Origin of the sequence: Pseudofrankia coriaricola (assembly GCF_001854805.1) — a bacterium.
Lineage (GTDB): Bacteria > Actinomycetota > Actinomycetes > Frankiales > Frankiaceae > Pseudofrankia.
The window spans coordinates 1-50,041 of record NZ_MBLO01000038.1 but is presented as its reverse complement, the minus strand read 5'-3'; the positions used below and the strand labels follow the sequence as shown (position 1 = coordinate 50,041).

The 50,041-nt window shown below is 65.3% G+C and carries 45 protein-coding genes; 32 read left to right on the top strand and 13 right to left on the bottom strand.

Translation table 11 applies throughout. From position 1 onward, the window contains the following. The 7 genes from BCD48_RS08230 to BCD48_RS08205 all read right to left on the bottom strand — a co-directional run. Nucleotides 1-412: acyl-CoA dehydrogenase family protein (locus BCD48_RS08230; RefSeq protein WP_131803835.1), on the bottom strand; the 412-nt coding region annotated here is incomplete at its 3' end. A 412-nt stretch (nucleotides 413-824) separates the two neighbouring features. Further along, complete coding sequence (locus tag BCD48_RS56430) at nucleotides 825-1,301, bottom strand: SDR family NAD(P)-dependent oxidoreductase (RefSeq protein ID WP_083418322.1); 477 nt, start codon at nucleotides 1,299-1,301, stop codon at nucleotides 825-827. Nucleotides 1,302-1,350: 49 nt separating this feature from the next. After that, a complete protein-coding gene (locus tag BCD48_RS08225; protein ID WP_131803841.1) occupies nucleotides 1,351-3,141 on the bottom strand; it encodes an AAA-type ATPase lid domain-containing protein in 1,791 nt (596 codons plus the stop codon). A 332-nt stretch (nucleotides 3,142-3,473) separates the two neighbouring features. Then, nucleotides 3,474-4,916, bottom strand: a complete 1,443-nt coding sequence (locus BCD48_RS08220) for an MmgE/PrpD family protein (RefSeq protein ID WP_198543148.1) — start codon at nucleotides 4,914-4,916, stop codon at nucleotides 3,474-3,476. Then, nucleotides 4,913-5,791, bottom strand: coding sequence for a mycofactocin-coupled SDR family oxidoreductase (locus BCD48_RS08215; RefSeq protein WP_071047716.1), 879 nt, complete (start codon nucleotides 5,789-5,791; stop codon nucleotides 4,913-4,915). Before BCD48_RS08215 ends, BCD48_RS08220 begins: the two co-directional genes overlap by 4 nt. Nucleotides 5,792-6,007: 216 nt before the next feature. Then, nucleotides 6,008-6,994 (bottom strand): amidohydrolase family protein, encoded by a 987-nt coding sequence (locus BCD48_RS08210; RefSeq protein ID WP_071047715.1) that lies wholly within the window; start codon nucleotides 6,992-6,994, stop codon nucleotides 6,008-6,010. A gap of 238 nt (nucleotides 6,995-7,232) precedes the next feature. Then, on the bottom strand, nucleotides 7,233-8,717 hold the full coding sequence (locus BCD48_RS08205) for an aldehyde dehydrogenase family protein (protein ID WP_071047714.1): 1,485 nt from the start codon (nucleotides 8,715-8,717) through the stop codon (nucleotides 7,233-7,235). 268 nt (nucleotides 8,718-8,985) lie between these two features. Between BCD48_RS08205 and BCD48_RS08200 the strand changes: the two genes are divergently transcribed. The 5 genes from BCD48_RS08200 (at nucleotide 8,986) to BCD48_RS08180 (ending at nucleotide 14,360) form a co-directional block, all read left to right on the top strand. Continuing rightward, nucleotides 8,986-9,924 carry a zinc-binding dehydrogenase gene (locus BCD48_RS08200; RefSeq protein WP_071047713.1) on the top strand — a complete coding sequence of 313 codons (939 nt, stop codon included), beginning with the start codon at nucleotides 8,986-8,988 and terminating at the stop codon, nucleotides 9,922-9,924. A gap of 297 nt (nucleotides 9,925-10,221) precedes the next feature. Beyond that, the gene (locus tag BCD48_RS08195; protein ID WP_241841588.1) at nucleotides 10,222-11,670 is read left to right on the top strand and encodes an aldehyde dehydrogenase family protein; all 1,449 of its coding nucleotides are present in this window, start codon (nucleotides 10,222-10,224) and stop codon (nucleotides 11,668-11,670) included. A gap of 249 nt (nucleotides 11,671-11,919) precedes the next feature. Next, nucleotides 11,920-12,384: a cupin domain-containing protein gene (locus tag BCD48_RS08190; RefSeq protein ID WP_198543147.1), complete on the top strand. Its 465-nt coding sequence runs from the start codon at nucleotides 11,920-11,922 to the stop codon at nucleotides 12,382-12,384. 122 nt (nucleotides 12,385-12,506) lie between these two features. Then, nucleotides 12,507-13,571, top strand: coding sequence for a zinc-dependent alcohol dehydrogenase family protein (locus BCD48_RS08185; RefSeq protein WP_071047711.1), 1,065 nt, complete (start codon nucleotides 12,507-12,509; stop codon nucleotides 13,569-13,571). 69 nt (nucleotides 13,572-13,640) lie between these two features. Further along, nucleotides 13,641-14,360, top strand: coding sequence for an SDR family NAD(P)-dependent oxidoreductase (locus BCD48_RS08180; protein WP_198543146.1), 720 nt, complete (start codon nucleotides 13,641-13,643; stop codon nucleotides 14,358-14,360). A 19-nt stretch (nucleotides 14,361-14,379) separates the two neighbouring features. Here the strand turns inward: BCD48_RS08180 and BCD48_RS08175 are convergent, their stop codons facing one another. Further along, the gene (locus BCD48_RS08175) at nucleotides 14,380-15,258 is read right to left on the bottom strand and encodes a mycofactocin-coupled SDR family oxidoreductase (RefSeq protein ID WP_241841587.1); all 879 of its coding nucleotides are present in this window, start codon (nucleotides 15,256-15,258) and stop codon (nucleotides 14,380-14,382) included. 119 nt (nucleotides 15,259-15,377) lie between these two features. Between BCD48_RS08175 and BCD48_RS08170 the strand changes: the two genes are divergently transcribed. The 15 genes from BCD48_RS08170 to BCD48_RS08100 all read left to right on the top strand — a co-directional run bounded on the left by BCD48_RS08170 (nucleotide 15,378) and on the right by BCD48_RS08100 (nucleotide 32,141). Next, nucleotides 15,378-16,238: a TIGR03619 family F420-dependent LLM class oxidoreductase gene (locus tag BCD48_RS08170; RefSeq protein WP_071047708.1), complete on the top strand. Its 861-nt coding sequence runs from the start codon at nucleotides 15,378-15,380 to the stop codon at nucleotides 16,236-16,238. A gap of 50 nt (nucleotides 16,239-16,288) precedes the next feature. Then, nucleotides 16,289-17,167 (top strand): TIGR03620 family F420-dependent LLM class oxidoreductase, encoded by an 879-nt coding sequence (locus BCD48_RS08165; RefSeq protein WP_071047707.1) that lies wholly within the window; start codon nucleotides 16,289-16,291, stop codon nucleotides 17,165-17,167. Nucleotides 17,168-17,256: 89 nt separating this feature from the next. Then, entirely contained in the window at nucleotides 17,257-18,720 is a 1,464-nt protein-coding gene (locus tag BCD48_RS08160; RefSeq protein WP_071047706.1) for an aldehyde dehydrogenase, read from the top strand. A 102-nt stretch (nucleotides 18,721-18,822) separates the two neighbouring features. Next, on the top strand, nucleotides 18,823-19,659 hold the full coding sequence (locus tag BCD48_RS08155) for a mycofactocin-coupled SDR family oxidoreductase (protein WP_071047705.1): 837 nt from the start codon (nucleotides 18,823-18,825) through the stop codon (nucleotides 19,657-19,659). Between the two features lie 64 nt (nucleotides 19,660-19,723). Further along, nucleotides 19,724-20,602, top strand: a complete 879-nt coding sequence (locus tag BCD48_RS08150; RefSeq protein WP_083418320.1) for a mycofactocin-coupled SDR family oxidoreductase — start codon at nucleotides 19,724-19,726, stop codon at nucleotides 20,600-20,602. An 11-nt stretch (nucleotides 20,603-20,613) separates the two neighbouring features. Further along, nucleotides 20,614-21,432 (top strand): N-acyl homoserine lactonase family protein, encoded by an 819-nt coding sequence (locus tag BCD48_RS08145; protein WP_083418319.1) that lies wholly within the window; start codon nucleotides 20,614-20,616, stop codon nucleotides 21,430-21,432. A gap of 22 nt (nucleotides 21,433-21,454) precedes the next feature. After that, a complete protein-coding gene (locus BCD48_RS08140; protein ID WP_071047702.1) occupies nucleotides 21,455-22,264 on the top strand; it encodes an SDR family NAD(P)-dependent oxidoreductase in 810 nt (269 codons plus the stop codon). Between the two features lie 130 nt (nucleotides 22,265-22,394). Then, nucleotides 22,395-23,258, top strand: a complete 864-nt coding sequence (locus tag BCD48_RS08135) for a TIGR03619 family F420-dependent LLM class oxidoreductase (RefSeq protein ID WP_071047701.1) — start codon at nucleotides 22,395-22,397, stop codon at nucleotides 23,256-23,258. Between the two features lie 149 nt (nucleotides 23,259-23,407). Further along, nucleotides 23,408-23,944, top strand: a complete 537-nt coding sequence (locus tag BCD48_RS08130; protein ID WP_071047700.1) for a cupin domain-containing protein — start codon at nucleotides 23,408-23,410, stop codon at nucleotides 23,942-23,944. 793 nt (nucleotides 23,945-24,737) lie between these two features. Then, nucleotides 24,738-25,577 carry a mycofactocin-coupled SDR family oxidoreductase gene (locus tag BCD48_RS08125; RefSeq protein ID WP_198543145.1) on the top strand — a complete coding sequence of 280 codons (840 nt, stop codon included), beginning with the start codon at nucleotides 24,738-24,740 and terminating at the stop codon, nucleotides 25,575-25,577. 611 nt (nucleotides 25,578-26,188) lie between these two features. After that, a complete protein-coding gene (locus tag BCD48_RS51100; protein ID WP_241841589.1) occupies nucleotides 26,189-27,334 on the top strand; it encodes an MFS transporter in 1,146 nt (381 codons plus the stop codon). A gap of 425 nt (nucleotides 27,335-27,759) precedes the next feature. Continuing rightward, entirely contained in the window at nucleotides 27,760-28,794 is a 1,035-nt protein-coding gene (locus tag BCD48_RS08115; RefSeq protein ID WP_198543144.1) for an ABC transporter permease, read from the top strand. After that, nucleotides 28,791-30,314: a sugar ABC transporter ATP-binding protein gene (locus tag BCD48_RS08110; RefSeq protein ID WP_071047697.1), complete on the top strand. Its 1,524-nt coding sequence runs from the start codon at nucleotides 28,791-28,793 to the stop codon at nucleotides 30,312-30,314. The genes BCD48_RS08115 and BCD48_RS08110 overlap by 4 nt, the downstream gene beginning before the upstream one ends. 131 nt (nucleotides 30,315-30,445) lie before the next feature. Continuing rightward, a complete protein-coding gene (locus BCD48_RS08105) occupies nucleotides 30,446-31,510 on the top strand; it encodes a sugar ABC transporter substrate-binding protein (protein WP_157910446.1) in 1,065 nt (354 codons plus the stop codon). 439 nt (nucleotides 31,511-31,949) lie between these two features. Next, on the top strand, nucleotides 31,950-32,141 hold the full coding sequence (locus tag BCD48_RS08100; RefSeq protein ID WP_131803839.1) for a hypothetical protein: 192 nt from the start codon (nucleotides 31,950-31,952) through the stop codon (nucleotides 32,139-32,141). Between the two features lie 34 nt (nucleotides 32,142-32,175). Here the strand turns inward: BCD48_RS08100 and BCD48_RS08095 are convergent, their stop codons facing one another. The 5 genes from BCD48_RS08095 to BCD48_RS08075 all read right to left on the bottom strand — a co-directional run bounded on the left by BCD48_RS08095 (nucleotide 32,176) and on the right by BCD48_RS08075 (nucleotide 36,606). Beyond that, nucleotides 32,176-32,607, bottom strand: coding sequence for a MaoC/PaaZ C-terminal domain-containing protein (locus tag BCD48_RS08095; RefSeq protein ID WP_198543143.1), 432 nt, complete (start codon nucleotides 32,605-32,607; stop codon nucleotides 32,176-32,178). After that, nucleotides 32,600-33,052: an FAS1-like dehydratase domain-containing protein gene (locus BCD48_RS08090; protein WP_131803837.1), complete on the bottom strand. Its 453-nt coding sequence runs from the start codon at nucleotides 33,050-33,052 to the stop codon at nucleotides 32,600-32,602. The genes BCD48_RS08095 and BCD48_RS08090 overlap by 8 nt, the downstream gene beginning before the upstream one ends. Nucleotides 33,053-33,201: 149 nt before the next feature. Further along, a complete protein-coding gene (locus tag BCD48_RS08085) occupies nucleotides 33,202-33,993 on the bottom strand; it encodes an SDR family oxidoreductase (protein WP_241841586.1) in 792 nt (263 codons plus the stop codon). Nucleotides 33,994-34,308: 315 nt separating this feature from the next. Next, complete coding sequence (locus tag BCD48_RS08080) at nucleotides 34,309-35,115, bottom strand: SDR family NAD(P)-dependent oxidoreductase (RefSeq protein ID WP_071047694.1); 807 nt, start codon at nucleotides 35,113-35,115, stop codon at nucleotides 34,309-34,311. A 315-nt stretch (nucleotides 35,116-35,430) separates the two neighbouring features. Then, nucleotides 35,431-36,606, bottom strand: coding sequence for a CaiB/BaiF CoA transferase family protein (locus BCD48_RS08075; protein WP_071047693.1), 1,176 nt, complete (start codon nucleotides 36,604-36,606; stop codon nucleotides 35,431-35,433). Between the two features lie 496 nt (nucleotides 36,607-37,102). Between BCD48_RS08075 and BCD48_RS53290 the strand changes: the two genes are divergently transcribed. The 12 genes from BCD48_RS53290 to BCD48_RS08015 form a co-directional block, all read left to right on the top strand. Next, nucleotides 37,103-37,285, top strand: coding sequence for a hypothetical protein (locus BCD48_RS53290; protein ID WP_241841585.1), 183 nt, complete (start codon nucleotides 37,103-37,105; stop codon nucleotides 37,283-37,285). Between the two features lie 608 nt (nucleotides 37,286-37,893). Beyond that, nucleotides 37,894-38,847: an HpcH/HpaI aldolase/citrate lyase family protein gene (locus BCD48_RS08065; protein ID WP_241841584.1), complete on the top strand. Its 954-nt coding sequence runs from the start codon at nucleotides 37,894-37,896 to the stop codon at nucleotides 38,845-38,847. Between the two features lie 16 nt (nucleotides 38,848-38,863). Further along, nucleotides 38,864-39,331, top strand: a complete 468-nt coding sequence (locus BCD48_RS08060) for a MaoC family dehydratase (RefSeq protein WP_071047691.1) — start codon at nucleotides 38,864-38,866, stop codon at nucleotides 39,329-39,331. A 39-nt stretch (nucleotides 39,332-39,370) separates the two neighbouring features. After that, on the top strand, nucleotides 39,371-41,326 hold the full coding sequence (locus BCD48_RS08055; RefSeq protein ID WP_071047690.1) for an AMP-binding protein: 1,956 nt from the start codon (nucleotides 39,371-39,373) through the stop codon (nucleotides 41,324-41,326). After that, on the top strand, nucleotides 41,323-42,483 hold the full coding sequence (locus BCD48_RS08050; protein WP_071047689.1) for an acyl-CoA dehydrogenase family protein: 1,161 nt from the start codon (nucleotides 41,323-41,325) through the stop codon (nucleotides 42,481-42,483). Before BCD48_RS08055 ends, BCD48_RS08050 begins: the two co-directional genes overlap by 4 nt. A gap of 358 nt (nucleotides 42,484-42,841) precedes the next feature. Further along, nucleotides 42,842-43,099, top strand: coding sequence for a hypothetical protein (locus tag BCD48_RS08045; RefSeq protein ID WP_071047688.1), 258 nt, complete (start codon nucleotides 42,842-42,844; stop codon nucleotides 43,097-43,099). Continuing rightward, entirely contained in the window at nucleotides 43,087-44,298 is a 1,212-nt protein-coding gene (locus tag BCD48_RS08040) for an acetyl-CoA C-acetyltransferase (protein WP_071047687.1), read from the top strand. Before BCD48_RS08045 ends, BCD48_RS08040 begins: the two co-directional genes overlap by 13 nt. A 28-nt stretch (nucleotides 44,299-44,326) precedes the next feature. Continuing rightward, on the top strand, nucleotides 44,327-45,502 hold the full coding sequence (locus BCD48_RS08035) for a CaiB/BaiF CoA transferase family protein (protein WP_071047686.1): 1,176 nt from the start codon (nucleotides 44,327-44,329) through the stop codon (nucleotides 45,500-45,502). Further along, nucleotides 45,499-46,305, top strand: a complete 807-nt coding sequence (locus BCD48_RS08030; RefSeq protein WP_071047685.1) for an enoyl-CoA hydratase/isomerase family protein — start codon at nucleotides 45,499-45,501, stop codon at nucleotides 46,303-46,305. The genes BCD48_RS08035 and BCD48_RS08030 overlap by 4 nt, the downstream gene beginning before the upstream one ends. After that, nucleotides 46,302-47,687, top strand: a complete 1,386-nt coding sequence (locus BCD48_RS08025; protein WP_071047684.1) for an acetate--CoA ligase family protein — start codon at nucleotides 46,302-46,304, stop codon at nucleotides 47,685-47,687. Before BCD48_RS08030 ends, BCD48_RS08025 begins: the two co-directional genes overlap by 4 nt. 84 nt (nucleotides 47,688-47,771) lie before the next feature. Beyond that, the gene (locus tag BCD48_RS08020) at nucleotides 47,772-49,196 is read left to right on the top strand and encodes an MmgE/PrpD family protein (RefSeq protein ID WP_071047683.1); all 1,425 of its coding nucleotides are present in this window, start codon (nucleotides 47,772-47,774) and stop codon (nucleotides 49,194-49,196) included. 433 nt (nucleotides 49,197-49,629) lie between these two features. Then, on the top strand, nucleotides 49,630-50,041 hold a 412-nt coding region (locus BCD48_RS08015), incomplete at its 3' end, for an acyl-CoA dehydrogenase family protein (protein WP_131803835.1).

Below are 50,041 nucleotides of genomic sequence, written 5' to 3'. Positions count from 1 at the left end.
CGTCCGAGCCGCAGCCTGGCTCGCTCATCGAGAAGGCGCCGCGGATCTCGCCGGTCGCCATCCTCGGCAGGAGCCGCTGCTTCTGCTGTTCGGTGCCGTGCTGGATCAGCAGGTAGGCGAGGATGAAATGGGTGTTGATGACGCCCGAGACGCTCATCCAGCCGCGGGCGACCTCCTCGACGACCAGCGCGTAGGTGAGCAGCGACTCGCCGAGCCCGCCGTACTGTTCCGGGATCGTGATCCCGAACAGGCCCATCTCCTTCATCTGCTCGATGATCTCGTGCGGGTACTCGTCCTTGTGCTCGAGCTCGGTCGCGTGCGGCAGAATCTCCTTGTCCACAAAGATGCGCACCGCCGACAGAATGTCGGCCTGAACCTCCGTGAGACCGTCAGTCTGCGCGATCCTGCCCATCCCAGCTCCTAGCATTGTCACTGACCCCGTTGCAGACGGAGTCGCTGGCGGTCGGGTCCACACGGCGAACTGCTGCGAGTTCCCGGCTTTGGGCGCCTCTCACCTCGCGGCGCCGAGGTGGACGGACAGCCGCGTCTCCACCACCGGCGGGATGTGCCGTGACCCATCGGATGCCTGGTCGGCCCGCGGCGGGTGGGCTGGTGATGTCCACGGGGCACCGCGGGACTCGCGCACGGGCAGGGGGCGGGGACGGTCGGCCGAGGCCTGGGCTCTTCGCCTTCGACCAGTTCGGCTTGGCCCGCGATCCGGGCGCCGTAGACGAGCGACTGAGGAGTCCACCGCGGCTGCCGGCCGATGAACGTGTTGTGATCGACCTCGTCCAGGTCAAGGGGGGCGACAGTCTCCGGCATCGCTACCCGACCTCAGGCTCTGGCCCCAACGCCCCGAACACGCCTGCATCCGCGCCAACGCCAGCAACGCTGGGGATTACCCGGCGCCCGAGCCTCCATGCCGATCTTGTGTTCGACCGCCATGGGCGTGTCCATGAAAACCAGGAGGATGACGTTGGCGCGGATGCCGTAGGCGCATTGGCGATCGTCAGGTGCGGCGTGAACGTCACGATGCCCGCCTTGGAGGTCTGGTAGCCCGCGTAGGGGTAGTCGACTAGCACCGCGTTGGACGAGATGTCGGTGATCACGCCAGCGCCCTGCCAACGCGTCACAGGGACGACGTGCTTGCACGTCAGGACCATTCCCTGAAGGTTGATCGCGACCACGCGGCTAATCCCTCCGGGTGTGATCTCTTCCAGCGTTGCGTTGCCCGCCGACCCGGACGTTGTCGTCGAGGATGTCGATCGTCGACCAGCGCTCCAGGCCCACTTAGCTGGTATTTCCGCTCAGACTTGCGAGCGACTGGCCGCGCGTGTTTCGAGCTGCCTGTCAGTAGTTGACCAAAGCAAGATCAAGACCTAGCGAGCGCATCCGCCGGTAGAGCGTGGACCGGGCGATTCCCAGCCGTTGAGCGGCCGCGAACTTGTTACCGTCTGACTCGCGCAGGGACGCCAGCAGCTCAGAAATTTCGAGTTGTTCCAGCCGGGTGAGCTGGCGACCAGCGGCCCTGGCTTGGACGCCGTCCGGAAGCTGGCGTGAATCGACGTACCCGGTTTGGCAGCGGCGCGCGACGCCGTCGACTACCGACTCGAGCGACCGCAGGTTCTCGGGCCAGTCCACCCGGGCCAGAACCTGTAAAGCGTCTGGCAGCCAGCGCACCGGTTCACGGCCGGCCTCGGTGCGACTGGCGGTCATCTCGGCAACGAGGTCCGGAAGATCGTCTAATCGATCACGCAGTGCGGGAACTCTGACCCATGGACCGACACCGGTTCCGCGCTGGGTGAGACGAGCGGCCTCCCCGCAGACCTCCGTGAGCGTGAGCACGACCGGCGCCTCATGGTGCTGGTCGCCGAGAACGATCTCCTCGACCTCGGCCATAGCGGCGTCGGACAGCCGCTCGAGGTGGGTCACGATCAGGGGACACGGCGCTGAACGCCGCTGGCGCAGAAGTTGGAGCATCTCGGCCTCGGCCGAGCAGTCGACCTCGAGAGCGTCGGAGGGCACGAGGGCGCGAGCGATGTGCCGCTTGCCGGTTCCTGATTCTCCGACGAGAACGACGCGGTCGGAACTGGAACGTGCCGACTGCAGATCCTCGAGCAGTCGGTTCCATCGGCGGCTCTTTCCTGGCAGCGAACACGTCAGACCGCTTCCTGAAGACGGCCGCAGCCGGCCCGATGCTGGCCGATCCTTGCGCGGGCGCAGCGTGATGCGAACACCTACTGGGCCGTCGCGACCGGGAATCCGCTCGAAGCGCGCGTGTTGTGGCCCCGCGTTGGTGAGCGTGAGAACGGCGGTGTCGGGTCGCTCGCCCATGAGGAACTGGGACGCATACTCCCACAGCGTTGCCTGGTCGCCGCCGCCGAGCAGCCGCGAAGCCCCGACGTTGCACAGCAACGTCTGCTGGTTGAGGCAGATCACTGGGCGGCGGTTGGCGGCCCGCGCCGAGAGAAAGTCGCGCATCAACAGCATCTCGCGCTCGTTGGAGTCCTGCCGCAGGCTCTGGCGCATGGCAGCGGCGATCTCGGACGCCCAGGGAAGCAAGAGTGCGCTCGCTGGCATGGCGTTTTCGATCACGAGGGCCCCAGCGGTGCGCTGGGTTGTCGGGCTGATGATCGGGATCGCGATCGAATGGGTACCCAGATAACGTTCGTGGAGGTGCTCGTGACCGACGACCTGCTCGGGACCGCCCGACTCCAACGCCATGTTCGCTGCATGGGTTCCGATACTTGCCTCAGACAGGGACGAGCCAATCGGTGGGAGGCCACCGAACCTTAGGAGCTGCGGGTTCCGAGCGGCGTCGGGAAGACCGTAGTGACTGACGACGACCGAGCCGCGGTCCACCAGGATGGCCATGAGCCGCAAATGGTCAAGTGTGGCCAGCCGCGAGCGCAGCTCCTGATCGAAGGCCCGGGAGAGACCGCATTTGTCGGGAGGCGAATGCACCGGCGCCCAGTCCGCTGTTGTGGACACGAAGCCGCTCGCCCGGGACCGCTGCCACGACTTAGCGATCTCGGGCCGCACGCCCGAAGAGACGGATCTCGTTGCAAGGTATTTCACCCGAGCCGAGTTGATTGTCGGGGAAATATCGCCCCGACTGCGTTCGAACTGAAGTGGCCTCACCCGTCCTCCTAAGTTCGGCCCGGTAAGATGCACAATATATCGAGGATGAGAACGGTTGCTGGTTCACCGGGGTCTGAGTGATCTGAGCGATCCAGCCGACAATGGTTACCCCGGCCACGGCACTAGCCAACGGCCCCCGCGCGCCGACGGGCCGTGGTCCAGTAGGCCAGACGAGTCGCAGGGGCGAGCGCCTTCCTCCTGGCCGAGTGCGGCAGAATGCCGCAACGACGAGAAGAATCCGTCCGCGTTAGGCAACGCTCGGTTTTGACGGTTCTGGCCGCGTGGCATGGCAGTGGTTGGAGCGGCGGCGCTACTAGGACAAGACATGGCAATTACGGCCGCAGGAGCCGGGTGAGGTCTCGGACATCGGGGACTTCTTGAAGGTCGAGAACCGTCGCGACGATCGCATCCACAGCTGCGTCTGGCAGCTCACCGTCTGCGTTGGTCCGGAACTTGGCCACAAGTTCCTCCGTGGACATCGTGGTCGACGGGTCGATCGACGGAGTTCCTTTCGGGAACATTCGCTCGGCCGCGAACATAGTTCCCCGTGCGTCGATCTCGATGCGGGCCGGCCGGTTCGCGGGATACTCATTAAGGTACCCGGTATAGCTCGGATGAATTTTTGTGACCACCCTGGTCATCAGACCCATGACGGACGAGTCGAACACGACCTGTTGGTCTTGCCATCGCTTGCTCGGGGGGATGCGGTGAGCCGCCAGAGCCAGGCCGTGAGACATGCTGTTCTGGGCGTCGACGACATGCTCGATGTTCGTGTTCAGCCACGTGGGCTGGCGGTGCCAACCCTCGCCCCAGGACCGAATCTCCTGAATCTCGTCAGGCTTCAGGTCGTGTTCCTCGACCAGCAAGACGAGTGTGTCGATCAGACCATGGAGAACCCGACAGTGAGGGTACGGCTTGTACGTCTGGGCCTTGGGGAACAGCCATTCGACTCCCAGCCCACGCGTAATGGACCGATGGTCCCACCGCGAGGTTCCGATGAACCGTGGGAACCCGAACTCCGTGTCGTCCAGCATCTCGCGGTCTCCGCGATGGCCGAATTTTCCCATGTAAGCGGCCGTCAAAGCGGTTTGTGCGAACGCGCCACCGACCATGTACTTGACTGTCGTACTGGGAGTGTGCGCGCTCCACGCACCGTGCGAATGGACGGGTGCGATACTGCCGACGATACCGATCGCGCTCGCTGTCGGCCCTGGCGGGAGATTCATGAGCTTCGTGCTCGTCGCCGCGGCGCCGAAAACGATGCAGCTATAGCCGACAACCGGCCGTTGCAGGACCTTTCCGCTCTCGACGTCACGCAGACCGTCCATCGCATAAGCGATGCGACAGGAGATTTCGTGTCCGATCGCGATCGCTGTAAGTACTTCCTTCCCGCTGGCAGCCGCCGACTCTCCGGAGGCAAGCGCAACCGGGATCACGACGGGTGCCACGTGCCCGGGCGCGAGGATCGCGTCGAAGTCCAGCGCACTGATCAGTTCCGAATTGGCGAACGCCGCGCCGAACACCGAGCTTGATTCACTGCTCCCGATGACCGTGGCATCGTCTCGAGCCCCGTGACTGAGACTCGCGAGCTCGATGCCGACGATCCCCTTAAGCTGGTCTTTCCCGGCGAGGCCGCAGCCGATGGAGTCGAGAAGGACTCGCTTGGATTCCGCGACGACCTCGGGCGGCAGTTTCGAGAAATCAGTCGCACACGTGAAATCGGCGAGGGCCTCAACTATCGTCGGCCTCAGGCCGGGGGCTCCGGCAGCCGTCACTGCGACAGTTCCGCGAGTCGCTGGCCGACGAAGGGAGTGATTCCGGGTGGTTGGGAGGTCATGCCAGCATCGACCGGAAGCGCGACCCCGGTGACGTACTTGGCATCGTCAGAAGCGAGATACAGCATGGCGCTCGACACCGCCTCGGGCTCGATCCAGGGAACCGGAAGCAGATTTAGCGACTGCGCTGGAAACACCATGTCCTCGACTGTCTTGCTCGGGTCGTCCCCACAGAAGGCGCGCACATGTGCTTCGTTGAGGAACAGCGGCGTCGCAACAGCGGTGGGGCACACCGCGTTCACCCGGATCCAGTACGGCGCGAGTTCTGCGGCGAGCGTCTTGACCAAGCCGATCAACCCGTGCTTGGCCGCGGCATAGGCGGTGTTTCCGAAGAGGGGAACGAGCGCCGCGGCGGATGCCGTCACAAGGATCACGCCCCCCTTCGCCTTCATGTGCGGAAGGACGGCTCGGACGGTCTTGAACACGGCGGACAGATTGGTGTCGACGATGAGGTCCCAGATCTCGTCTGCTTCCTCGCTCTCGACACCGTGCCGGGTGGAGATGCCGTGATTGACGATGACCGTGTCGAGGTGGCCGAGCTGGCCCACGGCGTCGTCGACCGCCTCACGCATCTTCGTCACATCCCGCGCGTCAGCCACATAGCTTAAACAACGGCGCCCCAGCTTCTCGACCAAAGCCACGGTCTCAGCGAGGTCCGCTGGCGTCGCCATGTCGTAATCGACGTACGGAAGCTGCTCGCACACATCCGTCACGACGATGTCCGCGCCCTCCTCGGCCATCCGCACCGCGTGGGAGCGACCCTGCCCCCTTGCCCCGCCCGTGATGAGTACGACCTTGCCGGTCATCTTGCCCATGACTACCCCTCTCCGGCCGGCGCCACCGACCGGCTGACCTGTATGACGTGAGACCCGTCGGCAACGCGGCCGGACGGCCTCGGGAGAGTGGTGACGGCCCTGCGGACACGCCAACGTCGGGCGAACGTGCGTACGAGTTGCAAATGTTCCTCAGTAGAACGAAACGAATGGCCTCGCTGTTCGGACCGCCGCCACGCGGTGACGACGGGTGGGCAGCTACAGGCGGTAAACACGACTGGCCGTCCCAGCGAACATGGCCGCCTTCTCTTCGGCCGTGTACACCGAGGCGACGAGCTTGAAGGAGTTCCACAACGTACGATACGAGCCAGAGAGCTTGTCCGGCGGAAAGTTGCTCCCGAACATACAGCGGCCCGGCCCGAAACTCTCTATGCCGTGTGAGTAGTACTTGCCAGTCGCATCGACGAGCTGAGTCGAGGACGGCAGCCGATCTCCATGGTGCCAGTTGAAGCCGGGGATAAACATGTTGAGCCCGCCGAGTTTGAGGTACACGTTCGGCTCACGGGCAATCGTCGCAATGTCGTCATGCCACTGTGCCCAGAGCTCGTCCCTGCGCCCGACCCACGGCCTGATGCCGATCAGGCCGCCGAGATGGTTCAACACGAAGGTCACTTCGGGAAGCGCCCTTACGGTGGCGATCGCGTCCCCGAGCTGGACCTGGAAGACATATAAGTCGAAGGTCAGACCGCGAGCCGCGAGGCGCCGCAGGCCCTGACGGAAATCCGGCTGCAGCAGTCGGTGCGGATCCCTTTCCGGGGCTGAGCGATCAAGAGCAGCCATGTCCCGAATTCCCCGCAGCCGGTCCGGCGCGGCGGCCTGGTGCGCGTCGAGAACAGCATCGACGTCGGCGCCGAGGTCGAGATCGGCGTACGCGACGATACCTGCGGCAATACGCGTCTTGAGCCCGAGTGCGGCAGCCTCTTCCCCCGAGGCGTTCGCGAACTCGGTCTCGCCTACGCAGCGCAGTTGAGCGGGTCCGTCCGGGCGGTAACGGGCCTCTGCCTCTACGAACACTGTAGACTCGATGTTGTGACCGCTGGCGAGGTCGTCTATGAAATGGTCGAGATGGTAGTCCTCTCGCTGCATCGACGCATCCCGGTCCCAGAGATGGTAGTGAGCGTCGACGATCGGCAGCTCTGGCTCGAGAACATCTTCGAGAACTTCCGGTTCAGCCCTCTTCCGCATTGTGCTACCCCCTAGCTCGTGCTAGCTCGTGCCACCGACGGGACGAACGTTGGATCTCGGACCGTCCGGCAGCCCCGGTGGACTCGTGGGCGTGGCGAGGACTCGTCGGCGTAATGAATCCCGAATGTCGAGACTGTCCACGTCTCACGTACCGCGGACAGCGACGAGCTCGTCCCGATTGCTATTCGCTCTCGGTGACCTGGCCACCGGAAGCGGTGTCCCGACGAGCTGACCGACCTCAGGTATACGGCAGCGGGCGCTCGGTCGAGAGATCCCAGACCACGGCCTTGGACTGTGTGTAGAGGCGGAGAGCCTCGAATCCATTCTCTCGACCATAGCCACTCTCCTTCATGCCGCCAAACGGAACAGTGGGATGAATGGCGCGGTAGGCGTTGACCCAGACCGTCCCGGCGGAGAGGTTCTGCACCAGATGCTGGATCTGGGATGCGTCGTTGCCCCACACCTGCGCCGAGAGACCGAACGGGCTGCTGTTGGCACGGAAGAGCGCCTCGTCGACATCGGTGTAGGGCAGCACGCTCGCCATCGGACCGAACGCCTCGGTGGTCGCGGCAGGGTTGTCGTCGGTGACGTCCACGAGCACGGTCGGAGCGTAGAAGGCGCCGCCTTCCAGGTCGCCCGTGGTGACGGGGGCGCCACCCGCCAGACAGGTCGCACCGTGGGATATCGCGCCCTGGACCAGAACGTCGACGTGGTCGCGGTGCCGCTGGGTGATGAGGGTGCCCATTTGCGAGGCCGGATTCGTGGGCTGTCCAACCTTGACCGCGGCCGCTCGGGACGCAAGCTCGTCGCACACCTGCGCGTACATCGAGCCGTGGACGAAGATACGCGAGCCCGCGACGCAGCTCTGTCCACTCTTCACGAAGTTGGAGTGGAGCACCGAAGGAAGCGCGAGCCGGAGATCTGCATCCTTGAGCAGGATGGCGGGACTCTTTCCACCCAGCTCGAGGTTGACCGGCACGATGTTGCGAGCGGACTGCCTGATGACGGCTCGGCCGGCCTCGGGGCCGCCCGTGAACGCCACCAGGCCGATGCCAGGGTGCTGTGTGAGCAGCGGGCCGGTGACCTGACCACGGCCCGTGACCACGTTCACGACCCCCGGCGGGATGCCGGCCTTCAGGGCGAGCTCGACGATCCGGAACGTCGACAACGGCGCCACGTCCGGTGCCTTCAGCACGATGCAGTTACCGGCGACGACGGCTGGCCCTGCCTTGTAGGCCACGAAGACGGCGTTCGCGTTGTACGGGTTGATGCCAGCGACCACGCCGTACGGTTCGTTGACGCCGTAGGCAACCCGTCCTGGATACGGGGCGTAGGAGCGGCCCTCGAGCTTGTCTGCCATGCCGGCGTAGTAGGTCAGGACGCGCACGCACGCGTCGACGTCCCCCATCGTTTCGGCACGAAGGTTCCCGACGTCGGCGACCTCGAGGTCGGCCAGTTCGTCGCGGTGCGCACGGACCAGATCGGCCCAGGCACGCACGAGTTCACCACGGACGTCCGGCGCCGTCGTCCGCCAAGTGGACTCGTAGACCGTGCGCGCCTGCTCGACGATCTCGTCGAGATCGTCGGCCTGGACCTCGTACGCCTCGCCGATCGTCTCACCTGTGGCCGGATTGAGGACGGGAAGGTAGTGGTCCGAGCGGGGGACGACGGCACCCTTCGCTCCGATGAAGCCGACCCGGCGCAGGATGGTCGAGCTCGCCATGCTGGTCTCCTAGGGTGGCTAGGCCGCCGGCGGCTGACAACGGGGCCAAGACTCAGTCCGTAGCAGCGGCACGATGTGCATGATATATGAAAGGCAGCCTCTGGCAAGGCCTCGCTCGTTGCGGAGGGCTGCCACGACGGTGTATTGCTGGCCAGGAAGATATATGATATAGAGCGGGTCGGCGGAGCGAACGGGATCGGTGCTCGCAGGCGTCAGCTTCGGCGGCGAGGCCTTCGTTCGTCGTCGACCTTGGCGTGAAGGGGTAGTCATGCAGGCTTGGCAGTACGTCGGCGACCACCAGCCGATCACCCTGAACGAGATCGACGAGCCGGTCGCTGGGCCCGGGGAGGTCCTGCTCGAGGTCAAGGGCGCGGGCATCTGCCACACCGACGTGGGACACCTCGAGGGCACCATCAGTCATTTCCTGGCGTTCCGGCCGATCACGCTCGGTCACGAAGTCGCTGGCGTCGTCAGTCAGATAGGGGAGGGCGTCACCAGTTTCTCGGTGGGTGACCGGGTCGCGGTGCGCTCCGTCGTGGAAGGCCCAGGAACCGGCCGCGACGGTGGGTTCCAACCGAGGCTGGCGGTCCAGACAGACGTCCTCGTGCCGGTGCCGGACGGTGTGCCGTGGGACCAGGCGGCGGTCTCCACCGACGCGGGCATGACGTCCTACCACGCGGTCATGGCGCGCGCCGGCGTGAAGGCGGGGGACAAGATCGGGATCATCGGTTTTGGTGGACTCGGGTCGCTCGGGACCCACATTGCGCTGCGAGCGGGCGCGCAGGTCTTCGTGGCCGAGACGAAGCGGTCGTTGCATCCGAAGATCATTGAGGCGGGTGCCGCGGCGGTCTCGTCCACCGTCGAGGACTTCAAGGGCGAGGGACTTGACGCGATCATCGACTTCGCGGGTTTCGGGACGACGACCGCGTCTGCCGTCGAGACCGTGAAGCCCGGAGGGCGGGTTGTCCAGGTCGGGCTCGCCGAACGGTTCGGGACGTTGGACCTGATCGCGTTGACCATGAACCAAGTCGACCTCCTGGGATCGCAGGGAGGAACGAACGAAGACAACGCCAAGGTCCTGCAGCTCATGGCTGCCGGTCATCTTCAGTCAGAGACAGAGCGCATCGCTTTCGACGAGATCGGCGAGGCGATCGAGAGGCTACGGCGTGGGGAGAACGCCGGACGTCTGGCCGTGATCTACGACTGAGCGCGGAGGATGTGGGCGACGCCGGAGAGATGTCGGCGGCTGCCTGCGCAGCCCGCTTGAGACGCAGTCGGTTGGAGATCTTGTCACCCAGTGTGACAGATCGCATCTATCTGAGTTGTGCGAGGGAGCCGGGCCGCCGTCGGCCGCCGTCGCAAGGCTCTGACGCCACGCCCCCGTCAAGGGACTTTCGGGGAGGCGGGCCGGGCAGGAGGTCGAACTCCGCTACGTGAATCCGGCGACCAGCGGCGGGTGGTCGAGGCGGGTGACCCTTGGTTGACCTACTAGTGAGGAACAGCGGTGCCCAGGACGACCGATGCGACGACGCGCGACCTTGCCGCCGAGGCAAGCGTCGCCATGACAATTGACGGGCGGCGCGTGACGGCGGAGCGCGTCTTCGAGGTGCTGAATCCGGCGACCGGACGCCACCTCGCGAAGGCGCCGGACTGTACTCGCGGCCAGGTGGACGACGTCATGGAAGGCGCGCAGCGCGCCTTCCAGACGTGGCGCCGTGACGACGCCGCTCGATGTGCTGCCATGCTGGCGGCAGCCGACGAGCTCGAAACGGTGGCGGAGGAACTCGCCCTGATTCTGACCGCGGAGCAGGGAAAGCCGTTGCGCGACTCGCTCGCGGAGGTTGCAACCTCCGCGAAGTGGCTCCGGTGGTACGCCCATCCCGATCTCCTCACTCCGGAGATCGCTGAAGACAGCGATCAGCGCAAGGTCAGTGTCCACCGTCGCCCGCTCGGGCCGACGGTGGCCATCTCGCCGTGGAACTTTCCCATCCAGACAGTGGGGAAGAAGGCATCTCAGGCACTACGTGCCGGCAACACCATGGTGGTCAAGCCGTCGCCCTATACGCCGCTGGCGACACTGAAACTCGTCGAGGTGCTTCAGCGGGCCTTCCCGCCCGGCGTCCTGAGCGCGGTGAGCGGCGGTGCGGAGCTGGGCGGCTGGTTGACCGGGCACCCGCTGACCCGCAAGATCAGCTTTACCGGTTCGACCGCGGTGGGCAAGCTCGTTGCGGCGGCGGCGGTGCCAGACCTCAAGCGGATCACGCTCGAGCTCGGCGGGAACGACGCCGCGGTGGTCCTGGACGACGCCGAGCCGGACGTCGTGGCGCGGGGTATCTTCGACCGCGCACTGGTGAACTGCGGGCAGACGTGCGCCGCTATCAAACGAGCGTACGTTCCTGAAAGGCTGTACGACGAGGTCGTCGAGGCGCTCGCAGAGTGTGCGCGTGCTGCCGTCATCGGTGACGGCATGGACCCGCTCACCGACTACGGTCCGCTTAACAATCGGCCTCAGCTGCGGATCGTGTCGGACCTCGTCGACGACGCGCTGCACCGCGGAGCGCGGGCCGCGGCTGGCGGCGAGGCTCCTGAGCGTGCGGGGTTCTTCTACTGGCCGACGATCCTGGCCAACGTGGACGATCGGATGCGCATCGTGGACGAAGAGCAGTTCGGCCCGGCCTTGCCCGTGCTGTCGTACGGCAGCCTGGACGAGGCCGTCGAGCGCGCGAACAGCGGAAAGTACGGCCTCGGCGGATCAGTGTGGACCTCCGACCCGCAGCGTGGCGCCCTGGTGGCAAGTGAGCTCGTGTGCGGCACGTCGTGGGTCAATACACATGCGGTCACGCTCCCGCATCAGCCGTTCGCGGGCGCTAAGTGGAGCGGGGTCGGCGTCGAGAACGGCCGCTGGGGCCTGTACGACTTCACTCAGATACAGGCCGTCCACACAGCCTTGTAGCCGTGGTCCGTCGAGTCTTGTCGCGCGGACGAGGTGGCCTGGTGTCGGTCCGCCGCGAGCTTCGTCCGGTCCCGAAAACCGGACCGAACACCTATTTCGTACATTATATATTGTTCCTGCTGATGAAACTCGGTTCTCCAGCAGCAGTTCATCGTCTCTGAGAAGGGCGGCACCATGCCAGGCGAACACCTTCAGGTTCAGGCCCGCCGAGTCGTCACTGGCCTCGACGAGTCCGGAAGATCGACGTTCGTGGCCGACGGGCCGACGCCCGTACGGGTCGCGACACCGGGGTTCACAGTCTGCGACATCTGGCGGGTGGAGACCCTGCCCACGGACGTCCTGAACGAAGACGGCACTACGGGGAAAGTCTTACTCGACCCTCCTCAAGGAGGCTTCGTCTACCGAATCACGACCTTCCCACCTGACAGCGAGTGGGATGCGGTGGCAGAGTACCGCGCCTCACTCGAGGCGATGAGCGGGGCAGCGGCCGTCGACCGTGCCGGGTCGAACGGCGACGTCGTCGGCCTGCACCAGACCGACACAGTCGACATCGTCACGATCATCTCGGGTGAGCTGTACGCGGTCACGGAGACAGGCGAGACGCTCCTGAAGCCGGGCGACACCCTGGTGCAGCGTGGCACCGTTCACACCTGGAGCAACCGCGGCGACAAGCCGTGCATGAAGGTGGCGGTGCAGGTCGGCGGGAAGAGGTGAACAAGGTCGCCGTGTTGCGCTGGGTCCGCGCCGGCAGCTGCCCGTAGTCCGCAGGAGGTCGTGCGAGCTCGGTGACGGCTGGGCGGCCAGGTAGTCGTTCGTCGCACCAGCGAGGAGATGCAATGCGTGGTGTCGTCTTCCGTGGAGACCGTAAGATCGAGATTGCCTCGTTCGACGATCCGGTGCCCAGCTCGAGCGAGGTGGTCATTGAGGTCAAGGCGTCGGGGATCTGCGGCAGTGACCTCAAGTTCTACCGGGGAGGCGCGAAGGCTGCCTTAGCCGCGTTCGGTACTGGTCCAGCTGACCTCGATGGCGACGCTCGCGTCATCGCTGGGCACGAACCGTGTGGAGTCGTCGCCGCGACGGGGCCCGGGGTGGACGAACGGTCGGTCCGGGTGGGCGACCGCGTGATGGTCTACCACTACACCGGGTGCGGGATGTGTCGCGAGTGCCGTGCCGGCTGGACGCAGATGTGCGAGCACGGGGCCGGGCTCATCGGGTCGACCGTCGACGGCGGCCATGCGGACTTCCTGAAGGTCCCCGCGGTCGCCGTGCTCCCGTTGCCCGATGAGCTGAGCTACTCTGCCGGAGCAGCAATCTGCTGCGGTACCGGCACCGCCTACGGTGCGTTGACCAGGTTGGACCTCTCTGCCCGCGACACGATCGCCGTCTTCGGTCTGGGACCTGTGGGCCAGTCGGCCGTGCAGTTGGCTGCCTCCATGGGGACGTCAGTCATCGCGGTCGACGTCTCAGAAGAACGAGTCGCTCTGGCTGAAGGCTTTGGTGCGGCTCACGCCATCGACTCGAACAAGGTCGATCCGGTGGAGGCCATTCGCGAGCTGACCCGGGGCCGAGGGGTGACCTGTGCACTGGACGCGGCGGGTTCGTCAGGGGCACGGCGGGACGCCGTGCGAAGCCTGGCGAACTGGGGCAGGGTCGCCTTCGTCGGCCACGCTGAGGCGGAGACGACTTTCGACGTGAGTCGCGAGGTCATCCGAAAGCAGCTCACGATGATCGGGTCGTACACCTTCTCCGACGTAGTGCAGACGGACTGTGCTCGCTTCGTGGCCGATCGCGGTGTCGACGTCGACAAGGTGTTCACCGATCGGTGGACGATCGACGCCGCCGCGCACGCATACGTCGAGTTCGACAAGCAGCTCGGAGGCAAGGCAGTGATCGAGTTCTGACGTCGGGGACACTCCCGACCAACTGAGAGGACGACGAACATCAGCGAACGACTGAGTGGCAAGGTCGCGTTGGTCTCGGGCGGTGCCCGGGGCCTCGGAGCCGCACACGTCGAGTTGTTCGGCGAGGAAGGTGCGTCCGTCTTCTTCGGTGACGTGCTGACCGACGAGGGGTCAGCACTCGAGGCCGAGCTTCGACAGCGTGGCCTCGACGTTCACTTCCTCCGCCTCGACGTGACCCGACCGGACGACTGGAGCGCTGCGCTCGACCGCGTACTCTCCGTGCGCGGCACGCTCACCACGCTGGTGAACAACGCTGCGATCTTCAGTCCGGAAGGAACCGAGGCGCTTTCCCAGCGGCGGTGGAGGCAGGTGATGGGTGTGAACCTGGAGGGCCAGTGGCTCGGTATGCGGACCGTCCTACCCACGCTGGTGGCCTCGGGCAACGCCTCGATCATCAACATCTGCTCCGTGTACGCCCAGATCGGGAGCCCTGACGCGATCGCATACCACGCCTCCAAAGGTGGGGTTCGGATCATGACCAAGTCGACCGCCCTGGAGTATGCCGGCCGGGGAGTGCGAGTCAACTCGGTCAACCCAGGCGTGATCGACACGCTCTTTGCCGGTCCGGCAACTCCCGAAACCGAGTCTGCCGAGATCGGTCTCGTGCCGCTGGGCCGAAAGGCCCAGCCGCGCGAGGTCGCACACGCTTCCTTGTTCCTCGCCTCCGACGACGCCAGTTACGTGACGGGCGCCGAGATAGTCGTCGACGGTGGGTGGACGGCACACTGACCCAGAAGCTCTCTGAGCATTACAGAGTGCGACCGGCGTCGACGACAAGCGTCGTGCCTGTCACGTAGCGGGAGTCGTCTGAGGCTAGGTACATCACCGCGTTGGTGACGTCGTCGACCTCGACCCAAGGGATTGGGATGGTGTGCATCTGCCGGGCCGCCGAGTTGGGCGCCTCGGCATCGGCACGGCTGGGGTTCTGGACGTCCGGGAAGAACAGCTTCCACGTGAGGTCGTTCTGGAACATCGGGGTGGCGACGTTGGTCGGGCACACCGCGTTGACCCGCACCCCCTGCTCGCCCAGTTCCAAGGCCAGGGTCTTGGTCAGTCCGACCACGCCGAACTTGCTCGCGTTGTAGTGGCCGATGCCGGGAACGGCCTGAAGACCGCAGGTCGAGGCGGTGAAGATCACTGATCCGCCGCGACCCTGGCTCAAGATGTGGGGGATGGTGGCCTTCGCTGTGTTGAACGAACCGGTCAGGTTGACGTCGATCTGCTCCTTCCACTCCTCTGCTGTCAGGTCGAGGACGTTCCCGAAGCCGCAGACGCCGGCGTTGACGGAGACGACGTCTAACCCACCGAGTTGGGAAACGGCTGCGGACACGACGGCGTCAAGTCGCTCTGCGTCGCGGACGTCTACCTGGGCGGCAGCAACGCGTCGGCCGCGCGCCTCGACACCGGCCGCGGTCTCGTCGAGCTCGCCCTTGGTACCCAGCGCGTAGCCGATCGTGGGGAGATCGGCGCAGATGTCAAGAACTATGACGTCCGCTCCCTGTTCGGCAAACCTCCAGGCGTGGTTTCGGCCTTGCCCGCGCGCAGCACCAGTGACCAGAGCAATCTGGCCATCGACACGGCCCATCGTTTCCTCCGGCGTAGGGGTAGCAGGATATTCCCACATCATATATAGTATGTCCAGAGAAGCGCTGCCGCCCGATGGTCTCGCTCTCTGCCGTCTACGGGCCGTCCTGGGTCGCACGTGACGAGGTGCTGCCTGACGCCCGGTCTCGACCTGGAGCGTGCATGAAGTTCGGAATCCGCTACTCGGACACCGGGGTGGCCGACATTGTCACGATCGCCCAGGCGGCCGACAGCGCTGGGATCGAGTCGATGTGGCGTGGCGAGCACGTCCTCGTCCCGCGGGAGATCAAGTCGATCGACCCCTACTACGCGCGCGGGTTGCCTCCGGGAATGGAGCGGTTCGCCTCCTTGGACCCGAACACGCTCGCGGCGTATCTTTCGGCGAGGACGGAGAGCATGCGCTTCTGCATGGGTGTCAACCTAATCGCGTTGCACAACCCTTACCAGCTCGCCCGCGTCGTGGCGACCGCCGACATCGTGAGCAACGGGCGGATCATGCTGGCGGTGGGAGTCGGGTGGCTTCGTGAAGAGTTCGACATCATGGGAATCGACTGGGCCACGCGAGGATCGCGGACCGACGAGGCAATGGCGGTGGTACGGGCGCTTTGGCGCGATCCGCATCCTCAGTTCGAGGGCAAGCACTTCCATCTCCCCCCGGTCACTTTCCAGCCCAAGCCCGTCCAGGCGAGTCCGCCACTGTACGTGGCGGGCCTCTCCAGGTTTGCGTTCAGGCGTGCGGCGCGTCACGGTGACGGTTGGTACGGGCACGACCTGTCGGTCTCCGAGGCCGCCGGGATCATGCGTCGCATCGAGGAAGAACGCGTCGCGGCGGACCGTATGGATCATCCGTTCGAGTACACCACTCGAGCCCCCCACGACATCTCACCCGCCCAGGTCGAGGAGTTCGCGGCCATCGGGGTGCACCGGCTGGTCCTCGATGTCGGCTCCGCGGCCTTTGACGGGCTTTCCGTCGTGGTCTCGCGTCTCGAAAAGATCGGCAAACAGCTGGTGTCAGCCCAGTGAGCGCAGCCGCGGGCGGGCCGGGTTCCGCGCCAGAACTGAGAGAGAATAAGATGGATCTTGGCAAGGTCGGTATCTGGACCAACCAGCTCACGCGCCTGACGTCGCCGGAATTCCGTGACACGGTTCAGGAGATCGAGGAGCTCGGCTTCGGGACGCTGTGGTTCGGCGAGAGCGCGTTGGGCCGCGAAGCGTTCACGAACGCCGCGCTTACGTTGAGTTGGACCGGACGCATCGTGGTCGCCACGGGCGTCGCGTCCATCTACGCGCGTGACGCGTCGGCGACGGCGTCAGCCCAGCGGGTGCTCTGCGAGTCGTTCCCTCATCGGTTCTTGCTGGGACTGGGAGTCAGTCACGAAGGACTGGTGAAGGCCCGGGGGCATTCCTACGACAAGCCCCTTGACGCGATGCGACACTATCTGCGCGGGATCGACGTGCATCCGGCGGGAGACCTGCCGCACCCCCCTGTCCCACCGCCGCGAGTCCTCGCCGCATTGGGGCCCGGCATGCTGGAGTTGGCCCGAGACCACGCGCAGGGCGCCCATCCGTTCCTCGTCACGCCGGAACACACGCACCTGGCCCGAGAGACCTTGGGTCCTGGTCGGCTGCTGGCCCCCGAACAGGGTGTCCTGCTGGAAGAGGACCCGGAGGTCGCACGCTCGATCCTGCGAGCCGAGATCAAGAATCGCTTGGGGTACCCCAACTATCGCAAGAGCCTCGTCCGGCTCGGCTGGACCACGGACGACTTCGCCGGCGGTGGTAGCGACGCACTGGTCGACCGCCTGTTCGTGTGGGGCTCGGTGGCGGAAGTCGCCGCCCGCGTGAAGGAGCACCTGGCCGCAGGGGCCGACCACGTTGCCCTGTACGTTCTTCGCGCCAAGGCGGGCGGAGTCCCGATCGAGGAATACCGTCAGCTCGCCTCGATCGTCTGACTGTCGTCCGTTGGACCGTCTCGCCGCAGCAGCCAGCGGCCCGTCCCGAGGCTCCACGGAGAACTTCCTATCACGACCGAGGGTTTATCATGGCGTGGACTGGAAAATACGATCGCCTCTTCATCGGGGGCGAGTGGGTCGAACCCAAGTCGAACGACAGAATCCAGGTGGTCTCGCCGTACACAGAGCAGGTGTTCGCCGAGGTTCCTGCCGGGTCGAGGGCGGACGTCGACCGTGCGGTGCAGGCTGCGCGTGCTGCCTTCGACGGCGGGCCGTGGCCTCGGACCACAGTGGGCGAGAGAATCGAGCTGCTTCGTCGGCTGAGTGCCGCGTTCTCGCAGAACCGGGAGGTGCTCGCTCGTCTCATCACTCAGGAAATGGGATGCCCGATCACCCTGTCCCGGGTCCTGCAGGCCACCAGCCCGCAGATCGTGATCGACACCTACGCGAGGATCAGCGCTGAGTACCCCTTCAGCTCGCTGCGGCGTTCCGGCACCGGCAACGCGCTCGTGACGCGTGAGCCGGTGGGTGTCGTGGCCGCGGTCGTGCCGTGGAACGCCCCGCAGTTGCTCACGCTGTTGAAGCTGACCCCCGCGCTCGTCGCCGGCTGCACCGTCGTGCTGAAGCCGGCACCGGAGACGCCGCTGGACGCCTATCTCCTCGCCGAGATGCTGCAGAATGCGGGCGTGCCCGAGGGCGTGGTGAACATCGTGCCCGCGGATCGGCAGGTGAGCGAGTACCTCGTCACCCATCCCGACGTCGACAAGGTCACGTTCACCGGATCGACTGCCGCAGGTCAACGCATCGCGTCATTGTGTGGGAAGGATCTCCGAAGGGTCACACTGGAGCTAGGAGGGAAGTCGGCCAGCATCATTCTTGACGACGCCGACATGGACCTGACGGTCGGAGCCGTTGAGGGATCCTCCTTCCGCAACGCCGGGCAGGCGTGCAGCGCCAAAACGCGCCTCGTGGTCTCGCGCAGGCGCAAGACGGAGCTTGTCGAGCGGCTGGTCGCCTTAATCGAAAAGATGCCCGTAGGCGACCCGTTCGATCCCGCCACGAAGATCGGTCCCTTGGTCACGGCTCGCCAACGAGATCTCGTCGAGGGGTACATCGAGTCGGGGCGCTCCGAGGGCGCCAAAGTCGTGGTGGGAGGCAGGCCGCCGCGTCTCGATCACGGCTGGTTCGTCGAACCGACCGTCTTCGACCAGGTCCGACCCGACATGCGGATCSCCCAGGAGGAGATTTTCGGCCCGGTGGTCTCGGTGCTCACTTATGAGAGCGAGGACGAGGCGGTCTTGATCGCGAACAACTCCAGGTACGGCCTCAGCGGCTCCGTCTTCACTAGCGACCTTCAGCACGGAATGGATGTGGCCAGGCGGCTGCGCACTGGCACGGTCGAGTTGAATGGCAGCCCCGCGGGCTATGAGGCGCCGATGGGCGGCTTCAAGAACAGCGGGATCGGCCGCGAGTTCGCTCTCGAAGGCATTGACGGCTACGTCGAATTCAAGTCAGTGGGTGTGCCGGACAGCCTCGCGGACTCGCTGTCCTAGAAGCCGCCGAGCCCGCCGCGACACCCGTCTGCCAATACGATATATAATATGTAATTTCTTTACCTGGTTCGAAGGTCTCGACGCGCGCATCAGGAGGAGCTCATGGCCGGCCGCGTAGACGGCAAGGTGGCACTCGTGACGGGAGCAGCCCAAGGGCAAGGCCGCAGCCATGCCGTCAGGCTGGCGGAGGAAGGCGCCGACATCATCGCGGTGGACATCTGCGAGCGGATCGCCTCCGTGCCCTACCCCCAGGGAACGGAGGAGGGCCTGCGGGAGACGGCGAGCGCGGTGGAGGCGCTGGGCCGGAAGATCTTTGCGGTGCGGGCCGACGTCCGCGACTTCGAACAACTCAAGCGTGCCGTCGACGACGGGGTGGCCCTCCTCGGCCACCTGGACGTCGTCTCGGCCGGCGCCGGCATCCTGAACTTCGGTGAGCTCGCGTCGCTGTCGGACGCCGACTGGCAGGACCTCATGGACGTGAACCTGACCGGCGTCTGGCACACCTGCAAGGCTGCGGTCCCCCATCTCCGGGCCGCCGGCGGCGGATCCATGATCTTGACCAGCTCGACGGCAGGTTTTATCGGCATGCCGGGCATCGGACACTACGTCGCAGCGAAGCACGGTGTCATCGGACTCATGAAGACGCTCGCCCTCGAGCTGGGTGGCGACAAGATCCGCGTAAACACCGTCAACCCGACGAACGTGAAGACCGACATGCTCATGAACGACGCCGTCTTCGCGCGATTCGCCCCCGACCTCCCCGCCGAGGAGCGGACGCTGGAGAACCTGATACCGCGGTTCAAGGCGCCGCACGCGCTCGACGTCGGCTGGATCGATCCGATCGACGTGTCGAACGCAGTTCTGTGGTTGGCATCGGACGAATCCCGCTACGTGACGGGCGTGTCCATCACGATCGACGCCGGTCACACCGCTCAATAGCAGCTCCAGGCCTGTCGCTCCCCGCACGGGTCGCCTGCCCAGCGCTAAGTGAGGAGTTCTCATCATGGGAAAGATGGACGACAAGGTCGTTCTGGTCACCGGCGGAGCGCGGGGCCAGGGGCGGTCCCACGCTATCCGCATGGCTGAAGAGGGCGCCGACGTCGTCGTCACCGACATCTGTAAACAACTGCCCTACGTCGACTACGCGATGGGCACCCCTGAAGAGCTGGAGGAGACCAGGCGGCACGTCGAGAAGCTCGGCCGCCGCTGCCTGGCCTACCAGGTCGACGCACGCGACCGTGCCGGCATGCGAGAGGCGGTCGACACGGCCGTCGCCGAGTTAGGGCGGCTCGATGCCGTCATCGTCAACCACGGCATCGCCGTGCCGCACACTACCCTGGGGCCGGACCACGATGACGACGTCTGGGACCTCGTCATGGACGTCAACCTCAACGCCGTATGGCGCACCGTGCGGGCCGTCGTCCCACACCTGAAGGAGAACGGCGGATCTATTACGGTCACGTCGTCGGCGGCTGGACTCGTCGCACTATTCGGTCGGGCCGCCTACGTCGCGTCCAAGCACGGTGTCATCGGTTTGGTGAAGACTCTCGCCGCCGAGCTTGCGCCGTACTGGATCCGCGTCAACGCGGTCTGCCCGACCGGCGTCGACACCCCGCTCTACCTCAACCAGCCGATCATCGAGGCCTTCACCGGCAAGCCGAACGGTACGCGGGAGGACATGATCTTCCCGGCGACGTCGCTCAACCTGCTGCCCGTGCCGTGGATCGAGCCAGTGGCGGTGTCCCACGCCATGCTGTTCCTCGCCAGCGACGAAGCCCGGTACATCACAGGGGTCGCGCTTCCCGTCGACGCCGGGATGACCACTCAGCCTCCAGGCATCACGCCGTACGTCGGACAGCGACTGGCCGAGCTGGGGAACTGAGGAAGCCTGACATGCTCTACACACCTCGTGCAACAGCCAAGCGGATGGCGGCGCTCCCAGGCGCGGCCTTCGTCAGCCAGCCCCGGCACGTAGGCAATGCGGAGCTGGGTCTCATCGGTGCCACGTCCACCCTCGACGTCACCCAGCCCTGCCCGTCGTTTCTGATCGAACACGACCGCGGTCTCGTGCTCTTCGACGCCGGTTTCGACCCGCGCGGCCTGGACGACATGGCTGCATACTATCCGGAGATCTCGAAGGCGCTTCCCATGGCGGGAAACCGTGACCTGGGTATCGACCGGCAGCTCGATGGTCTCGGCTACCGGCCGAGTCAGATCTCGTACGTCATCCCGTCCCACCTGCACTTCGACCATGCCGGCGGGCTCTACCTTTTCCCCGATTCCACTTTCCTGATGGGATCCGGCGAGATGGCCTTCGCCCTCCAGGCGCACGACAAACCGCAGGCCGGGTTCTTCCGAGTCGAGGACCTCCTGCCGACACGTCATTTCGACTGGATCGAAACCGCTCATGATTTCGACCTGTTCGGCGACGGAAGCGTCGTTCTCCTCTTCAGTCCGGGACACACCCCTGGCTCGCTGGCATTGTTCGTCCGCCTGCCGAACCAGAACATCATCCTGTCCGGCGACGTCTGTCACTTTCCGCTCGAGGTCGACATGGGTATCATCGCCACTTCCTCCTTCAGCCCGTCGTACGCTACCTTCGCGCTTCGCCGTCTGAGGATGATTAGCAAGGCGTGGGATGCGCGGATCTGGATCCAGCACGAGGAGGACCACTGGAATGAGTGGCCCCACGCTCCCGAGTACATCGACTAGGCGGTGGACGGGGGAGAACGCAATGGACCCGATCGGTCGGGTGGTCGGCAAGACGGCAGTCGTCGTGGGCGGTGGGCAGGCGCCAGGGGCTACCGTGGGCAACGGGAGAGCCGCCGCTGTTCTGTTCGCCCGCGAGGGCGCCAAGGTGCTCGTGGCCGACCGCCATTTGGCGAGCGCCGAGGAGACGGCTGGGCTGATCAGGTCCGAGGGGGGGACCGCGGCCGCTGTTGAGGTCGATGTCACGCGCGAGGCCGACATCGAGCGCTTGGTGGCCGTCTGTGTCGACACCTGGGGTGGGCTCGACATCCTGCACAACAACGTCGGCATCAGCGAGGCGGGAGGGGACGCGCCGGTCACCGAGATCACTCCGGAGGCGTTCACCCGCATCATGGAGATCAACCTTCTCGGGATGGTGCTGGCCTGCAAGCACGCCCTGCCCATCATGCGAGAGCAGGGACGCGGGGCCATCGTGAACATCTCCTCAGTCGCTGTGAAGATCGACTATCCCTGGGTCACCTACCAGACGTCCAAGGCCGGTGTCGTCACCCTGACCGAGCACCTGGCCATCACCAACGCGCCTTACGGTGTCCGTGCGAACGTGATTCTGCCGGGGCTGATCGACACGCCGATGGCAGTAGAGCGCCACGTGCGCGACGGTATGACCAGGGACGAGGTCGTCGCCAGGCGTTCGGCGAGGACTCCACTCAAGGGACGACCCGGGAACGCGTGGGACGTGGCGCATGCCGCGCTGTTCCTGGCCTCGGACGAGGCTGGCTTCGTCACCGGGGCGACCCTCACCGTGGATGGCGGTCAGACTCTCGTCGTGGGCTGAGCGGTGTGCTGCTGGGTCACTAGGTCATGAGGAAGCCGAACGGGCTACGCATGTCGGGTTGGCGCCTGATCAGCTAGGGATGCCACGTGCCGGCCTCACGTCGCCGTGAGGCGTGGAGAAGGAGAAACACATGCGAATCGGCCTCAACCTCCAGAACTACGGCCCGCTCGGACATCGCGCGGAGCTGATGGCGGCGGTAGATGCCGCTGACGAGCTGGGATTCGACTCGGTCTGGGTGTCTGACCACATTCTGATGCCGAAGTCCTTGCCCGAGCCCTACGGAAGCATTACGGAGGCCCTGTCGACGCTGGCGTTCATCGCCGGCCGGTCTGAGAGGCTGAAGCTCGGCACCTCCGTCGTGGTGCTGCCCCAGCGAAACCCCATCCTTCTCGCCAAGCAGGCGGCGACGATCCACGAGCTTTCGGCGGGCAGGTTCACCCTGGGAGTAGGCGTCGGTTGGGTCAGAGCGGAGTACGACATGCTGGGCGCCCCGTGGCCCCAGCGGGGTCGGACTGCCGACGAGTTCATCGAGGCGATGCGGGAGCTGTGGACCAACCCAGATCCTCATTTCCACGGCGATCGGGTCACCTTCCGTGACGCTCTCTTCGCTCCGAGACCGGAGGGGTACCTGCCTTTGGTGGTCGGCGGGGTCGGCGACGCCGCATTGCGGCGGGTAGCGCGGTACGGCGACGGGTGGCACGCCATCCACTCCGACGTGGAGGCCATTCGCACCGCCAAAGCACGACTGGACGAGCTGTCCGAGGGCCGGGAGCTCGAGATCCAACTGCGGATCTCGGCGAACATATGCAGTACTCGACGGCTGGAGGGTCCGGGCATCGAAGGCGACCCGGACACGGTTCGGGCAGCCATCGAGGCCTACCGAGAGGCGGGCGTTGATCTGTTGATCCTGGATTTCCCCGAGCAGCAGCTCGACGACTTCCTCGGCCAGTTGCGCACGTTTGCTGCACAGGTGGGGATCGGCTCCGCGGCCTGAGCTCAACTGGTGCGCCGGCGTCGCGGTTATGGGCCAGGCCGCTTCTCACAAAGGACCTCTTGAAGTCGAACACCATATAGCATATATTACATCATGTGACGCGCCTCACCTTGGCGGTCACTGTCATCCGTAGATAGAGAGGCGCCGACATGGCAGGGGAACACCTTCAAGCACAGGCTCGTCGGGTCGTCACGGGTGTTGACGGAGCTGGTAGGTCGACGTTCGACTCGGACGGACCTACGCCCGTCCGGCGCGCGACTGAGGGATTCACGATCTGTGACATCTGGCAGGTCGAGAAGTTACCGGTCAATGTCATGGATGGCGACGCGTCGACGGGTGAGGTGCTGCTCGACCCGCCTTTGACCGGCTTTGTCTATCGTGTGACCACCTTCCCACCCGACAGCGAGTGGGACCCTGCCGCGGGGTACGCCGCCTCACTCGAAGCATTGGGCGGTGCTGACGCGATGCGCGATGGCGAGGGAAGCGACATCGCTGGTCTCCACGAGACGGACACGGTGGATATCGTCACCCTGCTCTCCGGTGAACTCTATGCGATCACCGAGAGCGGTGAGACGCTTTTGAAGCCAGGCGACTCTATCGTCACGCGTGGCACCAAGCACAGTTGGAGCAACCGCACTGATAAGCCCTGCACGCTGGTCTGCGTGCAGTGCGGAGCGACGCGCTGACGACGAATCTGACACCTCGGTCTCCGAGTGGAGCCCCGGCGTCATGGGCTACTTGTCGTCCGCGAATGCTACTGCTTCACCGTTCAACACCAGGACGCCCGCTGCCGACCTCGTCTCCAGGCGAAGTGAGACCCTCAGCGCGCCACCGGCCGCGAATGCACGCTCCAGGACCGTCGCCACGCATTCGAGCATGTCCCCTGGCGTCATTGGAGCAAGGAAGCGCCCGCCGAAGGAGCTCAGTGTGCCGTGTCCCGCGATCGAGGTGAGGAAGGCCGACGTCAGTCCGGCTGGAGAGCATCGGGATGACAATCTGTGACATCTAGCAGGTCGAGAGCCTGCCCGTCGAGGTTCTCGACCGGGATGCCACGACAAGGCAGGTCCTGCTCAACCCGGCGAAGACCGGTTTTGTCCACCGCGTGACGACCAAGGCGCCCGACAGCGGGTGGGATTGTAGCGGGGGAATACCGCGCCCTGCTCGAGTCGATGGGTAACGCCGACGCCTTGACAGACGATGTAACTGGCCTACCCGGCCTTCACGAGTCGGACACGATCGACATTGTCACGATCATCTCCGGTGAGCTGGTGGCCGTCGGCGAGACAGGGGAGACGTTCCTCCGACCGGCGACTCTGTCGTCGCGCGTGGCACCAAGCACAGCTGGAGCAACCGCCCGACAAGCCCGTCGTGCTGGCGTGCCTGCAGATGGGCGCGCTTCGCTAGCGACAAGGTCGACAGCGGACGCCGCTGCAGTGACATTTCTTGAGCACAAATCCACCTATGCGTATGGAGGAAATCATGGGCCGTGTCCAAGGCAAGATCGCACTTGTCACTGGCGCCGCGCGGGGGCAGGGGCGTAACCATGCTCTGAGGCTTGCCGAGCAGGGAGCAGACATCATCGCTCTGGACATCTGCTCGGACCTGCCCACCGTCCCGTACGCGTTGGGAACCGAGGACGAGCTCAACGAGACTGCGGCGCTGATCGCGAAGCTTGACCGCCGTGTCGTCACGGCCAAAGTCGACGTTCGGGACGCAGAAGGCCTGAACGATTTCGTGGCAGAAGCAGTGTCCGAGCTCGGCGGGCTCGACATCGTTGCGGCGAATGCTGGCGTTCTCGCTTTCGGTCAGCTCCTCGACATCTCGCCCGAGGAGTGGAAGGAGCAGCTCGATGTCAACCTGACGGGAGCATTCAACACGATGAAGGCCACCGTTCCGCACATCCTGGCTCAGGGACGCGGCGGGTCGGTGATCTTAACGGCGTCGATCGGAGGTCTGGAGGCGATTCCCAACATCGGACATTACAACGTGAGCAAGTTCGGTGTCGTGGGGCTTGCGAAGACCCTCGCCCTGGAGCTCGGCGACAAGTTCATACGTGTCAACGCGGTGTGCCCAGGCAACGTGGACACTTTCATGATGCAGAATGACGCCACGATGAAGTTCTTCTTCCCTGACGTCGAGAATCCAGGCCGAGCCGACGCGGAGGCTCCCGACTCGATCGCGCGGACGATGAATACCATCCCTGTTCCGTACGTCGACGTCGACGACATCAGCAACGCCGTGCTATACCTGGCCTCCGATGAGGCGCGCTACGTCACCGGTACCACGCTCGTCGTGGACGCCGGTCGAATGCTCAAGTAGACGGACGGCAGGTCCGGTGCCTGGACGACTCAGCCGAGGACGGCGAGGGGCGCCAGTCCAGTACGTCGCGATCGCCGCCGTCGTCCCGGCCCGGACCAGCCCCCGCAGGTCCGCGGCAGGCGGACTGTTCGTCAGGTCCCTGACCGCCGAGACCTCGATGGCGGGCACGACCATGTCCCCCTCTCGGGCCGGGCGCGTGTGGTCGCAGCCGTGCCAACCGCCGATCGTGATCAGGTAGGGAAGGGTCTTGGTGGCCCGCGCCAGGCCAGGCCAATCCTGTCCCAAAATAGGCGACAATAGATATATGATATATAGAAAGTTGGTTTTGCAATGGAGACAGCTCATGAGCACTGAGAGGTGTACATGGGGGGCGGCCACGCAATGCCCACCAGGTCGAGGCCATCACGGCGGACCTGATAGGCATTAACCGCCGGCGCAAGTCGCATGCCGGCATGCGCGTAACGGACATCTCACAGATCGGGGGACCGACCTGGCTCCGTGCCGTCGATGCCCGCTTGAAGTCAGTTCAGATGGGGAGGGCGGACCCTTCCCTCCGTCGATGGTCGACACCGCGTATGCCGGGTTCTCGTGTGCAACACGTGTGGGTGCTGATGTTCCCGGGGATTGTGGCAGCGTTGACCGCCATTCCTGTGATGGCTCTAGGCCCGATCGCGTTCGCAGTGCGTGCTGACATCGAGCTGAGCACGGCAGACATCGGCGTCGCCTTCTCGTCGTTCTTCCTCTGCTCGGCGTTGTTCGCCAGCGCGGGGGGATGGCTTGTGGTGAGGTTCCCAGCGAGCGCCGTGGCGCGCGTCGGGACGTTGTGTTCGGCAGGTGTTTGCGTCGTGTTGGGAGTGGCGGAGGTCAAGCCGCTTCTATTGGCAGCCTGTCTGGTCGGGGGGATGGTCAACGGCGCGGTGACGCCCTCGCTGAACATTCTGATCACCAGAGTCGTGCCTGATCGGCGGTGGGGGCTGGCCTTCGGCATCAAGGCCGCAGCTGCGCCGGCCGCGGCTTCGCTAGCAGCTTCCGGGGCATACGCGGCAGCGTCGTCGGGGTTCTCCTGGCGGCATATGTACTGGATGTGCGCCGCCGCGGGAGTCGTGGTGGTCGCGGCTTCTCGAGGCTTGGACTCGGGTCCTCCGTCGAGGAGTCCTGTCCGGGTCCCACGCAGGAGGGTCCGCCCACGGCTGTCCTTGAAGATTCTCGGTGCGGGGGGATTGCTTGGCAGTACAGGGTCCTCGGTCCTGACCCCGTACCTGGCCGACGGCCTCATCGCTCAAGGCGAGCCCCCGGGCAGAGCGGCTGGGCTGTTGGCGGTGTCCGGCTGGTTGGCGATCACGGCGAGGATCATTGTGGGTGTCTTCTCTGACCGCTCACCTGACCCCCTGACGCACCTGCGAGCCGCGGCGCTTCTGCTCCTCGGGGGCTCGATAGGCATGGTCGGGCTGGCGACCGGCGGCACCTTCCCGGTCCTGCTCGTAGCCACGCTCGTGGCGTTCGGGCTGGGCTGGGCATGGCCAGGGCTGGTGCACCACGCGGCGCTGGCGACTCATCCCGAGAACCCGGCCGGTGCGACCAGCTACATGCAGACCGGCACGTTCCTGGGGGCTCTGCTCGGGCCGCTGGGGTTCGGCTTCGTCGCAGCCCATGGTTCCTTCACCTTGGCCTGGAGCATCTCGGCCGCGTCTGCGTTGCTTGCCTGCGGGTTCATGCTGGCGACTGTCCGTCAGCTTGAACACGGCGCCGCGAGCTGACTCACGGGATTCAAGCGGCGATCAGGAGATCGGACAACATAGACCGTTGACGGTACGCATCATATAAAATATTGTGTCACGCAGCGTCCATCCCACCTGACTTGGGCCATGTTGATCGTCCTAACAAGATCCCGAGCCCTTGACCCGTGGTGTCGCCGCAGCGGGCGTCGAAAAGTGCGCACCAATCCGGCTTCCTAGACTCCCGCCGCCGATCCCTGCCGCGCCCTCGGACGCCTCCACCAACTCCATGCGACGAGGAACGTATCTACGGAGAACCAACCCATCCGCGGACAGGACCCTCCGAGTCTGTTTGGTGCTAACCGTTCGTGCCAAGGAGATCTTCAGAGCAAGGCCGATGGCACCGGTGCGCACCAAATCGAGCGAAGCGATCAAGGGCCCTGTAAGCGTGAATCCGGAGGAACAAAATGACTGTGCGCGCGCCCGATCCGGTAGAAACGGCAGCCTCCCCGCCGGATTCCGCGAATGAGGTGGAAACTGACAGTCTCTTACGAAGGTTCGCGTCGTTCGCGCTCCGCTGCGGGATGCTGTGGGTCCTGGTGGTGCTGGTCATTGTGGCCCAGAACCTCTACCCGACGTTCCTCACCGTCGACAACGTTCGTAACATGATGTCCCAGAACGCCCCGGCAGCGATCATCGCGGTCGGCATGACCTTCGTCATCATCGGTGGTGGGTTCGACCTCTCCGTCGGAGCCATCTACGGGCTCGGCGCGGTTACGTTCGCGAAGATGACCTCGCACCTCTCGCTTGGAATCAACCTGGTCGTCGTCGCGCTCGTTGGCATTGCGGCCGGGCTGATCAACGGTCTCATTATCACAAGATTCAAGGTCAACCCGTTCGTGGCGACCCTGGGCACGTCTTCCTTGTTCCTAGGGGCTGGGTTCATTTATTCCAACAACTACCCCGTGGTGGCCGAGGCTGGTTCCGATTGGCTTGGGGCGGGCCAGTTCCTGGGTGTCCCGATCAGCGGGATTGTGATGGTGTTGGTCTTCCTGGCTGGGGGCATCTTGCTCTCGAGGACGACCTTCGGTCAAAGCGTCCGTGCTGTTGGCGGCAACGGGGAGGCGGCCCGTCTCGCTGGTCTTCGCGTAAATACCGTGCGGTGCACCACGTACGTCTTGACAGGCGCGCTTGCGGCAGTGGCTGGTTCCATCGACACCTCCAAGCTCAGTTCTGGACAGGCCGACCAGGGTGCATCCCTGCCCCTCTTGACTATTGCGATTGTGATCCTCGGTGGAACCTCGCTCAGCGGCGGTGAGGGAGCGATGTGGCGCACGGTGGTCGGCTTGCTAATCATCGCCACCATGACGAACCTCTTCGACTCCCTCGCGGTGACCACCGCGGTTCAACTGATGGCACAAGGGGCTGTACTCATCGCAGCAGTCGGCTTCGACATGTTCGGACGTGCGGCGCTGCCCCGCAGAAGAGTTGCAAAGAGATGACCGGAACCGCGGCGCCCACCAAGGACATCATCATCTCTGCGGCTGATCTGGGCAAGATGTTTGGGGGGATCGCGGCCTTGGCGGGCGCCAATCTCACCGTCCGTGGCGGGACCATCCATGCGCTGGTAGGTGAAAACGGAGCCGGCAAGTCGACCGTCCTAGGGGCGATTGCCGGCCGTCTATGGGTGGATTCAGGGAAGATCCTCCTTGACGGGCATGATGTAACACGCATCACGCCCAGAGCTGCGCGAAAACTGGGCGTGGCGGCGATCTATCAAGAGCTGACGATCATCTCAACGCTTACGGCGTGCGCCAACGTATACCTGGGCCAGACACCCGCTCGCGGTGGAGTGGTGCTACAAGGCGCCGTGAGAACGCGGTTCGAGGCGCTCTGCCGTCGGGTCGGCGTATCTATTCCAGCGGACGCCCGGGCGGGCGACCTGTCTGTCGCAGATCAACAGATGCTCGAAATCATGCGAGCATTGGAGTCAGGCGCACGAATCATTCTCCTGGATGAGCCAACCGCGTCTCTGGTCCAGGCCGAGCGCGAAAACCTCTTTCGCATCATGCGTGAGCTCCGAAGCGACGGGGTCACCATGGTGCTGGTGTCCCACAACCTGGGCGAAGTGCTCGCGATCTGTGATGAGATTACCGTCTTCCGCAACGGCGCGACCGTCGCTACGGGCCCTGTTGGCGAGTGGACCAGGGATCGCCTGCTTGGGGCGATGCTGGGACAGGCTGCACCCGATCTGCTGGCCAGCCACCGGACAGGCGAGCCCGTTGGTGATGTGGAGATGGTCCGCATCGACGACCTTCATGTTCCGGGCGTGTTGGATGGAATCTCCATTCGGGCGTGCCGTGGTGAAATTCTTGGCGTTGCCGGCCTTGTCGGATCTGGGCGCACCACGTTGCTCCGCGCGATCGCCGGACTCGAGCCGACAGCCACCGGTGAGCTGACTGTCGATGGTAGCCATACGCACTGGCCGACGACCGTGCGTCGGGCACTCCACCTGGGCATCGCACTGATTCCAGAGGACCGTAAGGTTCAGGGCCTCCTTCTTCATATGAGCTCGCGAGAGAACGTTGGCATCTCCAGCCTCAGGCGCTACTCGCGGTGGGGATTTGTGCGCCGAAGGAAGATGTCGCGAGAGGTCGGTGACCTCGTGACGGTCTACTCGCTTGATCCGAGCCGCATCGAACAACCCGTGCGGAACCTTTCTGGGGGCAACCAGCAGAAGGTACTTCTGGCTCGGTGGCAGTTGACGAGGCCGAAGGTTCTTCTAGCAGATGAGCCGACGCGGGGCATAGACGTGGGAGCCAAGGCATCGGTTCTGGAAAGCCTGCGGGCCTTCGCCAACGACGGAGCGACCGTCATCGTCGTCTCATCGGAGCTAGAGGAGCTCACGGTCCTTGCTGATCGCGTCGTTGTGCTCTCCGGGGGACGGTTGGTGGGGGAGATCGATGCCGGGCCGGAAGGCGTCAGCGTGGACCGTATGCTCGCGGCGGCATTTGCCGACTGAGAAGCAGCTGAAAGGTCTCGCCCGCGCCGCCGGTTGTTGCAGCGCTATCGAAGCTGTTTCTCGGAAGTGAAATCCGAACAGAAAGAGGTAAATCAATGATCCGATCGCCGGGGACCGCGAGGCGTAAATCGATGGTGCTCATGCTGTTATTAGCGACGATGCTTCTCGTCGGCGCCTGTGGGTCGTCAGATGCCACCAGTCCTGGAAGCGGTAAGAAAGTGACCATCGACGTCGGCGGCGGGAAGATCATCACCGTGACCGGCCCGCCCAAGGTCGCGTTTTTCACCTTCGGTAGCAACAACGCCTACATGTCGGTGATCAACCCGAGCATGAAGCGGGCTATCGAGGCGATCCCGGGTGCGGAGTTTACGATGTTCGACCCGGCGTTCGATCCGCAGAAGCAACTCAACCAGTTGCAGAACGCGTTGGCCAGCAGGAGGTACAACGCCTGGATCGTGGACGCCGTGGACGGTTCTCTCATCTGCAACATCGTGACCAAGGAGGCGCCGGCTGCCAACATCGCCGTCGTGCAGGTGGCCGGCCCCGCGTGCGGCTTGGAGAAGGAGCCGAGTTCCCAGGATCACTGGGCGCCGGGGACGGTGGCGATCGTAGACAACCTCAGCACCAACTTCCTGGTGGACTGGTATGAGTACGTGGTCAAGAAGAACCCAGGCCCACAGAAGGTCATCGTCGTGACGGGGCCGGACACCCACCCGACCTTCCTCCAGCATAAGAACGCCCTGGCGGAGATCCAGGCCAAGTACCCGGATTTCAAGGTCGTGGCGATCGCGCCTACCGACTTCTCCCGCCTCAAAGGTCAGCAGGTGACACAGTCGCTGCTCCTGGCGCACCCGGATGCGACGTTGCTCATGGGGATCTACTCGGACATCACCGAGGGCGCGTTGACTGCCATCGCGCAGGCGGGAAAGACTGGCCAGATCAAGGTCTACGACCGGGGCGGCTCCGCGCCCATCATCGAGGCAATCAAGGCTGGGACGGTCGCCGCGACGACGGCGAACTACCCGATCGATGCCGCCAATGCCGCCACCGATGCCCTTCGCAGGGCCTTTGCCGGGGAGGAAGGTCCTCGCGTCATCCTGAATGACGGTGGACCGGTTCCGGCTGGATCTGAGACCGGGATGACCCCGATCGACTCGTCCAACGTGGCTGACTTCCATGTCGAGTACGGCGGCTAGAAGTTCGTAGTGGCCCGGCTCCAGGAGGCGCTCGGTCCCTGGAGCCGGGCCACGGATTTCGGGTGATGGGTAGGCCATTTGATACCAGAGATTCTCTGGGCACCTGGGCTGCGTGAGCGGCACCTCGGCGGCGGCCACCGAGGTCCCGGGAGCGCATGTGCGCCAGATGGACGACCTCATAACGATCGTGTCCGGAGAGCTCTACATCGTGCTGCAGGGAGGCGGAGACCCTGCTGAGGCAGGGCGACACGGTGATCCTTCGCGGGGCCATGTGCGCCTGGAGCAATCGCGGCGACAAACGGGCACAATCACCTCTCTGATGATGGGCGCCCGGTCGTGAGAGACAAACTGGCTCCACTCTAGTGTCCCGTGATTGAATTTAATTCACAGGCGAGGTGGATTAAAATAGCGGAATGGGCTTGCCTGCGGATGAATGAACGTGTCCGGTACCCGTTGGATCGAGGGACCCGGCGCCGAAGGCGACCCCGCGGCGGTTCGGGCAGCCGTCGACGCCTACCGGGAGGCCGGCGTCGATCCGCTGATCCTGGACTTCGCCGAGCGGGAGCTCGGCGGCGTCCTCCGCCAGCTTCGGACGTTCGCCGAACAGGTCGGGGTCGGTTCCGCGACATGAGCCTGTGGGCGGCAGGCGGTGTGCTGCGTACTGCCTACCGCGATGTCACGCACGCCTCCGCTTCACCAGCGAACAGCAGAACGCCCGTTGCTGACCTGGTCTCCAGGCGAAGCGACACTCTCCTCGTGCCGTCGTCTTCGGTGACGACCTCGCAGACAGTGGCCAGGCATTCGAGCGTGTCTCCTGGCCTCACCGGAGCAAGGAAACGACCTCCGAAGGAACGCAGGGCGCAGTGTCCCACGATCGAGGTAACGAAGGTAGCGGTCAGACCCATCGTCAACATGCCGTGCGCGATCACGCTGGGCCTGGCGGCCTCCAACGTGGCGAAGATCTCGTCGACGTGCACGGAGTTGAAGTCGCCCGAGGCGCCGGCGTACTGGGCGATGTGGGCACGTGAGAGGTTCTCCACAAGCCGTGCTCGGAATTCGTCGCCGACGGAGACGGTCTGGTCGCTAATGTTAGCCACGAGCTTCACTAGGTGGACTCACCCGAACGCTGACCTTTCGGGCACGTACGAGGAGGTGGCCGTCTTGGTTGCGGTACTCGGTCACCGTCTCGGTGAACTCGAGCTTTCCCGACATTCCTTCCTTGGTCCAGGCCTGGCCAGCGAAGGTCGCCACGACGATTCGATCACCGACCCGTAACGGTGCGAGATAGTCGAAGTACTGCGCGGCATGGACGGTGTCGGTTCGGCCGCCGTGTCCCGGTTCGTTCCTCGGCAACGTGGGCCGTGTCTTTCCGGCCGGGTCGAAATGGTCGAGGGCAGCCACGAAGGTTGGTGGAGTGACCAGGGCGGTCCCCGGCTCCGCGCCGAGCTGGGTCTCGTAGCACGGGTCGACGTCGCCCACGCTGCGGGCGAACAGCATCACGTGACCCGGTTCCACATGGGCCTCGTATCTCGTCGTCAGCACACCGCCACCCTGACGCGGTCGGCGCTGTCGGCGACGACTTCGCAGTTCGGAGGCAAGGTCGGTTCGTCCATAGAGGCTCCCCTTCAGCGGCGCGGGCTCATGGCATGTGAATCCAGGTAGAGGCGAGCTTCGTCCCTGGATTCGACGCCCTACAGGGTCGTCGCGTGCCCGCCGTCCACAGGGACTATCGCCCCAGTGACGAAGGAACCCGCGGTCGAGGCGAGGAACAAGGCGGCTCCTGCCATGTCGGAGGGCCTCGCGAACCGCTTAAGCGGCACGGAGGCGAGGACGGCCTCCTCGCCGAGCGTCTCGATGGTCCCGGCAAGCATCTTGCTTCTGAACAGGCCCGGGGCGATGACGTTCACGGTGATGTGGCGTGACGCGAGCTGGGCCGCCAGATGGCGGCTGAGTTGGTGCGTAGCGGCCTTGGACGAGGTGTAGGCGTAGGTCTCGTGGTGCGGTACGTGGAAGGCGTCGATCGAACCGATGTTGATGATGCGGGCTGGCTCGTCGGGCGAAGCCGCGCTCTCGATGAGTGGCATCAGCGCTTGGACGAGGAAGAACGGACCCTTCACGTTGACGTCGAACACCTTGTCCCAGCCTGACTCCGGGTAGTCGGCCAGGCTCTCGGCCCAGATGGAACCGGCGTTGTTGACGAGCACGTCGAGCTTGGACTCACGTTGGCTGAGACCGGCGGCCAGCGAACGGCAGCCCGCGACACTTCCCAGGTGAGCGGGAATGGAGTGGCACTCGCCGTAGCCGGACAGCTCTTTGGCCGCTAGGTCCGAGGCCTCCGCGCTGCGTCCGCACACGTAGACCCGAGCTCCCGCCTTGACGAACCCTTCGGCGATCGCTCGGCCGATGCCGCGACTACCACCGGTGACCAGAACGGTCTTTCCCTGGACGCCGAACAGTCTTTCGAGCACGATTTCTTCGGACACATTCGCTCCTTCGATCGTCACAGGCGTCTCCCGCATCACGGGCGAACTCAGGCACCACGGCTCGTCGGCATTCCGTCCAACTCGACCACGCGGAACGGTGGGCTCTCCCCACCGCCAAGGCAGTGCGACGGTTCAGACTGCGCGGGTACCAGGCGCGTCGGGCGAACGAAGCTGGCAAGCAGGGCGAGTCGCCGACGCATCCATCGACTGGGGTCGTCGAGCCGATCGCCCTCGCGGAGGTTTCATACATGATACACGATTGCCGACGGGAGAGGGGGCGACAACCTTTCGGGTGAGGCTCGACGGCGCGGCCGCTCACCAGCCGCCGAACGAGAGCCCGCCGTTGACGCTGACGGTCTGTCCGGTGATCTGGGCCGCCTCTGGTGACGCGAGGAACACGATCGCGTTCGCCACGTCGTCGGCATCGGGTGCCTTCCCGAACGGGAACCGTGATATCGCCTTCTCGAAGAGATGTTTCTCAAAGCTCTCGGTCGCGAAAATCCTGTCCCACGACCGGGTCCCGGCGGTGAGGGTCATGGCGACGGCGTTGACGCGGACCTGGTCGCGTGAGAGTTCTCTTGCCAGCGTCTTGGTGGTTTGGATGATTCCGGCGGCATATGCGCCGATCATGGTCTCGCCGGTAGTGGCGTGCCGGGCCGCGTCCGTGGTGAGCATGACGACGCATGAACCGGGCCGGGCACGTAGTAGCGGGATGGCGGCATGCACGGGGTACATCCTTGCCAGAAACCTTGTCATCACCCCGTCGCGGACCTCGTCCGGCGACATGTCGGCAAACGGCTTGGGGTCTCCCTTCCCCGATGCGCCCGCGCTGACCAAGACGTCGATGCCGCCGAAAGCCGCGGCCGACTCCTCGACGAGCCGGGACGCCTGTGTGTGGTCAGCGCAGTCGGCGATGCTCAACGCCACTCTCGAAGAGTGCTCCCGAAGCGCATCGAGCGCTGCCTGGCCTCGCTCGGGCGAACGACCGTTGACGACCACGTTCGCGCCGCGGTCGAGGAACCGCTGAGCGGCGCGGAAGCCGGTACCGCTCGTTCCCCCCGTGATGACGACCGTCTTGTTCGACCATGGCTGGCTGGCTGGCGGAACGTTCGTTCCGTTCATGCGGTCCTCCTCAGGGCTTTGGGCCACGACTCGGTGCTGCCTGACCGGCGCGTCGCCGTCGTGGGTGGGGACGCGTCGTCCAGCGGAATTGCCGTCACGTCCCGGCAGACGAGCGCCGGGCCTTGGTGCCGGCTCCGGCGTCCTCCGCCATCGAGCACGCCGGAGGACGTCACCGGTCGTCAGGCGCGACAGGTTCTACTGCTCCCGTGCATCGCCGCGTGGCTGTCCGGCGGTCTCCGTACTACGACGAGGTGGGTTTCGTGCGGGTGTCGTCCGACGTGGGGACGCTGGTCCGGCCGCATGATTCCCGCGCGCTCAGTCGTCGGCGAACAGGACGCCGGCAGCCAACAGCTCTTCGACGTGCTCCGTGTCGTACACCTCGGCAGCGATGTCCCGGGTGTCCTGGCCGACCCGTGGCGGACTGCTCGAACGCTCCGGGCGTTCGCCGCCGAATCGCCACGGGGGACGTACCAGCGCAAGACCGTTGCGCTCTCGTTCGACGAGCTGCAACCACTCGGTCTGCGGATGAGCGATGAAACTGCCCATGGTCAGGACCGGAGCGAACGGTACGTCGTTCGCGGACAGCAGCTTCTCCCACAGGAGCGCAGGCTTCTTGAGGAACTCCGCCTCGACGATGTGGGCCAACTCGAAGTAGTGGTCGGTACGGCGCTCGTAGGTGGTGAATCGCGCGTCCTCGGCCAGGTCCGGCCGGCCCATCGCGTCGCAGAAGGCCAGCCAGAACTTCTGCGACGAGGACAGGTGGACGGCGATGTCCTCGCCCGTAGCGGTCTTGAGGCAGAAGTTCTGCGCCTGTGGGTGGCGGCTTTGTCGGCTCGGATCCGTCTTGCCGTCGTCGTAGTACTGCGTGAGAGCGTCGACGGTGAGCGTGCTGACAGCCTCCATCAGAGACGTCTCGACGTGCTGACCCGATCCTGTCCGGGCCCGCCCCACGAGCGCGGCCAGCACACCCGCTGCGTTGGTAAGACCCGTGATCAGGTCAGCCATACAGGTGCCTGCGAGTTGGGCCTGCCCTGCGTTGCTCAGCACCGAGTACAGGCCGCCGACTGCCTGACCGATCGTGTCGTACGCGGGCCGCTGTTCCAGCGGACCCCCGCTGCCGAACCCGGTCACGGACGAGTAGACGAGATCGGGACGAAGTCGGGCGCATTCCGCCTGACCTAATCCCAGTCCCGTCATTTTGCCTGGCCGCATGTTCTCCATGACCACGTCGAACCGGGGGATGAGTGCCTTGACCAAGGCGATTCCGTCGGGGTGCTTGAGATCTACGGCGAGACTACGCTTCCCCGCGTTATATTGAACCCAGAACTTGCTGTCGGTGTTCTGGGTTCGACGGAAATCGTCCCCTCCACCGGGCTTCTCAACCTTGACGATCTCCGCACCTAGAGCGCACAGGAGGGATGTCGCGTACGGGGTGGAGATGTATCCGCCGATCTCGAGGATCCGGATGTCCTGAAGAGGTTTGTGCTGCATCGGTGGACCTCGCTCAACCGTCGTGTGCTGTCTTTGTGGCACTAGCGTTCTGAGCTGCTATTTCTTGTGTAGATCGCAGACTGCGGGTATGCCTGGATCGCGCGCCGTGCCGATCGAGCTTTCCGACGAGGAGCGGGACGTATTGGAGGGCTGGGGGGCACCGTCGGATACGGCGCAGAGCGTTGGCGACTTGGTCGCGGATCGTGCTGGGCTGCGTGCGCGGGTGGGACGAACGGGCAGGCCGGGGTGACGGTGGTGACGTGGCGGCCAGGTTCGCGGCCGACCGGTTGGAGGGCCCGCCGGACGAGCCGCGGCCGGGCCTGCCGCCATCCGGAGACCGACGCCCAAGTCCACGAGGTGACCACGAAGACGCTGGAGCAGACGCTGCCGGACCGTGCACCCACCGGTCCACCTGGTCGATGGCGAAGGCCGTGGACGTGTTGCGGTCGACGGTCCCGCGGATGTTGAACCGCGCCTGGTCGAAACGTGGAAGCTCTTGATCGGTCCCCAGTTCGTCGAGAAGGTGCGCGACGTCGTGGGGGTCTACCTCGACTCGCCGGAGAAGGTGACCGTCCTCTGCGCCGACGGGGAAATCCAGATCCAGGCGCTGGACCGCATCGCACCGGTGCTGCCGCTGATGCCGGGCTCTGGAGCAGGCGACGCACAACTACGGCTGTAACGGTACGACCAGCCAGTTCGCCGCGCTCGGCCCGACGTCCGGGTCGGTGATCGCCCCGCACTGCCGGTGCCACCGCCACCAGGAGTTCCTCCGTTCCTCCGACTCATCGACGCCTCGGCACTCGCCGGTTACGCCCTGCACCTGGTCCTCGACAACTACGCGACCCACAGGACCCGACGGTGAAGAACTGGCTGCTGCGCCGCCCGCGGTTCCACCTACACCTCATCCCCGCCTCGGTCTCGTGGATGAACCCCGTCGAACGCTGGCTCGCCGAGCTGACCACCGCAGGCCGCGTCGCGCCACCACCGCACCGTCGTCGCGCTCGAGGCCGGCGTCCGCGGGTGGAGCAACGCCTGGAACAAGGACTCCAAGCCACTCATCTGGACCAAGAGCGGACGAGATCGTTGAGACCCTCGCCGCCTACTGCCGACGAGTCAACGACCCAAGACGCTAGCGAGCCGACACATACTATACAATATATGATCCTCTCATCGCGGGCTGCGACCGGCCGGCTGCCGTCCGCCGCACCTGCCTGGCCACGGGCGGGAAGTCGCCTCGACGGACAGTCTCTCACGCCGAGGCCGTTGTTCATACGTGATATATAGTGTATGTTCCCGCATCGGGAGGTAACCGTGAGGCCGCTTCGTTCACTGCTGTTCGTCCCCGGCCACCGAGGGACATGGGTAGAAAAGGCTGTCGCCAGCGGTGCCGACGGACTGATCCTCGACTTGGAGGATTCGGTTCCCGAGGGTCTCAAGGCTGATGCCCGTGCCGAGGTCGTTCGCTCCATCGGTCGGCTCCGTCAGTCCGGATCGAGGGCAGGCGTGTACGTCCGGGTCAACGCGTTGGACACCGGGCTGTCGGGTGACGACATCGAGGCCGTCGCGGTCGGGGGGCTCGACGGCCTGAGCCTGCCGAAGATCTTTGGCCCGGAGGACGTCGTCCGGTTCGACGCTCTCGTGACCCACTTCGAGCGGAAGAACGGACTGGAGCCGGGTGCGATCGAGTTCATCTGCAACCTGGAGACGGCCGAGGCGTATGCCTCCTGCGAGCAGATCGCCGCGGCGTCACCGCGCGTCGCCGCGCTGTTTGCGGGCACTGCCAGGGACGCGGACGTGTCCAGGTCGATCGGCTTTCAGTTCACAGCCAGCGGCCAGGAGACCCTCTACCTCCGGAGCCGGGCGGTGCTCGCGGCGCGTGCCGCGGGGTTGGAGTTCCCGCTCGTCGGGGTCTGGCAGGATCTGGCCGACCCCGAAGGTGCGCGGAGGTTCTCGGAGCAGAACCGCGATCTCGGCTTCCGTGGCCAGGTACTGATCCACCCTTCCCATGTCGAGGTCGCGAACGAGGTGTTCAGCCCGTCGCGGTTCGAAGTGGAGTTCTACGAAGGAATGATCTCCGCTTTTGAGAAGGCAGAGGCCACCGGGGCGGCCGCCGTCCGCTACGAGGGCATGCACGTCGACTACGCGCACATCAAGACTGCCCGTGAGGTTCTCGCGTACAACAACCGGCTCCTCGACCGGAAGGGCGCCCACGGGTTGGCGACATCGCCAACCCGCAGCTGACGAGGAAGGAAAGACCGTGCCTGGCCTTTACTACGAGGAGTTCGAAGAGGGTGCCGAGATCGAGCACCCTACCCGGCGTACGGTCACCGAGACGGACAACATCCTGTTCTGCTCAATGACTCTCAACTTGGCGCCACTACATCTCGATGCCGAGTACAGCAGGAACAGCATCTACGGCCAGCGGCTAGTAAACAGCCTCTACATACTCGGGCTCGTCACCGGCATCACCGTACCGGACACCACGCAGGGCACGACGCTGGGAAACCTCGGATTCCAGGAAGTCTCGTTCCCGAAGCCGGTGTTCCACGGCGACACGATCCGGGTGCGTACCGAGATCGTGTCCAAGCGCGAGTCCAAGAGCCGCAACGACTCCGGGATCGTCTACTTCCGGCACTACGGCATCAATCAGCGCGACGAGGTCGTCTGCGACGCCCGCAGGGCGGGTCTCATGCTGAAGCGTTCCACGGTCGATCGGGCGGCGTGACCCTTTTCACTGCCTGACCAACCTCTGGCAGGAGTTCGCATGGCCACTGTCCATCTCTCCGGCTCCGCGGCGAACGTGGTGTGGACCCCGGGGGAGAGTATTCGTGAGCGCAGTCGGCTCTTAGGTGCAATGCGCCGCTGGGGTTTCACGACCATGGAAAGTCTGCACGCCCGGTCGGTGCAGGACCCTGAGTGGTTCTGGCGTGCCGTCGTCGAGGACCTCGACATCACGTTCGGGACGCCGTTCGACGCGGTTATGGACGACCGGGAAGGCAAGCCGTTCCCGCGCTGGTTTGTCGGCGGCACCCTCAACGTGGCCGGCCTCTGCTCGCACCGACACGCCGCCGGTGCGCACGCCGGCCAGACTGCGGTCGTCTACGAGGGCGACGCGGGGCAGGTTCGGACTCTGACGTACGCAGAGCTGGACGCGCAGGTACGTCGGTTCGCGGCCAACCTTGTCCAGTTGGGCGTTGGCCGAGGAGACCGGGTGGTGCTCTTCCTGCCAGTGGTGCCCGAGGCGACCATAGCGTTCCTAGCCTGCGCCATGATTGGGGCCCTCAGCGTGCCGGCCTTCACCGGGTACGGCGCCGAGGCCCTCGCGATGCGCCTGCGGGCCTCTGGGGCGGTCGTACTGCTGACCGCCGACGGGACCACCCGCCGCGGCAAGCCGGTCTTGCTCAAGGCGACGGCGGACGAGGCGCTCGAGTCCGCTGCCTCCGTGCGCAACGTGGTCGTCGTGCGTCACCTCGACAACAAGGTCGCGATGCAGGACGGCCGTGACCTGTTCTGGGACGAGCTCGACAGCGACCCCCCAGCCGTCGAGACCGTCGACGCGGACGCGAACGACCCGCTGACAATCATCTATACGTCGGGTACCACCGGCGCTCCGAAGGGCATCGTCCACTCGCACGCCGGGTTCTTGGTCAAGGCAGCCGTCGACTTCGCCTACGGCTTCGACATGCACGACGACGACGTCGTCGCCTGGATCGCGGACATGGGGTGGATGCTCGGCCCCCTCCTTCTCATGGGTGGGCTGCAGCTGGGTGCGACGGTCGTCATGATCGAGGGTGTACCGACGTATCCGACGCCTGATCGGCTGTGGCAGATCGCAGGCCGCCACGGCGTGACGATCCTGGGCGTCGCGCCGACCGCTGCGCGTGCGGTGAAGGCTGTGGGCGCCGGCGACACCGCCGGGCTCGCGCGCGTCCGCGCCTTCGCGTCTACCGGGGAAGCATGGGACGAGCCGACCTGGCGATGGCTCTTCGAGACCGTGGGTGAGGGCCGCCGCCCGATCGTCAACTACAGCGGCGGGACCGAGACCGGAGGCGGCATCCTGGTGAGCTACCCATTTCTCCCGAGTGAGCCGGCGTCCTTCAACGGGCCTCTGCCAGGCATGGACGTGACCGTGCTCGACGAGTCCGGCCAGCCCATCGTGGGCAAGATCGGCGAGCTCGCGGTGCGCAACTGCTGGCCGGGCATGACGCACGCCTTCTGGCACGACCGCGAGCGCTACCTCGAAACGTACTGGCGGCGCTGGCCCGACGTGTGGCAGCACGGCGACCTGGCCAGCGTCGACGTCCACGGGACGTGGCGGATCCACGGGCGTTCCGACGACGTCATCAAGGTCTCCGGCCGCCGCGTCGGACCAGCCGAAATTGAGGCCGCGCTACTCCGGGACAGCCGGATCAGCGAGGCCGCCGTCGTTGGCATCCCCGACGACCAACGCGGGCAGCGTGTCGTCGCCTTCGTCGTGCTTCGTGACGGTGACGCTGACTACGACGACCTGGTCGCCTTGGCGGTGCACAACGTGGGCAAGTCGTTCGCGCCGAAGATCCACGTCGTGCCCAGCCTCCCAAAGACCAAGAACGGAAAGATCATGCGGCGCGCGATCCGAGCACGTCACCTGGGAGAGCCGACCGGTGACATGACCGCGTTGGACCCGAGCACCCCCTTGGAAGACGTCCCCGCCCAACAAGGAGCAGGAGCTGAGCGATGACGAGTGACGCCGACGACCTGGAGCTGATCCGCAAAACCACCCGCGACCTGGCTCGGCGTTTCGACCTGGAGTACTGGCGCAGGAAGGACAAGAACGCCGAATATCCGTGGGAGTTCGTCCAGGCGTTCGCCGAAGGCGGTTGGTTGGGAGCGATGATCCCGGAGGCGTACGGCGGTCTCGGCCTCGGGCTCACCGAGTCGGCGGTCATGCTGCACGAGGTGGCCGCGTCCGGTGCGGGCACCAGCGGGGCCTCAGCCATCCACTTCTACATCTTCCCGCCCGGCCCGATTATCCGGCACGGCTCGGAGCAAATGAAGCGGAAGTACCTGCCAAAGGTTGCCGCCGGAGAGCTGCTCATGGCATTCGGCATCACCGAACCAACCGCGGGCGTCGACACCTCCCGAATCACCACGAAGGCGACCAGGGCGGACGGCGGCTGGGTGATCAACGGCCAGAAAGTCTGGATCACGAACGCCCAGAACGCCCACCGGATCCTCATCCTCGCCCGCACGTCGCCTCGCACCGACGAGACGCCGCTAGATGGCATGACCTTGTTCTTCACCGACCTCGACCGAGAGCGGATCACAGTTCGGGAGATCGAGAAGCTGGGCCGCTCCTGCGTCGACTCCAACGAGCTGTTCATCGACAACCTGGAGGTCGCGGACGACGAGGTCGTCGGTGAAGTGGGCAAGGGCTTCTACTACCTGCTGGACGGGCTCAACCCCGAGCGCATCGTCGTGTCGGCCGAGCAGATCGGTCTGGGCCGTGCCGCCCTCGAGATTGCCACCAGGTACGCCAACGAGCGTGTGGTCTTTGACCGCCCAATCGGCAAGAACCAGGCTGTCGCGCACCCGCTGGCCGACTCGTGGATCCGCCTCATGGCAGCCGAGCAGGTGGCAATGAAAGCCGCCGCGCTCTTCGACAACCACCAGCCCTGCGGGCCGGAGGCGAACGCCGCGAAGTTCCTCGGGAGCGAGGCCGGCTTCGAGGCGTGCGACCGGGCCATGCAGACGCTCGGTGGCTACTCATACTCGAAGGAGTACCACGTCGAGCGTTTCTGGCGGGAGTCGCGGCTTCTCAAGGTCGCCCCGGTCTCGCAGGAAATGGTGCTCAACTACATATCTACCAAGGTTCTCGGCCTCCCGAAGTCGTACTGACGACGTCGAGCGGGGTCTCCAGGGTGCGGCCGGCTCGACGGCCTGGCCGCTATCGTGACAGGTGCTGATCAGGGCATTGACCGGTCGGTGGCCAAAGCGTTCCTCGAGCGGACGAGCCAAGGTCGTGGTCGCTGATGTCGAGGACGAGCATGGAGAGCTTCAAACGATCTGGGTGTCAGCTTGCGGGGTGCAGTGCAACGCCGTCTGGCTTGGCTTAGTTGAGACCGACATGACGCTCGCCACAAACCTGAGATCTTCGCGATCAAGGAGGCGGAGGTCGTACCAGCGCCGTGGCTGACAACATTCGCCCCATCGGTCGCGTCCAAGCGGCGTCCGGCAAGGCGCCGGACCCCGCTGTGTGGCGGAGTTGCTCAACGAGTTCGGCAACGCCGGGCGCCGGCTGGGCGCGGTCCGGCGCGGTGAAGGTTGGCGGACTACGGCGCGGGTGAGCGCCGAGGTCGTCGGCGACGGCGTCCGCCTGGCCTCGTACGGCGGCGGCCCGGTGCTCGACTGGACCGGCGGCCGCAGGATCTGGCCGTCCAGCCGGGAGAAAGACCTGTCAGCAGAAACACTCGCCGTAGAAAGAGCAGGGAGGAGGATGCGATGCGCGACGTAGTCGTCTGTGAGCCTGTGCGGACGCCGGTCGGACGGTACGGCGGCGTGTTCAAGGACGTGCCAGCAGCCGAGTTGGCCGCGGGCGTCGTGACCGAGTTGGTACGGCGTGCGGGCCTCACCGGCGCTGACGTCGACGAGGTCATCTTTGGGCAGTGCTACCCCAACGGCGAGGCTCCAGCGATCGGCCGGATCGCGGCGCTCGACGCCGGTCTGCCGGTCACTGTTCCCGGCTTGCAGCTAGACCGTCGGTGTGGCTCAGGTCTGCAGGCCGTCATCGACGCAGCGATGCGCGTCCAGACCGGCATCTGCGACCTCGTGCTTGCCGGCGGTGCGGAAAGCATGAGCCAGGCGGAGCACTACGCCCTCGGGTTGCGCTTCGGGTTCAAGGGGGATTCGACGCAGCTGTCTGACCGCATCGCGCGTGGCAGGATCACCTCTGGCGGCCGACAACACCCGGTACCGGGCGGGATGCTCGAGACCGCGGAGAACCTCCGCCAGGAGTTCGGTATCACGCGCGCGGCGCAGGATGACCTCGCGTTGACGTCGCACCGCCGAGCCGTCGCGGCCCACACCGAGGGAAGGTTCAAAGACGAAATTGTGCCCGTCACCGTCGTGACTCGGCATGGGGAGACCGTGATCGACACCGACGAGCACCCGCGGCCCGACATCACCCTTGAGGCGCTCGCCCGACTGCGCCCAATCCGGCAGCGGCTCGACACCGAGGCCACCGTGACCGCCGGGAACGCCAGCGGCCAGAACGACGGCGCCGCAGCCTGCATAGTCACAACCCGTGAGCGGGCCGACGAGTTGGGTATCCGTCCTCTCGCGCGACTCGTCACCTGGGGCGCCGCCGGTGTCGAGCCCGCCCGGATGGGAATTGGTCCCGTGCCGTCCACCGAGGTCGCGCTGCGACGCGCCGGGCTGCGGCTGTCGGACATCGACCTCATCGAGCTGAACGAGGCCTTCGCAGCCCAGGTCCTGGCCGTGACCACCACCTGGGGTCTGACCGATTCTGACTTCGACCGGCTCAACGTCAACGGCTCTGGCATCTCGCTGGGTCACCCAGTCGGAGCCACAGGGGTGCGGATTCTGGCCACGTTGCTGCGTGAGCTCGATCGGCGCGAGCAACAGTACGCGCTCGAGACAATGTGCATCGGCGGCGGCCAGGGTCTGACCGCGATCTTCGAACGGACGACGTGAGTGGCCCAGAGCCGAGTCGAAGGGCGGAATGACGGTGGAGCAGACGAACGGGCCGCTGACGGGCGTGCGTGTTCTGGTCCTGGCTGGCATGGGACCGACCCCGTTCGCGTCCATGCTGCTCGCGGATATGGGCGCCCAGGTCGTGCGGATTACCCGGCCGGTGAGCCAGCCCGGGCGCGTCGTGAGCCAGGTCGAGTCGATGCGACCGGAGCACGACATCGCAAATCGCGGTGTCGACACGATCGCGCTCGACCTGAAGAGCAAGGCCGGCCGGAACGCGGTGCTCGAACTCGTCGACCACGCGGACGTCTTTGTGGAGGGCTTTCGCCCGGGCGTCACCGAGAGGCTCGGGCTCGGTCCCGAGGTGCTGCTCTCACGTAACCCACCTCTCGTCTACGCCCGACTCACCGGTTACGGCCAGACCGGCCCGCTCTCGCTCGACGCCGGGCACGACATCAACTACGTCGCACAGTCCGGCGTGCTGCACGCGCTGCGGCGCCAAGGGGAAGCGCCGCACCCGCCGATGAACCTGCTCGGCGACTACGCAGGCGGTGGCACCTTCGCCGCGCTGGGGATCGTCTGTGCCCTCTTGGCGTCCCGGACATCAGGGGAGGGCCAGGTCGTCGACGCGGCCATGATTGACGGTGTGGCGCTGCTGTCGGCCCGGATCCAGGGTCTGCGAGCCGCCGGCGTGTGGACCGACGAGCCGGGCACGAACCATCTCGACACCGGCGCGCCTTTCTACGACACGTACCGGTGCGCCGACGGAAAGTACCTCGCCGTGGGCGCCTTGGAACCGGACTTCTACCGGGAGTTTGTCAAGGGGCTGGGCATCGACGTCTCCGACTGGCCGGATCAGCATGACACGGCCCAATGGCCGCTGCTTCGGCAGTTGATCTCCGACGCCATAGCGGCCCGAACCCGCGACGCCTGGTCACAGGTTTACCAGGGCACCGACTCCTGCGTTACCCCGGTCTTGGACTTCGAGGAGGCGGCCACCGCCGCCCACAACGTGACCCGGGGTCTCTTCCGGAAGATCGGCGGGGTGCTGCACCCGGCCCCTACGCCGCGCTTCAGTCGGACGCCTGCCCGGCCAGTCGGCGTGCCGGCGGCGGACGAGGTCGATTTCCATCGGGTCGTGTGTGAATGGCAAATCGTGGGCGATCCTGGGGTCGCCCACACCATAGGAAAGGACGGGTCGTGACCGATCCTTATCAGCAGTTCACCCGACTCACCTTCGAGCGTAACCAGCCGGGCGTTCTCGAGGTCGTCTTCGACGGGCCGAATCTCAACGCGGTCGACGAGAAGACGCATTCTGAGATCCCGGCGCTCTGGCCGGTCGTCGACCGGGACCCTGAGGTCCGGGCGGTCGTCGTCCGCGGTGCTGGCAAGGCGTTCTCTGCCGGTGGCAGCTTCGATCTGATCGATGCCCAGATCGAGGACTACGACGTCCGGATGCGTGTCATGCGCGAATCGCGCGACCTCTTCTACAACCTCATCAACTGCTCCAAGCCAATAATCTCGGCGATCCACGGCCCGGCCGTCGGTGCGGGTCTCGTTGTCGCGCTCATGGCCGACATCTCGATCGCGGCGAAAAACAGCCGGATCATCGACGGCCACACCCGACTGGGCGTCGCTGCCGGCGACCACGCGGCCATGGTTTGGCCGTTGTTGTGCGGTATGGCGAAGGCGAAATACCTCTTGTTGACATGCCGGGAGATTTCCGGTGAGGAGGCGGAGCGGGTCGGCCTGGTGTCGCTGGCCGTCGAGCCCGAGGCGCTTCTGGACACCGCGAGGGACCTCGCGGGGCAGCTGAGCGGCGGCGCTCAGGAGGCGATTCGTTGGACGAAGTACTCGATGAACCAGTGGTACCGGCAGCAGGGCCCACTGTTCGACGCGTCCCTGGGCCTGGAGTTCCTCGGCTTCGGCGGTCCCGACGTCCGTGAGGGAGTGGCGTCGCACCGCGAGCGTCGGACGCCGTCCTTCCGCACAGAAGCGTTCTCATGACCCGGTCGGTCGCCGACCTGCTTTTCCGGCCCCGCAGCATCGTCGTGTACGGGGCGTCGTCCGACCCCGACAAGCTGTCCGGCCGCCCGCTCGACTACCTCAAGAGGTTCGGGTTCGGCGGGCAGATCTACGCGATCAACCCGCAACGGACGGAAGTCCAGGGTATGCGGGCGTACGCCGATTTGGCTGACCTCCCGGGGCCCGTCGACTTGGCGATCGTCGTGGTCCCAGCGCCCGCTGTCGTTGACGCGATCCGGGAGTGCTCCAAGACGGGAGTCGGCGCGGCGATCATCTTCGCTTCCGGTTTCGCCGAGATCGGCGAGAAGGGGGCGCCGCAGCAGGCGGAGATCAGCGCGATTGCTCGCAGCAGTGGGATGCGGATCGTGGGACCTAACTGCCTCGGGTCGTTCGGTGTGACGGACCGCGCTTTCGCCACGTTCTCTACCGCATTCGACGAGAACGGTGATCGACCCGTCTCGCCGATCGCGCTGGTGTCTCAGAGCGGCGCTGTGGGCACGTTCACCTACAGCACGATGAACGCCCTCGGACTCGGCGTCACCTACCTCGCCAACACGGGCAACGAATCGGACGTCACAGTGACGGAGGTGCTCTCCTCGTTGGTCGAGGCTCCCGACGTCCAGGTCCTCATGGGCCACATCGAAGGATGCCCGGACCTGGACGCGCTCGCCGCTCTCGCGTCGGCCGCGAGGCACAGCGGCAAGCCGCTGATCCTGCTGAAGTCGGGCCGCACACCTGCGGGTGCGCGTGCGGTGGCGGCACACACCGCCAGCGTTGCGGGCGACGACGCCGCATTCGACGCCGTACTGGCCGCACACGGGGCACTGCGCGTACCGAGCATGGAAGCAATGGCCGATTCCGCTCTCGCACTCGTCGAGGGCCGCCGTGCCGCTGGTCGCAGACTGACCATCGTGACTCTCAGCGGTGGGGGTGGCGCACTGGCCGCCGACCGTGCCGTCGAGCTCGGAGTGGAGGTCGATACGTGGGCGAACGAGCAGGACAGGGCTGCGCTCGCCGCCGAGCTGCCGTACTTCGGCTCGACCGCGAACCCCATCGATGTCACTGGCGCGATGATTAACGACCTGTCGCTGCTGGAGCGGACCCTGCGCGTGGTCAGCGACAACGGGGACACTGACGCAGTGCTCGTGCTCCTGGGCAACGCCGACAGGGGCTCCGAGGAGATCGTCGCCACTCTGACCAAGGCGCATCGAGCGACGAGCAAGCCGTTCCTCGTCGCCTGGACCGGGGGGAGCGGACGGGCACGCGCCTCCCTGCTACAGGCGGGCGTGCCGACCTACACCGACCCGCATCGTGCGACTGAGTGCATGAGCCGCGTCATGGAGTTCAGCCTCCACTCGACCTGAGTCGGCTACGTCATCATGTGTCACCCACCAGCCTCTGGGTTCGTTATTGAGTCCGTGGGGTACGGCCTACCAGGAGCGTGACCAGTGTCAGAGACCCACATCGAGCGGTTTGCTGCGTTCGCCGCCAACACGCGATTGGAGGACTTGCCGACGGTGGTCGCCGAGGAGACAAAGAGGGTCCTGCTCGATGCGATCGGGTGTGCCCTGGCATCGGCCGACCTCTCGACCGGGCGAGCGGGCATCGACTACGGTCGGATCCTGGGGAGTTCTCGCGACGAAGCGACGATCATCGGTTTAGGTGAGCGGACGTCTGTGCACGGTGCCGCCTATGCGAACGCTGAGCTCATCAGCGCTCTTGATCTTCATCCGGTATCTCTTCCCGGTCACGTAGCGCCGTATGTGGTGCCCATTGTCCTAGCTCTCGGTGAAACCCGGGGAAGCACCGGCGGGCAAGTCATGTCCGCCCTTGCGGTGTGCCACGAGATGTCATTCCGGCTTGCACGCGCAATGGATCGGAACCGCGACGTCAAGGACGGCAAGGCAGACACGTCTCCGGTCCTCGGCTACGCCAGCACGGTGTTCGGGGTAACTGCGGCGGCGACGATCATGAAGTCGATGCGTCAGGACCGGGTAGCCGATGCGTTGGGTATCGCGGGCAGTACCTCGCCAGTGAACGCTCACCGTGCCTGGCTCATGCATATACCGACGACGACCGTCAAGTACAACCTGATGCCCGGCGGGCAAGTCATGAATGCACTCCAGGCGGCGTACATGGCCGAGTTTGGTCACCGCGGCGATAAGCTCATCCTCGACGACGCGGAGTTCGGCTACCCACGCTTCATAGGAACGAGACGCTGGGAACCTTCTCAGCTCACCACCGGTCTCGGCTCCGAGTGGGGGTACCCGGCAGCATCGTTCTTCAAGCCTTATCCACATTGCCGGGTCACACACCCGCTGTTGGACGCGTTGATCGATGTTGTGAGGACCAATGATCTGAAGCCGGACGAGATCGAGGTGCTGACCGCCTACGGCGAGGAGTGGGTGTCTGGCATGCCCACGTTCATGAACCAGAACATAGAGCGGCCGTACGACGCCCAGTTCAGTTTCGCGCACGGGCTTTCGATGGCTGCCCACCTGGTGCCGCCAGGAAAGGAATGGCAGAAGCCAGGAAACGTGTACGACCCGTCGGTCTTGGGTCTGATGTCAAGGGTTGTGTGGAAATCGCACCCCGACTGGGCTTCGGCCGTGTCTGCCGACCCGGCCGCCCGACCCGCTCGAATTGAGATCGCGGCGCGCGGAACCACGTTCACCGGTGAGCGCAAGTACCCCAAGGGAAATCCCTCACCGGATCCAACGACGTTCATGACGAACGACGAGATCATCGAAAAGTTCCGCTACAACGCCGCTGGAGTCGTCAGCCCGGAGGACGCCGAGTGGGTGGCTGATCGCGTGATGCGTCTCGAGGAGGTCGACGACGTCGGCGCGGTCATGAGCCGCCTACGTCCGTAGGAGCCAGATTGGGATCTCGGCTGGCGTCTTCCGAAGCTGGGGTGATCTCGCGAGTGTACGGTTAGCTATCAGGAGAGACGGACAAAACGGACGCCAAACTGACGCGGACCGTTCACTCGTCGGAGCACGGACCGCGAAAGCCGAAGCGCGTCATGTAAGAGACTCCAGCGCTTGATCAGTCTGGGGGTCGCAGGGTTGCATGAGCATCCCGGCTGGCCCGGTGGGTGGCGTTGAGTTCGGCTCTGAGGGTGAGCCTCGTTCTCTGCGCCGCGAGGACAGGCGCCCGGGCCGGGAGTTCGCAGCAGTCCGCCGCCTAGGCCCGACCGCCAGTCCGCCGGAGACGGTCGGCTTCCAAGGCCCCAGGAAGCCGACCGTCTCCGGCGGACTGGCGACTCCGTCTGCAACGGGGTCAGTGACAATGCTAGGAGCTGGGATGGGCAGGATCGCGCAGACTGACGGTCTCACGGAGGTTCAGGCCGACATTCTGTCGGCGGTGCGCATCTTTGTGGACAAGGAGATTCTGCCGCACGCGACCGAGCTCGAGCACAAGGACGAGTACCCGCACGAGATCATCGAGCAGATGAAGGAGATGGGCCTGTTCGGGATCACGATCCCGGAACAGTACGGCGGGCTCGGCGAGTCGCTGCTCACCTACGCGCTGGTCGTCGAGGAGGTCGCCCGCGGCTGGATGAGCGTCTCGGGCGTCATCAACACCCATTTCATCCTCGCCTACCTGCTGATCCAGCACGGCACCGAACAGCAGAAGCAGCGGCTCCTGCCGAGGATGGCGACCGGCGAGATCCGCGGCGCCTTCTCGATGAGCGAGCCAGGCTGCGGCTCGGACG

Coding starts and splice junctions, on each gene's coding strand:
- BCD48_RS08025 (WP_071047684.1), top strand. CDS start 46,302: ATGACCCGGTCGGTCGCCGACCTGCTTTTCCGGCCCCGCAGCATCGTC.
- BCD48_RS08065 (WP_241841584.1), top strand. CDS start 37,894: ATGTTCCCGCATCGGGAGGTAACCGTGAGGCCGCTTCGTTCACTGCTG.
- BCD48_RS51100 (WP_241841589.1), top strand. CDS start 26,189: ATGTTCCCGGGGATTGTGGCAGCGTTGACCGCCATTCCTGTGATGGCT.
- BCD48_RS08110 (WP_071047697.1), top strand. CDS start 28,791: ATGACCGGAACCGCGGCGCCCACCAAGGACATCATCATCTCTGCGGCT.
- BCD48_RS08145 (WP_083418319.1), top strand. CDS start 20,614: ATGCTCTACACACCTCGTGCAACAGCCAAGCGGATGGCGGCGCTCCCA.
- BCD48_RS08205 (WP_071047714.1), bottom strand. CDS start 8,717: ATGGCGAGCTCGACCATCCTGCGCCGGGTCGGCTTCATCGGAGCGAAG.
- BCD48_RS08105 (WP_157910446.1), top strand. CDS start 30,446: ATGGTGCTCATGCTGTTATTAGCGACGATGCTTCTCGTCGGCGCCTGT.
- BCD48_RS08185 (WP_071047711.1), top strand. CDS start 12,507: ATGCGTGGTGTCGTCTTCCGTGGAGACCGTAAGATCGAGATTGCCTCG.
- BCD48_RS08080 (WP_071047694.1), bottom strand. CDS start 35,115: ATGAACGGAACGAACGTTCCGCCAGCCAGCCAGCCATGGTCGAACAAG.
- BCD48_RS08055 (WP_071047690.1), top strand. CDS start 39,371: ATGGCCACTGTCCATCTCTCCGGCTCCGCGGCGAACGTGGTGTGGACC.
- BCD48_RS08035 (WP_071047686.1), top strand. CDS start 44,327: ATGACGGTGGAGCAGACGAACGGGCCGCTGACGGGCGTGCGTGTTCTG.
- BCD48_RS08115 (WP_198543144.1), top strand. CDS start 27,760: ATGACTGTGCGCGCGCCCGATCCGGTAGAAACGGCAGCCTCCCCGCCG.
- BCD48_RS08155 (WP_071047705.1), top strand. CDS start 18,823: ATGGCCGGCCGCGTAGACGGCAAGGTGGCACTCGTGACGGGAGCAGCC.
- BCD48_RS08175 (WP_241841587.1), bottom strand. CDS start 15,258: ATGATGTGGGAATATCCTGCTACCCCTACGCCGGAGGAAACGATGGGC.
- BCD48_RS08165 (WP_071047707.1), top strand. CDS start 16,289: ATGGATCTTGGCAAGGTCGGTATCTGGACCAACCAGCTCACGCGCCTG.
- BCD48_RS08130 (WP_071047700.1), top strand. CDS start 23,408: ATGGCAGGGGAACACCTTCAAGCACAGGCTCGTCGGGTCGTCACGGGT.
- BCD48_RS08170 (WP_071047708.1), top strand. CDS start 15,378: ATGAAGTTCGGAATCCGCTACTCGGACACCGGGGTGGCCGACATTGTC.
- BCD48_RS08050 (WP_071047689.1), top strand. CDS start 41,323: ATGACGAGTGACGCCGACGACCTGGAGCTGATCCGCAAAACCACCCGC.
- BCD48_RS08200 (WP_071047713.1), top strand. CDS start 8,986: ATGCAGGCTTGGCAGTACGTCGGCGACCACCAGCCGATCACCCTGAAC.
- BCD48_RS08210 (WP_071047715.1), bottom strand. CDS start 6,994: ATGCGGAAGAGGGCTGAACCGGAAGTTCTCGAAGATGTTCTCGAGCCA.
- BCD48_RS08140 (WP_071047702.1), top strand. CDS start 21,455: ATGGACCCGATCGGTCGGGTGGTCGGCAAGACGGCAGTCGTCGTGGGC.
- BCD48_RS08040 (WP_071047687.1), top strand. CDS start 43,087: ATGCGCGACGTAGTCGTCTGTGAGCCTGTGCGGACGCCGGTCGGACGG.
- BCD48_RS08075 (WP_071047693.1), bottom strand. CDS start 36,606: ATGCAGCACAAACCTCTTCAGGACATCCGGATCCTCGAGATCGGCGGA.
- BCD48_RS08150 (WP_083418320.1), top strand. CDS start 19,724: ATGGGAAAGATGGACGACAAGGTCGTTCTGGTCACCGGCGGAGCGCGG.
- BCD48_RS08215 (WP_071047716.1), bottom strand. CDS start 5,791: ATGGGCAAGATGACCGGCAAGGTCGTACTCATCACGGGCGGGGCAAGG.
- BCD48_RS08125 (WP_198543145.1), top strand. CDS start 24,738: ATGGGCCGTGTCCAAGGCAAGATCGCACTTGTCACTGGCGCCGCGCGG.
- BCD48_RS08135 (WP_071047701.1), top strand. CDS start 22,395: ATGCGAATCGGCCTCAACCTCCAGAACTACGGCCCGCTCGGACATCGC.